Source organism: uncultured Pseudokineococcus sp., from assembly GCF_947495735.1.
Taxonomy (GTDB): Bacteria; Actinomycetota; Actinomycetes; order Actinomycetales; family Quadrisphaeraceae; genus Pseudokineococcus.
Map to the genome: position 1 here is coordinate 343995 of NZ_CANMAA010000003.1, position 57671 is coordinate 401665.

Sequence of the window (57671 nt, forward strand, 5' to 3'; positions counted from 1 at the left end):
ACGGCGCGGCCCGGTCAGGACCTCCGGGCGGGCCGCCGGGTCAGGGCCGCCGGGTCGGAGCCGCCGGGTCGGAGCCGCCGGGTCGGAGCCGCCGAGCGGGCCGCGGGTGCGGCGGTCGCGCCGGGGAGGGCTCAGGCGAGGGGGCGGGCTGCGAGCACCGGCACGGCGCCGGAGAGCCCCAGGAGCTCGCGAGCGGCCGCGCGGACGCCGTCCGCGGCGGACGCCGACGGCTCCGCGCGCACGAGCGGGCCCGGGCTCGCGGCAGCGGCCCCGGTGGCGCGGGGGGCGGTGGCCTGCGGGGCCGTGGCACGAGGGACGGCGGCACCCGGGAGGGCGGCACGGGCGGCGCGGGCGGACTCGAGAGCGGCGTCGAGCGAGACCAGGCTCGTCAGCTCCGCGGTGGTCGTGGTCACGGCGGACCACCTCCTCGTGCTCGGGACGGCAGTGCTGGGGACAGGGGCGTCGGGCAGGAGCACCCGGGGACGGAGCAGCCCGGGGACGGAGCAGCCCGGGGACGGAGCAGCCCGGGCGCCCGAGGAGCGGTCCTCGGGCGCCCGGGTGGCGCAGCGGAGCGGTCAGGCCGCCTGCGGGATGGCGACGGCGCGGGCGACGTCCAGGGGCATCAGGAGCCGGTCGGGGAGCTGGCAGGCGCCCGTGATGAGGTCGGCCATCGGACCGCTGAGCGTGTCCGGCGGCGGCTCGAGGTCGCCCTCGGCGACCTCCACCACGTCGCCGATGCCGTCCACCAGCAGGGCGACGACCTCGTCACCGACCCGCACGACGAGGTCGGTCGACTTCTCGCCCTCCTCCCGCGGCGGCAGCCCCAGGCGCCGCCGCAGGTCCACGGCCGTGACCACCTGGCCGCGGAGGTTGACCAGGCCGGCCACCTCCGGGGGCGCCAGCGGCACGCGCGTGAGGCGCTGCTCGGTGAGCACCTCCTGCACGCGCAGGACCTCGATGCCGTAGAGGCCGTCCCCGAGGTGGAACGTCACGTAGCTGACGGTCATGTCCGACTCCCCTCCGGGGCGACGCGCGGAGGTCCCGCCGACGCCGCCCGCGCTGCTCGAGTGCTTCTGCCCGCTGCCGGAGCCGCGGCCGGTGCCGCGCCCGGCGCTCACGCCCGGACGTCCTGGTGCGCGTCGTGCGGCGACCTGGGGCGCGGCGGCACGTAGGAGCCGGCGCGCCCGTGGCCGTCGGCCTCGTCGTAGAAGGTCGCGTCCGCGGCCAGCACGGCCTGGCGGACGTCGAGCATCTCGACGATGTGCTCGTCGACGACGGCCGAGCCGGACAGGCCCGGGTCGCCGAGGTGGCTGACGCGCGCGGTGGCCGCCGGGGCGACGTCGAGGATCTCGTCGACCGCGAGGGCCACGGAGCGGCCGCCGACGGCGTGGACGACCAGCGGCACCGACTCCTCGCCCGAGGTGAGCTCGCCCAGGTGCTCGGCGAGGTCGAGGACGGGCATGACCTCGCCGCGGTGCTGCACGGCCCAGCGCCGCCCGATCCGCTCCAGCCGGTCGCGGGGGACGTCCTCGAGCCGGGTGACGATGTCCAGGGGGATCGCCATGCGGCGGGCGCCCACGCGCACCAGCAGCAGCTGCGTGCTGTCGTGCGTGGCCACCTCGTTCTCCCCCGCGTGCTCGTCCGCGCGCTCCTGCTCCCGCGCCGAGCGCGACAGCGCCTGGACGTCGAGGATCAGGGCGAGGCCGCCGTCGCCGAGGATCGTGGCCCCCGAGTAGTGCGGCAGGTCGGCGAGCAGCCCCCCGAGGGGCTTGACGACGATCTCCTGCGTCGCGAGGACGGCGTCCACGACGAGGCCGAAGCGCCGGCCCGCCGTCTCGAGGACCGCGACCACCGAGGACTCGCCCGGCTCGGGCTCGCCCAGGGCGAGGGCCTCGTGCAGCCGCACGAGCGGCAGCAGGTGCCCGCGCAGGCGGTGCACCTCCGCGTCGCCGACGCGCTCGGTGGCGCCGCCCGACCGCTCGCGGTCGAGGCCGACCAGCTCGCGCAGCCCGTTCTGCGGGATCGCGAACCGCTGGCCGCCGCACGAGACGACGAGCGCGGGGATGATCGCGAGGGTCAGCGGCACGCGCAGGCGGGTGGTGCTGCCGCGGCCGACCACCGACTCCAGCTCGATCGAGCCGCCGATCCGCTCGATGTTGGTGCGGACGACGTCCATGCCCACGCCGCGCCCGGAGACGCTCGTGACCGCGGCCGCCGTGGAGAAGCCGGGCGTGAAGACGAGGCCCAAGACCTCCGTCGTCGACATCTTCCGCAGCGCGGCCTCGTCGACGATGCCGCGCTCGAGCGCCCGGGCCCCGATGACGCGCGGGTCCATGCCGCGGCCGTCGTCGGAGACCTCGACGAGGACCTGCCCGCCCTCGTGGCGGGCGCGCAGGGTGACGAGGCCCACCGGGTCCTTGCCCGCGGCGCGCCGGTCCTCCGGGGGCTCGAGGCCGTGGTCGACGGCGTTGCGCACGAGGTGCGTCAGCGGGTCCTTGACCGCCTCGAGCAGGGTCCGGTCGAGCTCGGTGTCGGCGCCCTCCATCACGAGGCGGACCTGGCGGCCCAGCTGGCTGCCGAGGTCGCGGACGACGCGCGGCAGCTTGGACCAGACGTGGTCGATGGGCTGCATGCGCGTCTGCATGACGCCCTGCTGCAGCTCGCCGGCCACGAGGTCGAGCCGGTGCGCGGCGCGGACCATCTCGGCGTCCCCGCCGGCGGCGGCGCGCTCGAGGACCTGGTTCCGGGTGAGGACGAGCTCGCCCACCATGGACATGAGCTGCTCGAGGAGCTCGACGTCGACGCGCACGGAGGCCTCCCCGCTGCGGCGCTGGGCCACGGGCTCCTCCCCGCCGGTCGGGGCGGCGGGGGCGGCGGCCTCGGCCGCGGGCGCCACCGGTGCGGCGGGTGCGGGTGCAGGTGCGGGCTTCGGCACCGGGCTGGACCCGGACGGCTGGGCGGCCGGCGCCGGGGCGGCGGCCTCCACCGGGGCGGGAACCGCGGCGACGTCCGCCGCGGCGGGCTCTGGTGCCTGGGCGGCGGGAGGCGGCGAGACCTCGTCCGTCCCCGCGGCGGGCTCCGCGGCGGGCGCGGGGGCCGGCTCCGCGGCGGGCGCGGCGGCCGCCGGGGCCTGGCCCTCGGCAGCACCGCCCGTCGCGGGCGCCCCGCCCTCCTCGAGCTCGGCGGTGATCTCGGCGAGCACGCCGGTGAGGTCCGCGCCGGCGTCCGAGCCGGTCTGCTCGATGCGCCCCAGCAGCCCTCGGACGGCGTCGACCATGTGCAGCAGCACCGTGACCGTCTGCGGTGTGGCGACGGCGCGTCCGTCGCGCAGCCGCGCCAGGAGGGTCTCGCCCACGTGGGCGAGGCGCTCCAGGTCCGAGAAGGCGAGGAAGCCGCTCGTGCCCTTGATCGTGTGGATCGTGCGGAACACCGCCGCCAGCAGAGGGCGGGAGGTGGGGTCCGACTCGAGCGCGACCAGCTGCTGGTCGAGCTCGTCGAGGTTCTCCTCGGACTCCACGAGGAACTCCGCGACGATCTCGTCCATGCCCTCGAGGGCGCCGTCGTCCATGCCGCTCCTGTCTGTACGTCGCTGCCGTGCGCGCCGGCGGCGCGCCCCGTGTGCTGTCGGTCGGCCGGCCCTCCTCCTGGAGGGGGCCGGCGAGATGGCTCCGGAGAGCCTCAGGTCAGGAGCAGGGACATCCCGCCGCGGCCGTAGCCGGCGATGTCGAGCAGGAGGTCCAGGCGCCCGGTGCCGCGGCGCAGCGCGTCGGCGACGTCGGGCGGGCAGGCCTCGCCGCTGCCGTGGACCGACGCGAGGCGGCCGTGGCCGCCCCCGGCCGCGGGCAGGAGCGGCGCCATGACGTTGCAGAGCTCGGCGACGTTCTCGGCCAGCAGCGGGGACAGCTCCCCGTCCTCGACCGAGGCCTCGGCGCCGCCGCGCGGCACCAGGCCCAGCGCGGCCCCGAGCAGGGCGGAGCCGGCGAGGTCGAAGGCCAGCAGCCCGACGGTCGTCGTCCCCTTCGTGTACACGGCCACCGTGCCGGCGGCGTCGTCGCCCGTGACCCGGGGGCCGGGTCCGGGCACGACGTCGCGGCCCAGCAGCCCCTCGAGGACGGTGCGGACGGCGGCCGTGGTCGGCAGCTCGGCCGGCGCGGCGACCTCGGTCACGAGGCCACCCCCGCGAGCGCGGCCTCGATGGCCTCGTGCAGGACCTCGGGCGTGAACGGCTTCGTCACGACGAAGTCGGCGCCCGCGGCCGCCGCGCGGTCGTGCACCTCGGTGGCCGCCTCGGAGGTGACGAAGCCGAAGGGCGTCCGATCACCGCTCGCGCGCAGCCGCTCGAGCATCTCGATGCCCGACGTGCCGGGCATGTTCCAGTCGCACAGGACCAGCTCCGGCGCCTCGTCCGCGACGGCCGTGATGCCGGCCTCGCCGTCACCGGCCTCCACGACCTCCAAGGAGCCGAACCCCGCCTGCCGGAGCGCGCGGACCACGATCTGCCGCATCACCCTGCTGTCGTCCACCACGAGCACCCTCACGCTGACCTCCCCAGCCCGGGCGCCACCTCAGCGCCACTGGACCCCTATCGGCAGGTGCGGGCGCTCCCTTCAGCGTCGGGGAGAACTCGTGGGCGGCGGCGGCCTCGCGGGGACGGCCGCGGGGCCGAGGTCGTGCGCGCGCGGGGGCCCGGTGCCACAGTGAGCCGGTGCCCGAGCTGCCCGAGGTCGAGGCCCTCGCCGAGTTCCTGCGCGAGCGCGCCGTCGGCCGCGTCGTCGCCGCGGTCGAGGTGGCGGCCATCAGCGTGCTGAAGACGTTCGACCCGCCGCCGACGGCGCTGGCGGGGCTCGAGGTGGTCTCCGCCGACCGCCACGGCAAGTGGCTGGACCTCGACGTCGACGGGCTGCACCTGGTGGTGCACCTGTCCCGCGGCGGCTGGCTGCGCTGGTACGACGCCGTCCCCGAGCGGCCGGCGCGCCCGGGCAAGGGGCCGCTGGCGCTGCGCGTGCGCCTCGACGACGGCAGCGGCTTCGACCTCACCGAGGCGGGCACCCGCAAGCGCCTCGCCGTCCACGTGGTCCGCGACCCCGCGCAGGTCCCGCAGGTGGCCTCCCTCGGGCCCGACCCGCTGGACGGCTCCTTCGACCGGGACGCCCTCGTGCGCCTGCTCTCCGGGTCGCGGCAGCAGGTCAAGGGCCTGCTGCGCGACCAGCACCTGCTCTCCGGGGTGGGCAACGCCTACAGCGACGAGGTGCTGCACGCGGCGCGGCTGTCGCCCTTCGCCGTCGCCGGGCGCCTGGACGCCGAGCAGGTGGACCGCCTCGACACCGCGCTGCACGCCGTGCTCGAGGCCGCCGTCGGCGCCGCGCGCGGACGACCGGCGGCCGAGCTCAAGGACGCCAAGCGCGCCGGCATGCGCGTGCACGGGCGCACCGGGCAGGAGTGCCCCGTGTGCGGGGACGTCGTCCGCGAGGTCTCCTTCGCCGACCGCTCGCTGCAGTACTGCGCCACGTGCCAGACCGGCGGCAAGGAGCTCGCCGACCGGCGCATGTCCCGGCTCCTGCGCTGAGCCCCCTCGCGGGGCCGGCGCGAGGCGTCAGCGGGCCGCGCGGGTCCGGCGCCGCACCGGCGCGTCCTCGCCGCGGGGCTCCGCGCGCTCGGAGGGCGTGAAGACGTGGCCCGTCGTGTCGGCCACGCGCCGGAAGTCCAGGCCGAAGACCGAGAGGCCGGGCCGCACCAGCGCGTCGTAGACGCCCGGGAGCAGGGTGAAGCCGGCGACCATGACCGGGTTGGCCCACCCCGCGCGGGTGTCGCGCCGGGCGGAGGCGGGCTTCGCCAGCACCCGGACCACGCGGTCCGCGACCGTCTCCGGCGCGTACACCGGGAAGGGCGGCTTGCCGTGGCGGCCCAGGTACGTCGCCGCGCGCCGGTACACCGGCGTCTCGACGCCGCCCGGGGAGACCACGCGGACGTGGACGTCCCGGTGGGGCCGGTTCTCGATGACGAGCGCGCGGGCCAGGCCGCGCAGGGCCCACTTGCTCGTCGTGTAGGCGGACATCCAGGGCGCCGAGATCTGGCCCAGCACCGACCCCATGATCAGCAGCGTGCCGTCGCCCTGCTCGCGGAAGCGGCGCAGCGCGTGCCGGGCGACGTTGGCCGTCCCGAGGACGTCGGTGCGCAGGACGCGGTCGAAGACCTCCGCGGGCACCTCGGTGAAGTCCCCGTAGGCCACGACGGCGGCGCTGGTCACCGCGGCGTCCAGGCGGCCCTCGCGGCGCACCACGTCGGCCACGCACGCCTCCACGGCGGCGTCGTCGCCGACGTCCAGCGCGTGGGTGCTCACGCGGGCGCCGAGCTCGCGGCACTGCGCGGCGACGGCCGCCAGGCCCTCCTCGCCGCGCGCCGCGAGCGCCAGCACCCCGCCCGGGCGGGCCAGGCGCAGCGCCGTGGCGCGCCCGATGCCGCTGGACGCCCCGGTCACGAGGACGACGCGCGGGAGGTCGTCGTCGCCCACCCCCACCGGGGCGCCGCTGACGGCCCCGGTCGCGCTCGTCGTCCTCGTCCGCCGGTCTGCACTGGTCACGCCCCCACCCTCGCCCCCGCCGCGCGCCCGCGCAGCGCAGGACTCCGGGCGACGGCGGGGAGGGCGCCCCCCGGGGACGGGCCTCAGGCGTCCGCGGCGGGCACGAGGGGCACGAGGGCGTCCCACCGCGCGATGTCGCACCCGTCGGCGCGCGCGAGGTCGGCCGAGACGGGCTCGTCCTCGACGGTCCCCGACACGACGGCCGTCTGCGAGCCGCCGAAGACCTGCGTGCACTGCACGTCGCCGGACGGCACGGCGAACGCCTCGACCCCGCCGGCCGCGGCCACGGCCGAGCAGGCCCCGGCCGGGTCCGGCGCCGTGCCGCTGGCCTGCGCGCCCTCGCAGGCCAGGTCGTAGGTCTGCGCGGTCCCGGTGCCGTCGTCGTAGGCGACCGTCAGCTCGGCGCTGAAGTCCGCCGGCACCGACGTCGCGGTCGACGTCGAGGTGGGCAGGGCCGGCTCCTGGGTCGTCGCCGAGGGCGAGGGCGCCTCCGTCGGGCCGGTGGGACCGGTCGTCGGGCCGACCGTCCCCGTGGCCTCGGGCCCCGGTGCCTCCGCGGCGACGTCGGCCGGCTCCTCCGCGTCCTCTCCCGCGCAGGCGCCGAGCAGCGCGGTGGCGACCAGCAGGGGCAGGAGCGCGGCCAGGCGACCCGTCGTCCTGCGGCCGGGTGCGGCGGTCGTGCGGTGGGGCGTCGACGTGTCGTCGGCCACGGTCTCTCCTCGGGTCGGGTCCGGCCTGCGCCGGGGCGGGTGCTCCCCGCCATGCTGGACCGACGCGCCGGGGCCCGCGCCCGGTTCCCTCGCGGTGCTCCCTCCCCGAAGCCCCTCCCGGTGCGCGGCCGCCGCTCCGGGCGCACCATGATCGGCACCGCAGCGGGCCGGCGCCGCGCCGCTCCGCACCCCCGTCCCGAGGAGAGACCGTGCCCGACGACCTGCGCTCCGTGCCCGCCGCCGACGTCCCGGCCGACGCCGTCCTCGTCGACGTCCGCGAGGACGACGAGTGGGCCGCCGGGCACGCGCCCGGCGCCGTCCACCTCCCGATGGGAGACCTCCCGGCCCGCCTCGCGGAGCTGCCCGAGGGCGACGTCCACGTCGTCTGCCGCTCCGGCGGCCGCTCGGCGCGCGCCGCGGCGTGGCTGCAGCAGAACGGGGTCGACGCCGTGGACGTCTCCGGGGGCATGGGCGCCTGGTTCGAGGCGGGCCGCCCGGTCGTCAGCGAGACCGGCCAGGAGCCCCGCATCCTCTGACGGCCGCGCGCCGGCCCTCGCGGCCGTCCGGGCGGAGGGCCGGCGCACGCCGCCCTCCGCCCACCGCAGTCCCCGCCCACCCCGGCCCCTCGCCGACCGGGACCCGTCGCGAGGTGCGGACCGGCGCTCCGGCCGGGAACCTCCTGCCATGTCGTCGACCGACCAGACCGCAGCCAGCGCCCGCGCCGTCGTCTACACGCAGACGGGCGGGCCCGAGGTCCTGACGCTCCTCGAGCGCCCGGTGCCCGAGCCGGGCCCGGGCGAGGTGCGGGTGCGGGTCGCGCGCTCCGGCGTGAACCCCACGGACTGGAAGTCCCGGCGCGGCAGCGGCTCCGGCCAGGCCGTCGACCCCGCGCAGGTCCCCGGCCAGGACGGCGCCGGCGTGGTGGACGCGGTGGGCCGGGGCGTGCCGGCCGAGCGGGTGGGCCAGCGGGTCTGGGTGTGGGAGGCCGCCCACAACCGCCCCGGGGGCGGCACCGCCCAGGAGCACGCCTGCGTCCCCGCGGTCCAGGCCGTCCCGCTGCCTGACGACGCCTCGTTCGACCTGGGCGCCGCCCTCGGCATCCCCTTCATCACCGCGCACCGCTGCCTCACCGTGGCCGAGGACGGCCCCCGGAGCCTCGGCCCGGGGACGCTCGAGGGCCGCTCGGTCCTCGTCGCCGGTGGCGCCGGTGCGGTGGGCAACGCCGCGATCCAGCTCGCCCGGTGGTCCGGCGCGACGGTCATCACGACGGTGAGCAGCCCCGAGAAGGCGCAGCTCGCGGCGGCTGCGGGCGCCGACCACGTGGTCGACTACACGCGGCAGGACGTCGTCGAGGAGGTCCGCCGCATCGCCCCGGACGGCGTCAGCACGGTCGTCGAGGTGGCGCCCGGCCCCAACGCGGCCGTCGACTCCGCGGTCATCGGCATGGACGGCTCCGTCGCCGTCTACGCGAACGACGGCGGCGAGGACCTCACCCTCCCCGTCCGGGACCTCATGGTGCCGAACGCGCGCTGGCAGTTCGTCCTCGTCTACACCGCACCCCAGGAGGCGAAGGCGCGGGCCGTGGCCGACGTCTCGGCCGCCGTCCGGGACGGGGCCGTGCGCGTCGGCCGCGACGCCGGGCTGCCGCTGCACCACCACCCGCTCTCCGACGCCGCCGCGGCGCACGCGGCCGTCGAGGGCTCGGTGGTCGGCAAGGTCCTGCTCGACGTCGCGGACGCCGTGGGCTGACCGGGGCCGGGAGGCGCCCGGGGGCCGGCGGGGCCGGGGCTGACGAGAGCTGGGGCCCGCGGTGGGCGGCGGCGGCGAACTCTCAGGACGCGCGGCGGCGGGCGGTGCGACGGCGCCGGGAGCGCGCGCGCAGCGGCGGGGCGGCGGGGGCCGGGGCGACCGGGGCGGCGAGCCCCTCGAGCACCGCGCGCATCGGCGGGCGCTCGCTCAGCGAGACGTCGTGGGCCTCCGGCTCCCAGCGCCCCGACGCCCCGCGGCGGAACTGGGTGAGGGACGCCCGGCCCTCGGCGGCCGTCGGCGCGGCGTGCACCACCTCGGCGCGCCCGAGGACCGTCGCCGCCACCTGGGCGGCCATCCGGCCGAGCGCGGCCGTCGACTGGTGGGAGTGCACCCGTCGGCCGAGGTCGACCTGCGCGAGCGCGTCGAGCCCGACGAGCCGCACGGCGTCGATGAGCAGGCCCACCTCGACGCCGTAGCCGGAGACGAAGGGGAGCCGCTCGAGCAGCTCGCGGCGGCCCGCGTACTCCCCGCCGAGGGGCTGGACGACGCCCCCCAGCTCGGGCACGAGGCGCTGCAGCAGGGGCCGGGCCACCAGCTCGGTGACGCGGCCGCCGGAGGACCCGCCGTCGCCGTCGGCGACCCCCGCCAGGGGCCGGGAGTACAGGCCCTTGACGAGCTGCACGCCCGGGTCGGTGAGCAGCGGCCCGAGCAGCCCGGTCACGAGCTCCGGCGCCGGGTCGAGGAGATCGGCGTCGACGAAGACGACGACGTCCCCGCTGGTGCACGCCAACGACTTCCAGAGCACCTCGCCCTTGCCCGGCACCGAGCCGACCTCGGGGAGCACGGCGTCGCGGTGGTGCACGCTCGCCCCCGCCGCCGCGGCGACCTCCGCCGTCCGGTCGGTGGACCCGGAGTCCATGACGACGACCTCGTCGACGAGGCCCGCCTCGCGCAGCCCGACGACCACGGCCACGACCCCGCCGACGGCGGCCTCCTCGTCGAGGGCGGGCAGGACGACGCTGACGCGCTGGCTCCCCTTGGCGGCCAGCAGCGCCTCCACCGGCCAGTCGGCGGCGCAGGAGGTGCGGCGGTCGTACCACGACGACCAGGGCGCGGTGGCGTCCTCGAGCTGGCTCATGCGCGCAGCGTGCACGGCGGAGACGGACGCGGGAAGGCGGGCCCGGCGGATCGGGTCGAGGTCTCACGCGGCGTTCACGCGCGCGTCACCCGGCGACGCGGGGAGGGCGGCCGCACCGCTCGCTGCGCCCGTCTGCCGCCCTCTCGCGACACGCCTAGACGGGGCCAGACGTCCCGAGGCGGGCGACGGGGAGCGCCTACGGTCCGCGCGTGGACCCCGTGCGGAACCCCTACGCCCCCGGCGCCGGGCAGCGCCCGCCCGAGCTCGCCGGCCGGGACCGCGAGATGGAGTCCTTCGACGTCGTGCTCGAGCGGCTCGCGCGCGGGCGCCCGGAGCGCTCCGTCGTCCTCACGGGGCTGCGCGGCGTCGGCAAGACGGTGCTGCTGGGGGCGCTGCGCTCGGCCGCCGTCCGACGGGGCTGGGGCACCGGCAAGCTCGAGGCCCGCCCCGACCAGCCCCTGCGCCGCCCCCTGGCCGCCGCGCTGCACCAGGCCGTGCGCGAGCTGTCGGGCCGCAACCCGGACGAGGCCGCCGAGGTGCTCGGCGTCGTCAAGGCGTTCGCGCTCCGCGCGGCGGAGGCCCCGGCCACCGGACCCGGCTCGCGCAGCGCCCCGAAGCTGCGCGACCGCTGGCAGCCCGGCATCGACGTGCCCGCCGCCGTGGGACGCGCCGACTCCGGCGACATCGAGATCGACCTCGTCGAGCTGCTCACCGACGTCGCCGGGCTCGCGGCGAGCACCGGGCGCGGCATCGCCATCTGCATCGACGAGATGCAGGACCTCGGCCCCGAGGACGTCTCGGGGCTGTGCGCGGCCTGCCACGAGCTGAGCCAGCAGGGGCTGCCGCTGCTCGTCGTCGGCGCCGGGCTGCCGCACCTGCCCGCCGTGCTCTCCGCCTCGAAGTCCTACAGCGAGAGGCTCTTCCGCTACGTCCGCATCGGCGCCCTGGAACGCGAGGAGGCCGACCGCGCCCTGCGCAGCCCGGCGCTCGAGGAGGACGCCGACTACACCCCGGAGGCCCTCGACGCGCTGCACGTCGCCACCGACGGCTACCCGTACTTCGTCCAGGCCTACGGCAAGGCCGTCTGGGACGTGGCCACGTCCTCGCCCATCACGGCCGAGGACGTCGCCGTCGCCGCGCCGCAGGCCGACGCCGAGCTCGCCGTCGGCTTCTTCGGGTCCCGCTACGAGCGGGCGACGCCCGCCGAGCGGGAGTACATGCGCGCCATGGCCGACCTCGGCGCCGAGGCCGGCGACGGGGCGGTCGCGACGTCGCAGGTCGCCGAGCACCTGGGCCGCAAGCCGCAGTCCCTCTCCCCCGCCCGCGACGCCCTGATGAAGAAGGGCCTCGTCTGGAGCGCCGAGCGCGGGCGCATCGCCTTCACCGTGCCGCACTTCGGGCGCTACCTGCGCCAGCAGGCGGGCGACTGAGCGCGACGCCGGGCGCTCGCGGCCGGCTCAGCGCCCTGGTGCACGCGACTGCCGAAGCCGACGCGACCCCCCGCCCTCGGCGGTCAGTGCTGGAGATCGATCAGCCACGCTGAGTCACGACATGGTCGCGCTCTTGCGACCGCGTCCGTCAACGCGAGCTTCGCCCAGCGCGACCTCGAGCTGGTCGCTGGTCCTCTCCGGCAAGCCGGTCCGCAACGGCGGCACCGCCCAGGAGCGCGCCACGATCACCGTCACCAACACCGGTGACCGCGCCGGCAAGGAGACCGTGCGGGTCTACACCGGCGCCCTGCCGACGCGCGCGGTGCGCACGCCGCAGAAGCAGCTCGCCGGCTTCGCCGAGGTCGGCCTGGCTCCGGGCCAGTCCCGCAAGGTCCCCATCGACCTGGACCCGCGCGCCTTCTCGTACTAGGACGAGTCCGCCGACCGCTGGGTGACCCCCACCGGCGCGGTCCCCGTCTCGGTGCGCAGCTCCGCGACCACCGCGGTGCAGCAGGGCACGGCCACCATCCGCTGACGGCCCCCCTGACGCCTGCGCCCCGACGCGACGACGGCCCGGTCTCCCTCGGGGGGCCGGGCCGTCGTCGTCCTCACCGCCGTGCGGCGACGGCCGTGTCCGGCATCCCCCCGCGCCCGGCGGGCAGCGTGATCTCGAGGACGCGCGCGCCGGCCAGGTCGGCCGCCGCGACGAGCAGGCCCCCGCGGCGGTAGGGGTTGGCGAGCTCGGCACCGGCGACCTCGCGCCCGTCCGCGACCAGCCGGACGGGCGCCTCGGGCGCGGCGACGGGGTCGACGACGCGGTAGCGCAGCTCGCGCGGCTCGCCGCAGACGTCGAGCTCGACCACCAGGCCGTCGTCCTCGCGACCGAGCACCGGGTCGAGGACGACGGCGCCCGCGCGCTCGACGACGCCGAGCACCCCCTGCACGAGCTGGCGCACGAAGATGCCCGGCCCGCTGGAGTACACGCGCCACCCGCCGCGCACGGGAACCCGTCCGGTCCGCAGCTCCTCGAAGCGCTCCGCCGCCTCGTAGCGGTCGTCGAAGGCGGCGTCGGAGGAGGAGTAGTAGCAGTTGCGCTGCTTGGGCTCCGCCGCCGGGAGCCGGCGCCGCTGCTCGACCGGGCTCACGCGCAGGAGCTCCTCGACGACGCGCTCCCGACCGAGGACCGAGAGCGCCTCCGCGTAGCGCAGGTGCGCGTGCGTGTACATGAGGCCGACCTCACGGCCGAAGAACGCCGACTGCTCGGCCCTGCGGAACAGGTGCGTCACGCCGTCGTCGTACGGCGCCGGCGCGTCCATCAGGCGCACGCCGTCGGGGAAGTGGAGGTGCGCCTCCACGAGCTCCTCGTGCGCGGCCGCCTGCTCCGGGGTCAGCAGCCCCGCGAGCACCCCCTGCGTCATGGGGATCAGCCGGTGCGAGGCCGGGGTCCGCGTGTCGCGGGGGTGCAGCACGGGACGGGCGGGCTCGGCCGAGCCCACCGGCGGGACGACGAGGTACCCGGCGAGCTCGCCGTCGAGGAGGAGGTGCTCGGCCAGCTCCGCCGCGACGACGTCGGCCTCCCGGGCGAGGTCAGCCCCGAGCCCGGCGTGCGCGGTGCCCTCGAGGAGGCGCGACGCCTGCCGCGCGGCCTGGTGCCACAGCGCCACGGTCCACGACGAGGCCATGCGCTCGCGCATCGACGCCTCGGCGGGCTGGAGCGTGTCGTCCCAGTCGCCGTGCCCGTAGGCGAGCAGCTGCGTGCCCGGCGCGCGGTGGCCCCGCGCGTGCTCGAGGGTCCGGCGCACGTGGTCGGCGACCGTGGCCCGTGCCGCACCGGGGCGTCGGTGCTCGGCGTCCCAGAAGGGCACGACCTCGTCCAGGACGGCCGTGTCCCCCGAGGCCTCCAGGTACTCGGCCAGCGCCACGAGGGGCCAGACCGGGACGTCGCCGTGGGCGTCGTCGGCGTGCCGCTCGGCGTAGGCGTCGAACATGAACCACTGCGGCAGCTCGCCCGCCTCGTCCTGGCGCGCGAGGACGGAGAGCACCAGCTGCCGCGCGACGTCGTGCCGCCCGACCGCCAGCATGAGCTCGAGCGGGCCCTGGCAGACGTCCCGGGTGCCCCAAGCCGCGCCGTTGTACTGCTCGAGGCCGTGCGGCACGAGCAGGTGCACCATCGCGTTCTGGGCGTACCAGGGCACGAGCAGGTCCATCTCGGCCAGGCGCCCGTCGCCCCGCACCCGCAGATGGTTCACGAGGGACGCCAGGTGCTCGCGGTGGCCCGCCAGGTGGCCCTCCACGTCGAGCCCGGCCAGCCCCTCTCGGGCGAGCGCGAGCGCCGGGTCCCGCTCGTGGAGGTCGGCCGTCACGAGCAGCACCCCGCTCGTGCCCGCCCCCGCGCCCGCGCCCGCGTCCAGCGCCGCGGTGACGACGCCGGTGCCACGGGCGCGCCCGTCCGCCAGCAGCGGGGCGTCGTCGCCGGGGCGGCCCGTCGTGGCCAGCACGTAGGTCAGGCCCGGGTAGTGCGCGGCGACGTCGGAGCCCGCCGCCGGCGTCACGAGCAGCGCGCGGTCGGCCAGCTGCACGTCGTCCGGGGTCGTGAGGTCCCACGCGCCGTCGAGGTCGGCCGTGAGCAGGACCTCGAGCGGCCGCTCGGTGACCACGCGGACCTCCAGGCCCGGCGCGTCGGTGCGGACGGTCGTGCGCACGTCGAGGCGCCCGAGGTCGGACTCGTAGACCCAGTGCGCACCACCGAGGTCGAGCGCGAGCGCGGAGGGCACCCCGAGGAGGTGCCACGCGCCCCCGGCCTCGCGGACCAGCGCTCGCACGCCGGCCGAGCGCAGCAGCCCCAGCGCGGAGCGGTGCACCGAGACCAGCGTGTTGGCGGCGGTGTTGCCCATGACGACGTGCGAGGCGAGCACGCCGGTGGCGTACGCCGTCGTCGAGAGGACCGAGTCGGTCGGCGCGACGTCGTCCCCGGCCCGCAGCACGAGCCCGTGCGAGCGCTCGACCTCGAGCTCGGCGGCGCGGGAGACGACGTGCGTCGCCCCGGGGGCGAAGTAGGAGCGCAGCGCCCCGTCCTCGCCCCGTTCCGGGGCCAGCACGGAGGCCGCGTCCACCCCGCCGACGGCGAGCAGCTCCTCCTCGGAGAGGTCGCGCGCGTCGAGCAGGGGGGCCGTGGCCAGGAGCGAGCGCACGGGCTGCTCCCCGGCCAGCCCGTCGGCGACGTCGGCGTGCGTGCGCGCCGCGAGCGCCAGCGCGTCGTCGAGGAGGCCCGGCACGGCGTCGCGGGCCCCCCGCAGGTCCCCGCGGTGGTCGGGCACGAGGGCGGTCACGGCGTGGACGGCGCAGGGCTCGGCGAGCTCCAGGAGCGGGCCGAGGAGCGTCGGCATCGCCATCTCGTAGTGCCGGGAGCCGCTCTCCCACTCCGGCCGGTCGAGCGCGACGGCCCGGTCACCGGCCTTGGCCGCCGTGCCGTGGACGGCGAACCCGTCGACGTGGTGGCCGCGGGCGCCCTCGACGAGCGCCGTGAGGGCGAGCGGCAGGACCGGCGCGCTCGCCATCGTCTGCCGGCTGGCGACGACGAAGCCCGCGCGCGCGTCGGGCAGGACCCGGTGGGCCACGTAGTGGGACGTGTAGGCCTCGTTGGTCCGCGCGACGCCCTCGGGGGCGAGCGCGAGGTCCTGCGCCACGACCACGTCGTACCGGTCCCCCGGCGCGTGCCCCTCGCCCGCCGCGAGGTCGACGCGCCAGACCCACGAGGCGCCGTCCGCCGCGAGCGAGAGGGTCGTCGTGCACCGGGCTCCGAGCTGCTCGCCCGACCACCGCACCCAGGTCGGCCCGACGGCGACGGCCGACGACGAGCGCGATCCCGTCACCGGGACCCGTTCGACCGCGCCGTCGCGGTGACGCCGCAGGACGACCCCCGCGACCGCCGCGTCGTGCCGCGAGGGCAGGTACTGGTTGACGAGGAGGTCGCCGGCGCGGACGGCGCGGACGTCGCCCGCGCCGGTGAGCTCGACGCGGAGGTCGCCGGCGACCAGCTCGTGGCCCCCGTCATGGGCGGGCAGGTCGGCGGCGGTGGGCGCGCTCGTGCGCGCGGTGGTGGTCACGGCGGAGGTCCTCCGGTCGGGAGCGGCGTGGGGCCCGGGGTCGCTGGCCGCGGGAGCGGGCGGCGGGTGGTGCGGTGCGCTCAGTCGGGCAGCGCGTTCGCGCGCGCGACGTCGCCGAGCCAGCGCGCGCTGGGCTTGACGGTGCGCTCGAAGGTGGTGCGGTCCACCGCGACGAGGCCGAAGGTGGGCGCGTAGGAACCCCACTCGTAGTTGTCGAGCAGGCTCCAGCAGAGGTAGCCCTCGACCTCGACGCCCTCGGCCATGACCTCGTGCAGGCCCCTCAGGGCCTCGCGGACGTAGTCCACCCGGCGCGCGTCGTCGGCCGTGGCGATGCCGTTCTCGGTGACGAAGACGGGGACCCCAGGGGCCCACCGCGCCGCCAGGCGGACGCCGTCGGCCAGCGCGGGCGGGTAGTACTCCCAGCCGGTGAGCGTGGTCTCGACGCCGTCGGGCACGGGCCGCGGGCCGTCCGGGCCGATGGTCGTGCGCGTGTAGGCCTGCACGCCGACCCAGTCGTCACCGGCCGCGGCCTCGAGGAACAGCGAGTCGCGGGGGTGGCCGTACTCGTGCGCCACCTCCTCGCAGCCCGGCTCGGGCTGGTGGTCCTGCGTCGCCACCGTCCAGCCCGAGCGGACGCCCGGGACGGCCGACAGCACCTCGCGGCTGCGGCGGTGCGCCGCGACGAGCGCCTCGGTCACCACCGGGTCGGGCGCCGGCAGACCGGCGGCCACGAGGCTCTCCCCACCGCTCGCCCCGGCCATGACCGCCACCATGTTCGGCTCGTTGATCGTGCAGACGTGCTCGAGGTCGCGCACGAGCGGCAGCACCGCCTCGGTGTACCGGGCGAAGCGGTCGACGGCGTCGTCCGAGCGCCAGCCGCCGCGGGCCGCGAACCACTGCGGCAGCGTGAAGTGGTGCAGCGTGAGCATCGGGGTCAGGCCCAGCTCGCGGGCGGTGTCCACCATCCGCCGGTAGTGGTCCAGCGCGGCGCGCGAGACGAAGCCCGGCTCGGGCTCGATGCGGGCCCACTCGACCGAGAACCGGTAGGTGTCCAGGCCGAGGTCCACGAGGATCTGCATGTCCTCGCGGTAGCGGTGGTAGCTGTCGCAGGCGTCGCCGCTGGGCTCGGGCACGGTGGTGCCCGGGGCGTGCTCACGGGCCCACCAGTCGCTCGTGGTGTTGCCGCCCTCCACCTGGTGGGCCGCCGTGGCGGACCCCCAGCGGAAGCCGTCGGGGTACTGGAGCATGTCGGGACCTCGATGCGTCGGGAGCGGTCTCGGGCAGGGCGGTGCGCCCGGGACGGGGCGCGCCCGGGACGGCGGAGGCGAGGACGGGCGAGGGAACCGGGGTCTCAGGCGGCGCCGGACCCCCACCAGTCGTCGAGCAGGGCGGCGGTGGCGGCGGGGTTCTCGGCGTTCGGCAGGTGCCCGGCCCCGGGGATGACGGCGTAGCGGGCGCCGAGCCGCTGCGCCATGGCGCGCTGCCACGGCTGCGGCCAGGCGTCGTCGTCCTCCCCGTGGGCCACGAGCACGGGCAGGCCCGTGGCGGCGAGCGCGTCCGTGGTGTCCGTCGTGTCCGCGAGGACGGTGACGGCGCCCAGGAGCGCGGCCGTCGACGTGCCCTGCGAGCGCTCGCGCAGGAACGCGTCGAGCGGCTCGAGGCCGTCGGGGGCCCGCTCGGCCAGCTCGGGGTTGTCGAGGGCCCACAGGCTGCGTCGCCCGGCGGCGGCCAGCCGCGGCGGCAGGTCGGCCTTGCGCCCGATCCAGCCGTGGGGCCCCGAGCACAGCATCGTCAGGTCGGCCAGCCCCTCGGGCGCGGCCAGCGCCGCGGCGCGGGCCACCACCCCGCCGAAGCTGTGGCCGAGCAGGTGCACGCCCCCGCCCGCGCCGACGAGCCCGAGCACCTCGACGGCGTCCGCGGCCAGGTCGTCGAGGAGGTAGCCGGTGCCCCGGCCTCCCCCGACGTCGTCGGGGCTCCACGTCGAGTCCGCCTGGCCCCGCTGGGAGCAGGCCCACACGTCCCACCCGCGAGCCGCCAGCAGGGGCAGCAGGTCGAGGAAGTCCTCCTTCGAGCCGGTGAACCCCGGCACCAGCACCGCCGTCCCCCGCGCGGGCGCGGGAGCGCCCCGCCCGTCGCGCGGTCGTGCCCGCAGCGCCGTGAGCGGCCCCACGGCCAGCTCGAGGACGAGCACCTCGACGCCGACCGGTACCGGCAGCACGCTGAACGGCACGCCGGGACGGACGCCCGCGGGCAGCTCCGGAGCCGGGGACCCGCCCACGCTCACGCCGCACCCCCCGCGCGGCTCGGCTGGGGCACCGCGTCGAGCAGCTCGATCGTGTAGGGGTCCTGCGGGAACCGCAGCACCTGCGAGGTCTCGCCACGCTCCACGACCCGGCCGTCGTGCAGGACCATGATCTGGTCGGTGACGACGCGCGCCGACAGCAGGTCGTGCGTGATGTACAGCATCGAGACGCCGTGCTCGGCGCGCAGCCCCTCCAGCAGCGCGAGGACGCCCGCGCGCAGGGAGACGTCGAGCATGGAGACGGGCTCGTCCGCCACGATGATCTGCGGGTCGCTCGCGAGCGCCCGCGCGATGACGACGCGCTGGCGCTGACCGCCCGAGAGCTGGTGCGGCAGCTTGGCGGCGAACTGCTCCACGGGCGTGAGGCCGACCGTCTCGAGCAGCTCGAGCACCCTCGCGCGCGCCTCCCGTCGGCTGCGACCGGTGTAGTTCACGACCGGCCTCGTGAGCGTGTACTCCACGGTGTGCAGCGGGTTGAGCGCCGCGTACGGGTCCTGGAAGACCATCTGGACGTCGCGCCGCAGGGCGCGGAGCCCGCGGCCTCGGAGCGCGTCCACGCGCACGTCGCCGACGGACACCGTTCCCGAGGTGGGGCGCACGACGCCGGTGATGAGCTGGGCCAGCGTCGACTTGCCGGAGCCGCTGGCGCCGACCAGGGCCATCGACTGCCCCGGCTCCAGCCGCATCGAGACGTCGTCCAGCGCCGTCACGGTCGCCGCACCGCGGCGCGGCGGCGGGTAGACCTTGCTGACGCCGTCGACGACGACCGCCGCGGAGGCGGCGCGGCCCACGCGCGGCGCGCTCCCGGAGCCGTGCGCACGACGACCCGGCGAGGGCGCGGTGCTGGCTGACGTCACGAGTTGGCCGCCGCGCGCCGCGAGCCCGGGCAGCTCCACGACCTCCGCACGGGGGTCGGCGTAGTGGCTCAGCAGCATCTTCGTGTAGTCGTCCTGGGGGTCGCGCAGGACGTCCCGGCTCGCGCCGTCCTCGACGACCACGCCCTGGTGCATGACCATGACGCGCGAGGTCGACTCGAGCACGACGCCCAGGTCGTGGCTGATGAGCAGGGCCGTGAAGCCCTCCGAGGCCTGCAGCTCGCGGATGGTGCGCATGACCGCGTGCTGCACCAGGACGTCGAGGGCTGTCGTCGGCTCGTCGAAGACCATGAGCTGCGGCTCGAGGGCTAGCGCGAGGGCGATGGACACGCGTTGGCGCATGCCGCCCGAGAGCTCTCCCGGGTAGCGGCCCAGCACCGTCGAGGAGAGCTCGACCTTCTCCACGAGCTCGCGGGCCCGGGCGTCGCGCCGCTCGCGCGGCACGTGCCCGTGGGCGGCGAAGACGTCGCGGAAGTGGTTGCCGACCGTGCGCACCGGGTTGAGCGCGTTCATGCCCGACTGCAGCACCATGGCGAACCCGCCGCGGCGCTGCGCGCGCAGCTGCTCGTCCTCGAGCGCGGCGACGTCCCGGCCGTCGAAGAGGATGCGTCCCGAGGAGATGCGGGCGGGCGGCTTGGACAGCCGCGTGAGCGCGAAGCCCAGCGTCGACTTGCCCGAGCCCGACTCGCCGACGAGGCCGACGAACTCGCCCCGCTCGAGCGTGAGGCTGACGTCGCGCACGGCGTGGGTGGGTGCGGCGTCGGACGGCTCGTAGACCACGGACAGGTCCTGGACCTCGAGCAGGCTCATCGACCGCTCCCCTCGCGCAGGCGGGGGTTGGACAGGCCGTCCACCCCGAAGTTGACGAGGCTCAGGGAGGTCGCCAGGAGGGCGATGCACAGACCGGGGGCGAGCAGGAGCACCCACTGGCCGGTCAGGAGCGCGTTGGAGTTCTGCGCCCAGAAGAGCATCGTCCCCCAGCTCACCTGGGTGGTGTCCCCGAGCCCCAGGAAGGACAGGCCCGACTCGGCGAGAATCGCCGCCGTCGCGGCCCCGAAGAAGCTGCTCGCGATGATCGACGTCATGTTCGGGAGGATCTCCCGGAAGACGATGCGCCAGGAGCGCTCGCCGGAGAACTGCGCGGCCGTCACGAAGTCGCGCCCGCGCAGGGACTGCGTCTGCGAGCGGAGGACCCGCGCGCCCCACGCCCACCCCGTCAGCACGACGACGAAGATGATCATCCCGAGGCCGCTGTTCTGCAGGTACGCGGCGATGACGATCATCAGCGGCAGGCCCGGGATGACGAGGAACAGGTTGACCACGAAATTGACGACCTCGGCCACCGGGCCGCGGACGTATCCCCACGAGAGGCCGACGACCACGGCGACGAGGGTGGAGAGCACGCCGGCGACGACGCCGACGAGCAGCGAGATGCGCGAGCCGTAGATGACCTGCGACAGGACGTCCTCGCCCGCGGCCGTGGTGCCGAAGAGGTGCGCCGAGCTCGGCCCGGCGCTGCGCTCGAAGCCCCCGGCGGTCGGCGAGTAGGGGGCCAGCACCGGCGCCAGCAGGGCGAGGAGGGCGAAGAAGGCGAGGACGACGAGGCCGAGACGCGCCTTGCGGTTCACCCAGACCGTCCCGGCGGCGCGGGTGACCACCCGCCACCGCGGTGGCGCGGACGTCGGCAGGTCCGGCGGCGCGGAGTCCGCGGCCCCCGCGGGCCGCTCGCTCTCGGAGCCGCCGGGGTCGGGGAGCGTCGTGGGCGTGGTCATCGGCGAGTCCTCGGGTCGAGGATCCCGTAGAGCGTGTCGACGACGAAGTTGGCGACGAGGACGCTCAACGTGATCATCAGGAACAGGGCCTGCATGAGCGGGAAGTCCTGGTTGGTCACCGCGTTGAAGAGCAGGTAGCCGACCCCCGGGTAGGCGAAGACCCGCTCGACGAGCAGGGACCCGCCCACCACGCCGCCGAGCGCGAGGCCGAAGCCGGTGAGGTTGGGCAGGATCGCGTTGCGGGCGGCGTAGCGGAGCGCGACGGTGCGCGAGCGGAGCCCGTTGGCCTCGGCGAAGGTCACGTAGTCGTCCCCGAGGGTCCCGATCATCGCGTTGCGCATCCCGAGGATCCAGCCGCCGAGCGAGGTGAGCAGGATCGTGACGGCGGGCAGCACCGCGTGGGCGACGGCGTCGGCGAGGAACGGCCCGTTGAGCCCGGGCGTCGTGTACGGGCTGTAGGCGCCCGACGTGGGGAACAGCTGGAACGTGTAGCCCAGGAAGAAGAGCAGCAGCAGCGCCGTCCAGAAGTACGGGAAGGCGGCGAGGAAGCTGCCCGACAGGGTCGGCAGGGCGTCGAGCGCCGAGCCGCGCCGCCAGGCCGCGAGCACGCCGATGAGCGTGCCGATGACGAAGGCCGCGACCGTGACGAGGCCGACGAGCACCAGCGTGAAGGGCAGCGCGCTGCCGACCAACGAGGCCACCGACGCCGGGAAGAACGTGTACGAGACGCCGAAGTCGAGCGTCAGGACGTTGCCGAGGTAGTCCCAGTACTGGGCGAGCAGCCCGCCGGTGGGGACGCCCAGCTGGGCCTCGATGGCGGCCCGGGTCGCCGGGTCGACGGGGCCGTTCTGAGCCAGCCGCGCGATCGCGGCGTCGGCCGGTGAGCCCGGCATCAGCCGGGGCAGGAGGAAGTTCAGCGTGATCGCGGCCCACGCGGTGAGCGCGAAGAGGCCGAGCCGGCTCAGGAAGTAGCGCACTCGAGCCACCTCTCTCGTGGACGGGCCCCTCCGGGAGCGGGAGGGGTCGGGAGGGGGTCGCGCGGCCGGCTGTGCGGGGGCCGGCCGGCCGCGCGAGCAGGAGGGGCGCCGGTCAGCTGCCGGCGCGCTCGAGGTTGGTGTCGATGAGCAGCACGTTGGAGTCGTACGTGATGGGCGTCGCGTACGGGTCCTCCTCCGAGGGCCACCCCGTGAACTTCGCGTCGCTGAACAGGCCCCACAGACCGCCGTAGTACATGGCGATGACGGGCACCTGGTCGTACATGACCTGCTGCAGCTCCCCGGCGAGCTCCTCCTGCTCGGCCGGGTCGACGGCCGCCTGGTACCGCCCGAGCAGCTCGTCGACCTCGGGGTCGGAGAAGCGCTGGTAGTTGGACGCGGCCGTCGTGCCGACCGGCTCGGCGAACTCGCTGTTCAGCAGCTGGTTCATGTCGCGGTAGAAGGAGCCCGTGCCGCCGAAGCCACCCATGGCCAGCTGGAAGTCGCCGTTGTCGACGGCCTGCTGGTAGGCGGCGGGCTGCGGCTGCTCGATGGTCACCGCGATGCCGAGGGCCTGCAGCTGGCGCTGGACCTCCTGCACCCCGCGCAGCCAGTCCGTGTAGCCGTTGGCGGTCGTGATGGCGATCGTTGCCTGCTGGCCGTCCGGGCCCACCAGCTGCCCGCCCTCCTGCGTGTACCCGGCTGCGGCGAAGGCCTCGAGCGCGGCGTCGGCGTCCTGCGCCACCCGCCCCTCGTCGGGCACCTCCTCGTCCAGCAGCTCCTGCTGGCCGGGGAGGATCAGCCCGCTCTGCGGCGCGGCGTCGGTGTACCCGCTGGCCGCGGCGTCGGCGACCGCCTCGCGGTCGAGGGCGAGCGAGAGCCCCCGGCGGAAGTCCACGTCGTCGAAGGGCGCCTGCGTGAGGTTGGGCAGCAGCGAGATGGTCCCGCCCGGCGGGAACCAGTACGTGTTCCCCTCGTTCGCCGAGACCCACGTGCCCTCGACGTCCTCGATGAAGGCGTAGGCCCAGTCGTAGCCGTTGTTCACGAGGTCGAGCTGCTCGTTGGAGGCGGGGATGACGAGCTCGTCGGCCGCGACCGCGTCCGCCTGCCAGTACTCCTGGTTCTTCACGAGCGTGTACTGGTTCGGCCCGAAGTCCCCGAGCGCGAAGGGCCCCGTGCCGACCGGCTCCTCGTTCGCGAAGGACACCGGGTCCTCGACGTCGGCCCACAGGTGCTCGGGGACGATGACGGTGCCGCCGATGATGTCCGTCGCGGGCACGTCCGGCTGCGCGAAGCGCATCGTCACCTGCGTGCCGTCCGCCTCGACGGACTCCAGGCGCTGCCAGACGCCGTCGAGGTCGAGCGCCGGGTGCTCGCGGAGCAGGTCGAACGTGAACGTCACGTCGTCCGCGGTGAAGGGCTCGCCGTCGGTCCAGGTCGCGTCCTCGCGGAGGGTGAAGACGACCGTCTGGGCGTCCACCTGCTCCACCGAGCTCGCCAGGAAGGGCGTCGACTCGCCGTCGACGGTGTTGAGCACCGTCAGGGGCTCGTAGATGTGGAAGGCGCCCTTGCGGTTCGTGGAGTTGTAGGGGTTGAAGTTCCGCGTGAACGTCGGCGACCCCGCGTCACCAGCGAAGAGCATGGTGCCCTCCCCCTGGCCGCCACCCTCGGCGCCCTCGGCGCCCTGCGGGGCCTGCGCCCCGGTGCAGCCGCTGACCACGAGCGTCGCGGCGAGGCCGAGACCGGTCGCCGTCGCGAGCCGCCCTCGGCGGGTGCTGGTCCTCGTGGGACTCATGGCTGGTTCCTCCGTGTCGTCGTCGTCACGGGTCAGGGGCGTCGTCGTCAGTCCCTGCCGCTGACCCGAATGTAAGCGCATACATCAGGCCCGGGCAAGTACCCGCGGATCAGCGGGCGCCGGCCCCGGGCACCTCTGGACGGGTCGGGCGGGATCGGTCGGTCAGCGCCTGGCGGAGCTCAGCCGGAGACGCATCCGCAGCTCTCCCGCAGGAGCACCTGCACGGGGAGCACCCGCTCCACGAACGGGGCGCCGGGGTCGGCCAGGCGGCGCAGGAGCACCTCGACGGCGACCCGGCCCAGCTCGACCATGGGCTGGTGGACCGTGGACAGCCGCGGGCGCGCGCGGCCCGAGGCATCGATGCCGTCGAAGCCCGTGACGACGACGTCCTCGGGCACCCGGACACCCGCGCCGCGGAGCACGTCGACGATGCCCAGCGCCGTCTGGTCGTTGGTGCAGACGAGCCCCTGGGGCAGCCGGCCGGCCCCGACGAGCCGCCGGGCGAGGTCGCGCCCCCGGTCCGCGGTGAAGTCGCCCCGCAGGAGGGGGGCCTCCGGCACGGGCATCCCGCGCGCCGCCAGGGCCTGGCAGTAGCCGGCGAAGCGGTCGAGGTCGTCCGGGACGTCGGCGGCTCCGCCGACGAAGGCGAGGTCGGTCAGGCCGTGGTCGTCGACCAGGTGGTCGGTCAGCGCCCGCATGCCGGGGCCGTTGGCCGCGCGGACGTGGTCCAGGCGGTCGTCCCCGTGGTGGCTCGCCAGGACGACGACCGGCGTGCTCCGCGCCACACGCGCCAGCACCTCGGGCGGCGCCGTGCCGGACAGCACGACGAGCCCGTCGACCCGCCCCGCGAGCTCCTCCAGGGCGGCGTCCCGGCGGGCGCCGCGCGCCACAGCGACCGTCGCGGCGAGCCCGTGGCGCCAGGCCTCCAGCTCGACCCCGCGCAGCACCTCCCCCATGTAGAGGTTGGTGAGGGGCTCGGCCGCCCCGGGCGGGTCGCGGCGCACCGTCACCGGGACGTCGGAGAGGAGGACGGGGTCGACCTCCTCGACGTCGTCGAAGTCGGGGAACGCGAGGCCGATGGCGCCCGAGCGTCGCGCGGCCAGCCCCCGCGCGCTGCCGCTGGGGACGTAGCCGAGCTCGTGGACCGCCTCGAGCACGCGCCGCGTCGTCGCCGGCGAGACCGCCTCGGGCCGCCGCAGCACCCGGCTCACCGTGGCTATGGAGACGCCGGCGCGCGCGGCCACGTCGTAGACCGTGGCGCGGGGCCGTTCGCTCGTCACCACGCCATCTCCTCCGACCTCTCGCTGCGACCCGCCACGGACGTGCGCACCGCGGACGACGAGCCTGCCGGGAACCGCACGGCGCACGCGGAGCGGAGCTCAGGCCTTGCGGCGCGGGCGCGTGCGGGAGGAGGGTGGCCGCACCTCGCTTGTAAGCGCGTACATCGCGCGGCGCACCCCTCGTCGCAGACGGGATCGCGCCCGCCCCGCGACCCTAGCCCCGGAGGACGTCATGACCGACCGCAGCCGCTCGGCCCCGACCCGCCGCCACCTGCTGCTCGCCGGAGGCGCGGCCGCCGCCGCAGCCGCCCTCTCCCCGCCGGCCCCCGCCGCCGCCCGGGGGCGAGCGCTCCCGCCGCTCGACGGCGCCCGCCTGCACCGCTGGGCGCGCGACACGTGGATCTCGCTCGTGGCGATGACGGACCCGTCCACGGGCCTGCCCGCGGACAACATCCCGGCGTCGCTGTCGGCGGACGCACGCAGCCGCTACACGTCACCGACCAACGTCGGCGGCTACCTGTGGTCCGCCGTGGCGGCCCGCCAGCTCGGCGTCATCAGCCCTCGCGAGTGCGAGGCGCGGGTCCGGCGGACGCTCACGACGCTCCTCGACGTGGACCACCACGTCCCGAGCGGCATGTACTACAACTGGTACGACGAGACCGACGGTTCCGTCGTCACCACCTGGCCCGGCTCCGGCGACCCCGTCGTGCCCTTCCTCTCCAGCGTCGACAACGGCTGGCTGGGCGCGGCCCTGCAGGTCGTCCGGACGGCGGTGCCCGGCGCCCGGGACCTCGCGGAGCCCCTGTGGGAGCGGATGCGCTGGGACGCCTTCTACGACGCGGACGCCTCCCGCCCCGGCGGCCTTCTCCACGGCGGCTTCTACGACTCCCCGCCCCCGGAGGGGGCCGCGGTCAGCCTCGGCGACCACCTGGGGACGGGGGACGCCGTCTGGCTCACCGACCACCACTACGACACGCACGTCTCCGAGGCGCGGATCGCCGGCTACCTCGGGCTGGTCCGGGGCCAGGTCCCGCCGAGCTGGTACTTCGCGACCTGGCGGACCTTCCCGGCGGGCTGCGACTGGTCGTGGCAGCAGACCCGACCTCTGGGGCGCACCCGCGTGCACGAGGGCGTCGAGGTCTTCGAGGGCGCCTACCCCTACCGGGGGGCGCGCGTCGTGCCGGGCTGGGGCGGCTCGATGTTCGAGGAGCTCATGCCCGACCTCCTCGTCCCGGAGGCGCGGTGGGGTCGTCGGTCCTGGGGCGTCAACCACCCCGCCCACGTGCGGGCGCAGCGCGAGCACGGGCTCGAGGAGGCGGGGTACGGCTACTGGGGCTTCTCGCCCTCGAGCGACCCGTTCGGCGACTACCGCGAGTACGGCGTGGACGCCCTGGGCCTCAACCCCGCGGGGTACCTGTCGGACCGCGAGAGCACGAACTACGACCCGGGATTCGAAGGCTGCCGCGAGGCGACCGCGCCCTCGCCGACGTACGGCGACGGCGTCGTGACGCCGCACGCGTCCTTCCTGGCCATGGCCTACGAGCCCCGGGAGGCGCAGGCCAACCTCGTCGGCCTGGAGGAGGAGCTGGGCGCCTACGGCGACGGCGGGTTCCTCGACGCCGTGGCGGTCCGCTCGGGCGCGCTGGCGCGGCGGCATCTCTCGCTGGACCAGGCCATGTGCCTCGGGGCGCTGGGCAACGTGCTCGGCGATGACGTCCTGCGCCGCGCGTTCGCCACCACGGGCGTCCAGCGCGCCCTGAGGCCGCTCATGTCCCAGGAGGTGTTCGGGGCGCGGCTCGCATGAGCGCCCGTCGCTCGCGGAGGCCGACCGGCGGGGGCAGGAGGTGGGGACGGGGAGCCCGGCGCCTCACCGGGCCCCGGGCGTCTCGCCGTCCTGGCCCCGGCGGCGCGTGGTGACGGAGAAGCTCGTCGCGCCGGTGGTCTCCGCGCGACCGCGGGCCTCGTCGTAGTCCTCGTCCTGGGTGCCGGCGCGGTCGGTGGACAGGTCCTGGCCGACGTGCTGGGTGATGTCGGGCGCGTCCTCGTCGACGGGCCGGGCGCCGGGGTCGGGCGTCTTCTCGGGCTCGCTCATGCCAGGTCTCCTGCGGTGGGCTCGGGCTACCTCGGACGACCGCCTCGCCAGCGCGACCAGCGGCGTCCTCCCACGCTAGGCAGCCGGGCGCCGGGGCGCCGCTCGAGGCGGCCGGGGCGACCGAGGGAGCGGGCGACGGCGGGCCGGCCCCCTGAGGGAGGGGCGCTCAGCCGGCCCCCTCCAGCGCGAGCAGCCGGCGCTTGGCGTCCAGGCCCCCGGCGTAGCCGGTGAGCGCCCCGCTGCCCGCGACGACGCGGTGGCACGGCAGGACGACGCAGACCGGGTTGGCGCCCAGCGCGGCGCCGACGGCCCGCGACGCGCCGGCGCGGCCGAGGTCGCGGGCCAGCGCCCCGTAGGTCGTCCGCGCGCCGTAGCCGACGCCGGCCAGCTGCTCGAGGACGGCGCGCTGGAAGGGCGTCGCGAGCGCCAGGTCGACGGCGACGTCGAAGGTCCGCCGCTCCCCCGCGAGGTACTCCTCCAGCTGCGCCGCGACGGGCGCCGTGCGCCCCGGCGCCTCGACGACGCGAGGCGAGACCTTCTGCGCCAGACGGCGCAGCAGCCGCTCGACCGCCGCGTCGTCGGGCGCGAAGGCCGACGCCACGAGCGCCCCGCCCGGGCCGTCGGCGAGGAGCACCCGCCCGATCGCCGTCTCCTGCACCGAGAAACCTACGTCGGCCCCGGCGTCGGCGGAGGTGGGCAGCGCAGGACGGCGCAGCCCCTGCCCCGCCGCGGCGCGCAGGCGCGCCGCGGCCGCCTCGTCCCCTCCCGCCGCCCCGCTCGCGGTCGTCGTCTCAGCTGCGTCGTCCACGTCCGGTCCCCTCCTGCTGCTCGTCCCGTCCACCCGCGTCCCCCGCGCCCTCCGGAGCCGCCTCATGCACCGCCAGTTCCCGGCGCAGCGCCGCCAGCGCGTCGCTGACCAGGCGCCGGGTGGCCCCGGGCGTCGTGCCCAGCGCACTGGCGACGGTCGCGTGGTCGGCGTCCGCGACGTACCGCAGCGCCAGCGCCGTGCGCTGGCGCTCCGGCAGGGCCCGGACCGCGGCCCACAGCGCGGGGTCCGCGCCGGCCAGCTCGCCGTCCGCCGGGTCCGCCCCCTCCAGGGGCGCCTCCGGCACCTCCTCGACCGGCACGGGACGGCGGGCGCGGGCGCGGTGCACGTCGGTCGCGCACCGGCTCGTCACCACCAGCAGCCAGGCCCGCGGGTCGCGCAGCCCTCCTGCCGGCGGGTAGGCGGCCAGCGCCTGTGCCCACGCCTGCTGGGCGACGTCGTCCCCGTCGAGGGGGCCGGCCAGGGCGCGCGCCAGCCGGGCGACGTCGCGCCAGTGCTCCTCGACGAGGAGGGCGAAGGGGGGTGCGCTCACGAGGAGCAGACGCGCCGGGCGCGTCCGGTGTGAGGGCGACGTCGCGGAAGGCGGTCCGCGCGGGGGGTGGACCGCTGCGGCACCTGGGGTCCAGTCTGTGCCGCGGGGGGCGGGTGGAGCCCGTGTGCACCGAGGCCCCCGGCGGGGCGACGACGTCCCGAGCGCGCAGGAACACGTGAGGAGCGATGCAGGTGTCCACGACCACGACCGCACCCGAGGTGCTCGACTCGCGCCAGCGCGGTGACGCGCGGGCGGTGGCCGTCGCGCACCGCCCGGGTGCCGTGCCGGTGGCGCGCCGCACCATCACGGCCGACGTCTCCGACCGCGTCGACGCCGAGCTGGCCCACGAGGTCAGCGTGGTCGCCAGCGAGCTCCTCGGCAACGCGCTGCGCCACGCGCGTCCCGACGAGTCGGGCCGGGTCCTGCTGCGCTGGCAGGTGCGCGGCGAGGTCGTCGACGTCGAGGTGACGGACGGGGGCTCCGCCCACGAGGTCCGCCCGCAGCGCCCCGCGCCGATGGCGACCTCCGGCCGCGGGCTGCGGATCGTGCGGGCGCTGGCCCACGAGTGGGGCGTCGTCGAGGACGACGAGGGCCGGCGCACCGTCTGGGCGGCCCTCGGCGGACCGACCCGGCGCCGTCGCCCCGTCGCCTGAGCAGCGCCTCGTCCGACCGCCTCTCGCCCGCGCCGGCGGCGGGCGGTCGGACGCCCGCCGGGCCGCTCCCCCGGTCTGCGTAGGGTTCCCGGCATGGCGAAGAGGTCCTCGGCACGACGTCCCGGCACGCAGAGCGGCGGCGCCGCGACGGCGGCCGAGGACGTCCCCGTCGTCGGCCCCCGCGAGCCCTGCCCGTGCGGGTCGGGCAAGCGCTACAAGCTGTGCCACGGCCGCGCCGCGCGGGCGGCGGCCACGGAGATCGTCCGTCGCCCCTTCCAGGGCCTGCCCGGCGAGGCCGACTGGGTCTGCCTGCGCGAGGTCGTGCCCGCCGCCACCGCGACGCTGCGCACCACGGCCGAGCACGGCGGCCTCGACGTCACCCTCGCCACGGTCCTGCCGCTCGCCTGGCCCGGTCTGCACCGCGCCGACGGCGAGCGCATGGTCGGTCTGCAGGCCGCCGGATCCAGCGGCGACCCGAGCCGCGACCTCGCGGCCGCGCTGCTCGCCGTCCTCGCCAGCGAGCCGGGCGCGCCGCTCGAGCAGCGCCCCGACGTCACGCCGGCGACACCGCGCCTGCAGGACGTGCTCGACGTGAGCCGTCCGCTCGACGTCCGCGTGCACGAGGGGTTCGACTACTGGGTGCCCGACGGCGCCGAGGCGGAGGGCGAGGTCGCCGAGTCCCTGCAGCGCGCGAGCGAGTCCGTCGTCCCGACCGAGCGCCTCAGCTCCGTCGAGGGCGCCTACTGGTGCCGCATCGGCGAGCGCACGCACCTGCGGTGGGCGATGACGCACGACGAGGACCCCCTGCTCGACGCCCTGGCCCGCCTGCACGCCGCCGGCCGCGCCGGTCTGGGCGAGGGCACGAAGTACGTCGGCGCCTTCCGGGCCCAGGGCCTCGTCGTCCCCGTGTGGGACCTCGCGCCGGGCGCGGTGGCAGACGACGTCGAGGAGCCCGCCGCGGCGTTCCGCAGCGCCCTGGACGAGGTGCTCGCCTCGCCGCAGCCGCTCACCGCGGACGAGCGCCGCGCCCGCGCCGGCGTCGTCTCCCGCCAGCTGACGCTGCGCTGACCGCGGCCCCGCCTCGCTCCCCCCGACGGCACCTCGTCGGCACATCGCCGTCACGACTGGCCCACTGATGGCACTTCGTCGGCACTTCGCCGTCGAGAGCCCCACCCCGACGGCACTTCGTCGGCACATCGCCGTCGAGAGCCCCTCCCGGCGTCAGGGTGTCGACGAGGTGCGGACAGGGGCGGGCCTCAGGGGACGGGCAGGGGGTCGCGGGAGACGGGGCAGCTCATGCACCGGGGGCCGCCGCGGCCGGAGCCGAGCTCGGAGCCGCTGATGGCCAGCACCTCGACGCCGTGGGCGGCCAGGCGCGCGTTGGTGCGGGTGTTGCGCTCGTAGGCGACGACGACGCCCGGGGCCAGCGCCAGCGTGTTGTTGCCGTCGTCCCACTGCTCGCGCTCGGCGGTGACCTCGTCGAGGCCGGTGTCGACCACGTGGAGCCGGTCGATGCCCATGGCCTCGGCCGCCGCCGCGAGGAACGGTCGGGCGCTGCCGACGTGCACGCCGGCGCCGGGGTCGTCGGCGTCGACGGGCGTCAGCACGTGCGCCGTCAGGGAGTGGGCGATCGAGGGGTACATGACCACCTGGTCGACGTCGACCATGGTGCAGACGGTGTCCAGGTGCATGGTCGCGCGCTCCTGCGCCACCGGGACGGCGAGCACGACGCGCGCACGCCCGCTCCGGAAGGCCCTCTCCGCCAGGCGCTCCACGCCCGCGGGGGTCGTGCGCTCCCCCGTCCCGACGGCGAGGACGCCGTCGGCCAGCACCATGACGTCGCCGCCCTCCACGTGCTCCAGCCCCGGCTCGTAGAGCAGCTCGGTGCCGGCGAACCGCGGGTGGTGGGCGTACACGACCCGCGTCAGCGAGGTCTCGCGGTGGCGCGCCGGCATGGCCAGCGACGACACGACGACCGACGGGCCGACCCACGCCGCGGAGTCGCGCGTGAAGAGCAGGTTGGGCAGCGGCTCGACGACGAAGTCCCCCGCCTCGCGCAGCGCCGCCACCAGGCCCGGCTCGCGCTCCGGCCGCGCGACGTCGAGCTCGTCCAGCCGCAGGCCGGCGACGAGCACCTCCGCGAGGTCCTTCGGCGCCAGCGAGTGCAGGTGCTCCCCGACGCGCTCGCCCAGGACCCGTCCGAGCGAGGGGTCGGCGAGCACGGCGTCCACGGACTCCCCCCGCGCCGTCGGGTCCTCGAGGGCCTCGGCGATCAGGTCCCCGAGCTCCAGCACCTCGACCCCGCGTCCGCGCAGGAGCTCGGCGAAGGCGTCGTGCTCGTCCTGCGCCCGCGCGACCCAGGGGACGGCGTCGAAGAGCAGGCGGTCGTTGTTGCGCGGGGTCAGCCGCGCGAGCTCGGCCCCCGGTCGGTGCAGCACGACGGAGCGCAGGCGCCCCACCTCGCTGCTGACGCCCGCGGGCGCCGGCCGCCCCCCGTCGTCGTGCGCGAGGTCGGGCGTGGGCAGCGGCGGCTGGTCCGGCATGGGCGGAGGCTAGCCGCGGCCGCGGCGCCCCGAGGCGGGCCTCGGGCCCGGGTGCGCGCTCACGAGCGGCGGGCGCTCGGACGGAGCTGCGGGCCCAGACCGGCGGGGCCCCTGACGACCAGACCGGTCACCTCTCGTCACGGTCCGTCTCCGAGCACCACGGATGTGTGGTTAGGCTCACCTCACTCGACACGGTCGGGCCCCGCACGGGGGGCCTGGTCGTCGACCCCGACGAGAGCCCGAGGTCCCCCATGCGCGCCGCCCTCCGACCGACTCCCCCGACCCGGGGCCTGCTCGTGGCCGCGGGCGCCGCGGCCGTGCTCGCGCTGTCCGCCTGCGGCGGCACCGAGCAGGCGACCTCGGCCGGGGCCGCGAGCACGACGTCGTCCGACGCGGCGGGGACCTCGGCCGCGCCCGAGACCGTGGTCGTCGAGCACGCGCAGGGCGAGACGGAGGTCCCCGTGGACCCGGAGACGGTCGTCGTCTTCGACCTCGGCGTCCTGTCGACCCTCGACGTCCTCGACGCCGAGGTGGCCGGCGTCCCGGAGTCCGGCGCCCTGGCGGAGCAGATGCCCGACTACGCCGGCGCCACGACCGTCGGGAGCCTCTTCGAGCCGGACGTCGAGGCGGTCGCCGCCCTCGAGCCGGACCTCATCGTCGTGGCGGCGCGCTCGGCCGAGTCGCTGCCCGCGCTCGAGGGCATCGCGCCCACCATCGACCTGACGGTCGACCAGACCGACTTCCTGGCCAGCGCTCGCGAGCGCATCGAGACCCTCGGCACGATCTTCGGCGAGGAGGAGCTCGTGGCCGAGCGCCTCGAGGCCCTCGACGCGCTGGCCGCCGAGACGAGCGAGGCCGCGGCGGACGCGGGCACGGGCCTGGTGGTCATGACGAGCGCCGGTGAGGTCAGCGCGTACGGCCCCGGCTCGCGCTTCGGGCTCGTCCACAGCGCCATGGGCGTGACCCCGGCCGACGAGGGCCTCTCGCCCGAGGCGAGCCACGGCGACGCCGTGTCCTTCGAGCACCTCGCGGACACCGACCCCGACCACCTGTTCGTGCTCGACCGCGACGCGGCGATCGGCCAGGAGGCCACCCCCGCGGCGCAGGTCCTCGACAACCCGCTGGTCGCCGGCACCACCGCGGCGCAGTCCGACGACATCCACTACCTGGACTCCTTCGCCTGGTACGTCGCCCCCGCCGGCCTCGGCTCGCTGGAGACGATGTTCACCGAGGTCCGCGACGCGGTGGCGTGACGACGACCGCCCGCGCTCCACGGCGCCCCGACACCCACGCACCCGCCCCGGCGGCGCGGGGCTCGGCGGGGCGCCGTCGCGCGTCCCCGGCCGCCCTCGCGGGCGCCGGGGCGCTCGTCGTCGTCGGCGCCGTCGCGTCGATGTTCGTCGGGGCGGCCGACCTCACCCCGGCCGACCTGCTCGCCGCCCGCAGCCTCGACGACCGGGCCGTGCAGCTCGTCCTGGTCTCCCGCGGGCCGCGCCTGCTCGCCCTGCTGCTCGCCGGGTCGGCCATGGGCGTCGCGGGGCTGCTGATGATGCACCTGACGCGCAACCGCTTCGTCTCGCCGTCGACGGCCGGCACGGTCGAGTGGGCGCAGATGGGGCTGCTCGTCGCCACGATCTCCCTCGGCTCCACCTCGGTCGTCGGCAAGATGCTCGTCGCCGTCGTCTTCGCCCTGCTCGGCACGGCGCTGTTCCTGCGCCTGCTGCGCTCGCTCGTGCTCGCCGACGCCCTCGTCGTGCCGCTGGTCGGCCTGATGCTCGGCGCGGTCGTCAGCGGCGTCACCACCGCGGTCGCCTACCGCGCCGACCTCCTGCAGACCCTCGGGCAGTGGACGGCGGGCGACCTCTCCGGCGTCATCGCCGGCCGCTACGAGCTGCTCTGGCTCGTGCTCGCCGCCACCGCGCTGGCCTGGTGGCACGCGGACCGCTTCACCGTCGCCGGCCTGGGCGAGGACACCGCGGTGAGCCTCGGCGTCGACCACGGGGCGGTGGTCCGGCTGGGCCTCGTCGTCGTCGCGGTGGTGAGCGCGGTGGTCGTGGTCGTCGTCGGCGCCATCCCGTTCCTCGGGCTCGTGGTGCCCAACCTCGTGACGCTGCTCCTCGGGGACGACCTGCGCCGCGCGCTGCCGGCCACCGCGGTCGCGGGCGCGGCCTTCGTCCTCGCGTGCGACGTCGTGGGCCGCGTGATGATCCACCCGTACGAGATCCCGGTGGGGACCGTCGCCGGCGTCGTGGGCGGTGTCCTCTTCCTCGCGGTGCTGCTGCACGCCCGACGCCGGGGGCTCGGCTCGTGAGCGGCGACGTCGTCGTGCGCCCGGCGCGGACGCGGGCGCGTCCCGGCGCCGTCCGCCCGGGGGACACCAGCCCGGCTCCCGACCGCCTGGGCGAGCCGGACGGCGCGGGCCGCGAGCACGCCCGCCGCCGCCGGGTCGTGGCCCTGCTCGGCGCCCTGACCCTGGCCTCGTGCGTGCTGCTCATGGTGGTGGACGTCCAGGTCGCCTGGAGCTTCGTCCTGCCGCTGCGCGGCCTCAAGCTCGCCGCGCTCGTCGTCGTCGGGGTCGCCGTCGGCACCTCGACCGTGCTGTTCCAGACCGTCACCGCCAACCGGATCCTGACGCCGGCGATCATGGGCTTCGACTCCCTCTTCGTCCTCGTGCAGACGGTGGCGGTGGCGACGCTCGGCAGCTTCGCCGTGCTCACGGCCGACCCCCGGCTGCGCTTCGCGGTCGAGGTGGGCGTCCTGCTCGTCTTCGGCCTGCTGCTGCACGCGCTGGTCCTGCGGCGCACCACGTCGGGGGACGTGGTCCTGCTCGTCCTCGTGGGCGTGGTGCTGGGCACGCTCTTCTCCAGCCTGACGCTGATGGTCTCCCGCGTCCTCGACCCCAACGACGCCCTGACCCTGCAGGACCTGCTGTTCGCCTCGGTCGGGACGGTCGACGCCCAGCTGCTGCCCCTCACCGCGGTCGTCGTGGCGCTCTGCCTCCTGCTGGTGGTGCGCCGCCTGCGGGTCCTGGACGTCGTCGCGCTGGGCCGCGAGACGGCCATCGGCCTCGGCGTCGACCACTCCCGCGTGGTGCGGCGCTCGCTCGCCGTCGTCGCCGTGCTCGTGGCGGTCTCCACCGCGCTCGTCGGCCCGCTGACCTTCCTCGGGCTGCTCGCGGCGAACCTCGCCCGGGAGGCGCTGGGGACCCACCTGCACCGCTGGACGGTGCCCGCCGCCTGCCTCGTCGCGGTGCTCGCGCTCGTCGGCGGGCAGGTGCTGCTGGAGCACGTGCTCGGCTTCGGCACGGCGCTCGCCGTCGTCATCGACGTCGTCGGGGGCCTGTACCTCCTCCTCCTGCTCCTGCGGCAGGGCCGAGCGACCGCGAAGGGGCTCCTCCCGTGACCACCTGGTTCCTCCTGTGATCAGCGTCCGCGACGTCTGCGCCTCCCACCCCGGTGGCGGGCGCGTGCTCCACGACGTCACCCTCGACGTCGAGGCCGGCGCCGTCACCGCGCTCATCGGGCCCAACGGCGCCGGCAAGTCGACGCTGCTCGCGGTGATGGCGCGCCTGCTCGAGCCGGAGCAGGGGCAGGTCCTCCTCGACGGGCGCGACGTGCGCCGGACGCCCGGGGCGGAGACGGCCCGGCGCCTGGCCGTGCTGCGCCAGGACACCTCCCTGGCCGTCCGGCTCACCGTCCGCGAGCTGGTGGCCCTCGGGCGCTTCCCGCACTCCGCCGGCCGGCTGACCGACGTCGACCGCGAGCTCGTGGCCCGCGCCGTCGAGGACGTCGACCTCGTCGACCTGGCGGACCGCCGCCTCGACCGGCTCTCCGGGGGCCAGCGCCAGCGGGCGCACCTCGCGATGGCCCTCTGCCAGATCAGCGGCGGCGACGGGAGCGAGGACGACGGGGGCGGGTACCTGCTGCTGGACGAGCCGCTGGCCGCGCTCGACCTCAAGCACTCGGTGCGGGTCATGCGCCTGCTGCGCCGGCGCGCCCGCGAGCGCGGGCTGACGGTCGTCGTCGTCGTGCACGACGTGAACTTCGCCGCCGCCCACGCCGACCGCGTGGTGGCCATGGCCGACGGCCGCGTCGTGCGGTCCGGCCCGACCGCGGACGTCATCACCGGGCCGGTGCTCGCGGCGCTCTACGGCACCGAGGTGACCGTCCACGAGCTCGACGGGCAGCGCTTCGCGGCCTACCACGCCTGAGGGGCGTCCGGGCGCGGACGTTGAGCCACCCGCCGGGCGGACAGGCGACGACTCGCCCTCCTGGCTCGGACCCGCGGGCCGCGCGACGTGCGGCTGGGTAGCGTGCCCGTCGTGCGCCTCGCCGTGATCATCCCCGCCAAGGACGAGGAGGAGCGGATCGACGCCACCGTCCGCGCCGCCCTGGAGATCGAGGGCGTCGACGTCGTCGTCGTGGTCGACGACGGCAGCTCCGACCGGACGGCCGTCACCGCCCGCGCCGCCGGAGCCCGTGTGGTGCGCCACCACCGGAACCTCGGCAAGGCCGCGGCCCTGGAGAGCGGCGCCGCCCTCGTGCGCGACCTCGAGCAGCCGCCGCCCGGCGTCGTCCACGACACCGCCGGGCGGGCCCTGGCCACGGACGAGCCCCGCGCGCTGCTGCTCGTGGACGCCGACCTCGGCGCGACCGCCCGCGAGACCGCCGCGCTGGCGGGGCCCGTGCTGGCGGGTGAGGCCGACGCGACGATCGCCGTCCTCCCGCCGCAGTCGGCTCCCGGGGGCGGCCGCGGGCTCGTCGTCGGGCTCGCGCGCCGCGGCATCGTCGCGGCGACGGGGTGGACGCCGACCCAGCCGCTGTCGGGCATGCGCTGCCTCACGCGCGACGCCTTCGAGAGCGCGCGCCCCCTCGCCCCCGGCTGGGGCGTGGAGACGGCGATGACGATCGACCTGCTGCGCGCCGGCCAGCGCGTGCTCGAGGTGCCCTGCGCGCTGCAGCACCGCGTCTCGGGGAAGGGCTGGCGCGCGCAGCTGCACCGCGCGGCGCAGTACCGCGACGTCGCGCGCGCCCTCGCCGCTCGCGGCCGGCTGGACGCGCTCGTCCCGCCGCGCTGAGCGGGGCGCCGCCGCAGGAGCGACCCGACGCGGAGGTCCGGGGCCGTCCTGGGCGTCTGCGGGACGCGGCGAGGTCCCCGGCGCTACCGTCCGCCGCCATGGGCGCGACGACCGTCATCCGGGCGCTGCGGGCGGGCGCGGCGGTCGCCGTCGCGGGCGGCGTGGCGCTGGGGCTCGCCCCTCTCCCGCTCGGCGACCTGGGGTGTCCCCCCGCGCTGGGCGCGTCGCCGGCGGCGGACGGCCAGGAGCTCGACGTCGTGCTCGCGTGCGCCGAGCAGCGCGCTGACCGCCAGCACCTGGTGGGCGGGCTGGTCGTCCTCGGGCTGGCCACGGCGGCCGGCGCCCGGCTCGCGACCCGCACGCCCCGCCTCCGGCCCCCCGTGGACGCCCCCTAGCGGAGCCCCCGGCTCCCTCGGGCAGCCGACCGGTCGTCCCGACGGGCTGGGCCCCGGGTCATCCCCCGGATCATCCCGAGGGTCGTCCCCCGCGCGGGGCCGCCTCCGGCGCGGGGACCCTCGGCACGGCCACGCCCGCCGCGTCGTCCTCGAGCGCGCGGGCGCCGGCCGCGATGAGCAGCGGGACCATGAGCGTGGCCGCGACCGCGGGGATCGCCGTCCCCGAGTCGTTGACGGCGAAGCCGAGCAGCACGAGCACGAGCCACGACCAGAAGCCGGCGTGCAGGGCCGGGCTGCGGTCGAAGGCCCGCCGCAGCGCCGGGGGTCCCCAGGTCCCCGGCCGCAGCAGCACGAGCGCGACGAAGAGCGCGGCGATGGGCACCAGCAGCCCCTGCGGGTTGCCCGTGAGGATGCTCACGTTCGCGGAGAGCTTGCGCCCGACGACGTCGAGCGCACCGCCGTCGAGGACCGTCTCGACGAAGCGCCCGAGGTGGGTGCGGTCGCCCGGGGGCCGCAGCCAGTCGAGGGTGGCGAGCAGGGCCATGGCGACGACCGTGCCCCCGCCGATGAGCAGGACCCGCGACCATGTGATGCGCACGCCGGCGACCATCAGGGCCAGCACGGCGAAGGCCGGGATGATCGCGGGCGGGCCGCCGAAGTCGCTGCCCAGGCCGGGGGTCCCGTCGAGGACGGCGCAGGCCAGCCCGAGGACCACGACGACGGCGACGGCCCACCGCCGCCGCCCCTGCTGGAGCAGCCTGCTGGCGAAGGCCGTCGCCAGGAGCAGGCACCCGGTCGCGAAGAGGGCGAACGGCGGGTTGCCGAGCCCGTAGAAGCGCCCGGCGACGATGGGGTTGGGGCCCATGAGGCTGGAGAGCTGGAGCGTCGACCCGGTGACGACGTCCGCGGCCAGCACGGCCGCCGTCGTCCCCGCGACGGCGGCGAGCGGACCCAGCACGCCCCGCCGCCAGGGCCCGAGCAGGGCGAGGGCGGCGACGACGGCGGTCCACCCCGCCACGGCGACGACGAGGACCAGCGCGGAGGGGTCGGCCCGCCACCACGGCACCAGCCCGGCGAGGACGGTGGACACGGGCACCGACGCCGAGACGACCGACACCCGCCGCAGCCACGCGAGGACCCGTCGGCGGCCGTCCGGCCCGCCCCAGCGACGGCGCAGCGCGAGCACCGCCGCCCCGTAGAGGAGCAGCTGGGAGCCGTAGAGCGCGTAGAAGAAGGGCCCGACGACGGGGCGCACCTCGATGGCCGCGCGCGCCAGGTCGGTGACGGCGTCGCGCCGCTCCTGCGCGTCGAGCCCGGCCTCGACGGGGCGCACGGGGGCGCCGACGAACCCGCCGGGCCCCTCGACCCCCAGCGCGTCGAGGAGCGTCGGGGCCAGGTCGGTGGTCTGCAGGAGGCCGTCCTGCCGCGTGGAGGAGGAGCCGACGAGCGTGCCCTCGTAGCGGTCCGAGGCTCCTCCGGCCGCCGGGCCGACCGCCGCGAAGGCGCCGAGGTGGGCGGTCGAGGTGGCGTCGGCGATGCTGGCGACGACCACCGTCGCGTCGTCGTCGACGGCGGCGAGGACGGCCCCCACCCGGGCGTCCAGCTGCTCGACGGTGCTCGCGGCGCCCTCCTCGGGCACCTCGCCGTCGGGGCCGGCGTCGGCCAGGAGGCTGCCCGCGTCGACGACGACCAGCTCGGCGCCGTCCTCGAGCAGGCCGGCCACGGCGTCCCCGAGCCCGGCCGGGTCCGGGGGCCGCGGGACGTGCGGGCCGCCGAGGACGCCGTCGGACGTGGCGAGCGCGACGGCCGCCCCGGGGCCCACCGAGGCCGTCGCCGTGCCGGCGCGGGCGAGCGCGTCGCCGAGCAGCCCCAGGCGGGCGTCGTAGTCCTGCTCGGCCGCCGCGGCCTCGTAGACCGGCCAGCGCTCGACGAGGCCGTCGACCGGCTCGCGCGGGGTGCTGCAGCGGGTGAGCACCTCCTGCGGGTCGGGCTCGGGGCTGTCGCCGTCCGCCGCCTCCAGGTCCATGCCCGGGCGCGGGTCCAGGACGCGAGACCCGGAGGAGACGGCGAGCCAGCCGTCGGCCGGGCAGGCGCTGGCGGTCACGCTGCGGACGGCGACGTCGCCGACCCCCGCGTCGCGCAGCAGCGCGCCGAGCACGGGGGTGCGGGCTGGCGCCTGGGGCTCGCCGTCCGGACCGGCGCCCGCCTCGGCCTCGGACGGCACGGCCGCGCCGTCCTCGTCCACCGGCGTGACGTCGCCCCAGCGCAGCCCCGGCACGCCCACGAGCACCACCGGGCCAGGCACCCCCGCGCGCTCCCCACCGCCGGCCGTCGCGCTCGCGGCGGCTGCGGGCGCGAAGCCCGTGAGGAGCACCAGGACGAGCGCGAGGACGACGGGCACCCGGCGAGGGTAGGGCGCCGCCCTGGGCCGGCCCTGGACGCGGGAGCAGCGCGCGCCCGCCGTCGACCGGCGGTGCGGTACCGTCGGCGCGTTCACGAAGGGGAGTAGCCCCCAACCGCGGCGTCGACACACTGGCCGCACCCGCCCTGCGGGTGCACCCGGTGCCGCGGACCCGAGCGGATGCCGAGAGGCGTCCGGTGCGGGTGGGCGAGACCTTCGGCCGCGCACGCCCGCCGTGCGCCCGCCGGAGGCGCCCCCGCGCAGCCGGTCGGCGCGCGCCTGCCCCCTCGAGGACCCGTGGACCAGCTGCTCGTCTCGACCGCCGTCGGCTTCGGCGTCATCTTCGCCGCCGAGCTCGGCGACAAGTCCCAGCTCATGGCGCTCACCTTCGCCACGCGCTACCGGCCCTGGCCGATCATCGCCGCGATCACCGTGGCGACGGGCGCGGTGCACCTCGCCTCCGTGGTGCTCGGCGCCGCCGTCGGCGCCGCGCTGCCGACGACGGCCGTCGCCGTGGCGGCGGGCCTGGCCTTCATCGGCTTCGGCGTCTGGACCTTCCGCGGCGACTCCCTCGACGAGGACGAGGAGGAGAGGGCCTCCCGCACCGGTCGGTCGGTCTTCGTCACCGTCGCCGTGGCCTTCGTCCTCGCCGAGCTCGGCGACAAGACGATGCTCGCCACCGTCACCCTCGCCGCCCGCGACGAGAGCTTCTGGGAGTACGCGGGGACGTGGCTCGGCTCCACGGTCGGGATGGTCGCGGCCGACGCCCTGGCCATCGTGCTCGGCTACCACCTCGGACGGCGCCTGCCCGAGCGGGCCGTCGCCCTCGGCGCCGGGGCGCTCTTCGTCCTCATCGGGGTCTGGCTGCTCGTCGACGCCCTCCTCCTGGGCTGAGCCGCTCCCGAGCCGGACCGCCACCCGTCCGAGCCGCTACCCGTCCGAGCCGCTCCTGGGCCGAGCCGCGCGACGACCCGGAGGGGCTCCCGGGGCTCAGCCCGCGCGCGCCGACCGCCGCGCCCTCGCGGCGGCGCCGGCTCCCACCACCACGACCGCCGCGAGCGCGGCCGCGACGACGACCGGGAACGAGGAGTCCTCGCCGGACGCGCGGCCGACCGCCACCCAGGCCAGGCCCCACGCCAGCGAGAGGGCCGGGGCGAGCCGGCCGGTCGAGAGGCAGACCACGACGCCGACCGCCGTCGCCACCGCGAGGACGACGACGGCCCAGGCGCTCTCCCCCAGGCCCAGCCCGCCGACGCCGAGCTGCACCAGCCACGCCGCGACGTCCGCCACCGTCGCGACGAGCACCCAGCCCAGGTAGAGGCCGGCCGTGCCGTCCACCACCAGCGCCTCGAGCCACCCGCGCGGGGCGGTGCGCGAGAGCCGCGCGAGGACGACGCCGAGGACGGCCGCCAGGGCGGCGATGACCAGGACGCTGAGGCCGACGGACCCGGCCTGCACCACCACGATCCACGCGGCGTTGAGCAGCAGGGACGCGACCACCCACCAGCCGACGGCCCGCTGCCTCGCGTCCTGCGGGCGGGCCGCGACGAGCTGCCAGACGCCGAGCGCGAGCAGCCCCGCGTAGATCACCCCCCAGATCGAGAAGGCCGGGCCCGCCGGCGCGACGAGGCTCGACGTCGCCGAGAGCGCGCCGTCCGCGGCCTCGTCGATCGGGGTGCCCCCGAGGGCGCCCGAGCCGATCGTCGAGACGACCAGCGCCACGACCGCGCTGACGAGCACGGCCCCCTGCCGGACGCGGTCGCGCCCCGTCGCGGCGCCCGCCGACGTCGCGCTCCTTCCGCCACTGAATGTCTCCATGGTGGAGACACTACGCTGAGGCCCGCGCTCCCGCTTCCGGTGCGGGGCGAGGGAGGGGGCGTCGGCGTGGGCGAGCAGCGGCCCGGGGCCCGAGAGGACGCCGCCGGCGTGACGGGCGACGACGCGCGCGCGTCGACGCTGCGGGTCCTGCAGGCGCTGCAACGGGTGACGACCGAGACCGACCGCTACGTGGAGCAGGTCGGGGCGGCGCACGCCACGGCGCGCACGGACCTGTCCGCGGTGGCGGCCGTCGTCGAGGCCGAGGGCCGCGGGGACGAGCACAGCCCCGGCAGCCTGGGCCGCCACCTGAACCTCAGCTCCCCCGCCACCTCGGCGCTGCTCGACCGCCTCGAGCGCGCCGGCCACGTGCGCCGGGTGCGCAGCACGACCGACCGGCGGCGCGTCGTGGTCGAGGTGACCGACACCGCCCGCGACCTCGGGCGGTCGGTGTTCACCCCCCTGGCGTCCGAGCTCGCGGGGGTCCTCGACGGCTACGACGCGCAGGAGCGCGCGCTGCTGGAGCGCTTCCTCGGCGAGGCCGGCGACGCGATCGACCGCAGCCGCCGCCGCGGAGCCCGGCGCGGGAGCTGACGGGCCGTCCGGGGGCCGCCCGGCCCGGCCCGCCGGCGCTGCCGCGCGCCGAGGACGCCGGACCACCCGTCCCGGTGGTCCGTCCACGGGCCCGCCCCGCGGCGACGCGCCCTCCGCCACACTGTCGGCCGCGCGCCGGTACCGGTGCGCGGCCCCGCCAGCACGGCGGGGAGGCCGACGACGCACGGGAGCCCGGGACGCATGGAACTCGCAGTGGGAACGCTCATCGCCCTGGTGCTGGTGGGGGTGCTGCTCGTCGTCCTCCTGGTGGTGGCCGTCACGGCGGTGGGGCGCTACAAGATCGCCAACCCCTCCGAGGCACTGGTCGTCGTGGGCCGCAAGGGCGGCAAGCCCGTGCTCAACCCCGAGACCGGCGAGTCCTCCATGGACCTCTCCGGCCAGCGCGTCGTCATGGGCGGCGGCGTCTTCGTCAAGCCCTTCGTCGAGCAGGCCTACGCCCTCTCCCTGGCCTCCCGCTCCATCCGGGTGCAGATCCGGGGCGCGGTGTCGCAGCAGGGCATCCGCCTGAACCTCGACGCCGTGGCCATCGTCAAGGTCGGCGGCACGGAGAGCAACGTGCGCGCGGCCGCCCAGCGGTTCCTGCACCAGCAGGACGAGATCGAGTCCTTCACGCAGGAGGTCCTCGCCGGCTCGCTGCGCTCCATCGTCGGCACGCTGACGGTCGACGAGATCATCCGCGACCGCGCCGCCTTCGCGCGCCAGGTCGCCGACGAGTCGGTCACCTCGCTCAACAACCAGGGCCTGGTGCTCGACACCTTCCAGATCCAGGACGTCTCCGACGACAGCAACTACCTGCGCGACCTCGGCCGCCCCGAGGCCGCCGCCGCCGCCCGCAACGCCGCCATCGCCGAGGCCGACGCCCAGCGCGAGTCCTCCCAGCGCGGGGCGCAGGCCCAGCAGCTCGTCGCCGAGGCCGAGCGCGACCTCGCGCTCCGCCAGGCGAGCTTCCGCGCCGACACCGACCGGGCGCAGGCCGAGGCGGAGGCCGCGGGCTCGCTCGCGAAGGCCGCGCAGGACCAGGAGGTCCTCACGGTGCAGGAGCGGGTCGCCCAGCGGCAGGCCACGCTCACCGAGACCCAGCTCGACACCGACGTGCGCAAGCCCGCCGACGCCGCCCGCTACAAGACCGAGCAGGAGGCCCAGGCCCGCCGCAGCGCGGTGCAGTACGAGGCCGAGGGCCGCGCGGCGTCCTCCGTGGCGGACGCGCAGGCGGCCGCCGAGCGCACCCGCCTGTCCGCCGACGCCGACGCCCAGCGCCTGAGCATCAGCGCCGAGGCCGAGGCCCGCGCCGTCCGCCTCGCCGCGGAGGCCGAGCTCGCCCGGCGCACCGCGCAGGCCGACGCGCAGCGCCTGGAGGGCGAGGCCGAGGCCGCCGCCACCGAGGCGCGCGGTCGCGCGGAGGCCGCCAACCTCGCCGCCCGGGGCCGGGCGGAGGCCGCGGCCCGCCGCGAGTCGGCCGAGGCCTTCGCCAGCTACGGCGAGGCCGCCCGCCTGCAGATGGTCGTGGACGTGCTCCCCGCGATGGCCGAGGCGCTGGCCAGGCCCCTCGGGTCCATCGACGACCTCACCGTCATCTCCAACGACGGCGCCGGCGCGCTCTCGCGCTCGGTCGCGGGCAACCTGCACGAGACCCTCGAGACCGTGCGCCGCACCACCGGCGTCGACGTGCTGGGCCTGCTGCAGGGCGCGACCGGCGGGGACGGCGACCGCGGGAGCCGCTCCCCGGCGCGGCGGGAGCCGGCCCCCGCCGGCGCGAGCCCCGCGGGCGGCGCCGCGCCCGGCGGCTTCGGCGCCGGCGACGAGGGCGGCTCGGAGGACGGCCGGCGGTGAGCGGGGCCGCCCGCCGCTACGGCTACCTGGGCCCCGAGGGCACCTTCACGGACGCCGCGCTGGGGGGCGCGCTGGCGGCCCGCGGCGAGCCCGGCGCCGAGCGCGTGCCCCTGCCGAGCGTCGACGCGGCCCTCTCGGCGGTGCGCGCCGGCGACCTGGACGCCGCCATGGTGCCGATGGAGAACTCCGTCGAGGGCGGCGTGCCCGCCACCCTCGACGGCCTCGCCGGCGGCGAGCCGCTCGTCGTGGTGGCCGAGGCGCTCGTCCCGGTGGCCTTCGTCCTGGCCGCGCGGGCGGGCACGCGCCGCGAGGACGTCCGGGTGGTCAGCACCCACACCCACGCCCAGGCCCAGTGCCGCGGCTGGCTCGCCGAGCACCTCCCGGCGGCCGGCTACGTCCCGAGCTCCTCGACGGCGGCCGCGGCCGCGGGGCTGGCCCCCGACGCCCCGGTCGCGGGCTACGAGGCGGCGCTCTGCGCGGAGGTCGCGGCCGAGCGCTACGGGCTGGAGGTGCTGGCGCGCGACGTCGGCGACACGGCGGGCGCCGTCACCCGGTTCGTCCTCGTGGGGCGCCCGACCGCCCCGCCACCGCCCACGGGCGCCGACCGGACGAGCGTCATCGCCTTCCAGCCCGAGGACCACCCCGGCATGCTGCTGGAGCTGCTCGAGCAGTTCTCCTCCCGCGGGGTGAACCTCACGCGCATCGAGTCCCGGCCCACCGGTGACGCCCTGGGCCGCTACTGCTTCGCCATCGACGCCGAGGGGCACGTCGAGGACGCGCGCGTCGCGGAGGCGCTCCTCGGCCTGCACCGGTTCTGCGCCCAGGTGCGCTTCCTCGGGTCCTACCCGCGGGCCGACGGCCTGCCCGTGGTCGTCCGCCCCGGCACCGAGGACGGCGCCTTCGCCGACGCCCACGCCTGGCTCGACGCCGTGCGCGCGGGGCGGACGCCGCCCGCCTGAGCCGCGGTCCGTCCGTCCGTCCGGGGGAGGCTGCACGGGGACCACCCGGACGGGCGGCGGGACGGGCGCGGGACGGGCGGCCCGTCGGGGCCCTCTCGTACTATCTGCGCCGTGACGGAGATCGACGGGCTCGCCGACGTGCAGCCCCTCGCGGGCGCGGTCCTGCCGTCCGTCGTCCGCGACACCCCGGCCGCCGTGCTGCTCGTGGACCTCCAGCTCGGCGAGGTCGTCTACGCCAACCACCTGGCGCAGCAGCTCGCGCCCGGCACCGGCCTCCCGGTGAGCATCCCCGAGTGGTCCCGCGCCGCCGGGCTGCACGACGACACGGGCGAGGACCTGGAGGACGGCCCGGCCCCCCTGCGCCGCGTCGCCTCGGGCGAGCCGGTCACCGGGGAGGCCGTCACCGCGGCGCGCGAGTCCGACACCACCTCGGCGCGCGAGGCCCTGTGGGTGGTCGGCATCCCGCTGACCGACGCCCCGCCCCCGCTCGCCACGCAGGCCCTCGTCGTCATGCTGCCGCTGCGCGAGCAGGAGGCCGTCGCCGAGCTGCAGGAGTCCGGCGACCTGCGCCACCGCGCCGTCCTCGCCAGCGACCTCTCGTTCAGCATCAGCGACCCCCACACCGAGGACAACCCGCTGGTCTGGGTGAACCCGGCGTTCGAGCGCACCACCGGCTACAGCTTCGAGGACGTCGCCGGTCGCAACTGCCGCTTCCTGCAGGGCCCCGGCACCGACCCGGAGGCGGTGGCGCGCATCTCGCGCGCCCTGCGCGAGGACGAGCCCGTCACGGAGGTGCTCCTGAACTTCCGCAAGGACGGGACCGCCTTCTGGAACGAGGTGGTGATCAGCCCGGTCTTCGACGCGGAGGGGCAGCTGACCCACCACGTGGGCGTCCAGGCCGACGTGACCGCCCGGGTCGAGGCCGCCGCCGAGCGCGACCGCGCGCTCGAGGCCGCCCGCCTGGCGAACGCGCGCCTGGAGGCCCTGGCGCGCGTCAGCACCGCCCTGTCCAGCCGCCTCGACAGCCGCGAGGCCCTGGCCGTCCTGCCGGGCCTCGTCGTCCCCGACCTGGCCGTCTGGGCGTTCGCGCTCGGCACCGACGGGTCCGGCCGCGCGTCCTCCTTCTCCGTCGTGCACCGCGACCCCGCCATGGCCGAGCACGCGCGGGCGCTCGCCGCCGAGGACCCGAGCGGCTACGAGCACGGACCCGTCCTCGTCGAGCTGCTCTCCGGAGCGGTCACGACCCCGCTGTCGTGGGAGCTCGGGGCCGAGGAGGTGGCCGCGACGCTGACGAGCGAGGCGTCGCGCGCGGCGGTGCGCGCCATGGGCGTCGGCCGCGTCGTCGTCGTGCCGCTGCGCGCGCGGGGCCGGACGACGGCGGTGCTCGGCCTCGTGCTCGGCGACGCGCCCCCGCCGAGCGCCACCGACGTCGCCACGATGGCCGACGTCGGCCTGCGCGCGGGCCTGGCCATCGACAACGCGCGCCTGTACGAGCGCGAGCACGCCGCCGCGCTGACCCTGCAGCGCAGCCTGCTCCCGGACCTGCCGGACCTGGAGCACTTCGACGTCGCGGCCACGTACCTGCCCGCCTCGCTGGGCGCCGAGGTGGGCGGTGACTGGTACGACGTCCTCGACCTGCCGGACGGCGCGGTGGGCGTGGCCATCGGCGACGTCATGGGCCACGACCTCTCGGCGGCCGCGGCCATGGGGCAGCTGCGCTCGGTGCTGCGCTCCTACGCCTGGAGCGGCGACGAGCCCGGCGCCGTGCTGCGCCAGCTCGACCTGCTCGTCCGCGGCCTGGGGATGGCCGGCCTCGCCACGTGCGTCTACGCGCGCATCGCCTGCGACGCCGACGGCGCCCGCTGCGCCGTCACCTACGCCAAGGCCGGGCACCCGCCGCCGCTGCTGCTCCTGCCCGACGGACGCGTGGAGCGGCTGGACCAGGCGCTCACCACGCCCATCGGCGTCGCCGCCGCCAAGACCGTCGTGGACCAGGCCGAGGTCCCGCTGCCCCCGGGGGCCTCGCTCGTGCTCTACACCGACGGGCTGGTCGAGCGCCGCGACCGCCCGCTGCGCCAGGGCATCGAGGAGCTGGCGCAGACCCTGGCGGCGGCGCCCGCCGGCTGCGACGCGACGACGCTGCGCGACCTCGTCGTCGAGCGCTTCGCCGACGGCGGTGAGGACCTCGACGACGACACCTGCGTCCTCGTCGTCCGGCGCAGCCCCGACGCCCCCGCCTGAGGCGCGAGCCGCCGCGGTCCCCCGCTCAGGCGGCCACGCGGTCGCGGCGGCTGATGTCGACGTCCGCCAGCGGGACGGGCCGCTGCAGGTGGTAGCCCTGGGCCGCGTCGCAGCCCGCCTCGCGCAGCGCCGCCACCTGGTCGGGCGTCTCGACCCCCTCGGCCGTGACCTCCAGGTCCAGCGCGCGGGCCATCGCGAGCACGGCGTCCACGACGGGGGTGCACCCCTCCCCCGGGACGACGCGGTCGACGAAGGACTTGTCGAGCTTGAGGACGTCGACGGGCAGCTGGTCCAGCCGGGAGAGCGTCGACCACCCCGTGCCGAAGTCGTCCACGGCCACGCGCACGCCAGCCCGGCGCAGCTCGTCGAGCGAGGCCGTCATCGTCGGGGCGTCCGCGAACGCCGTCTCGGTCACCTCGAGCACGAGGTCGCCGGCGGGCAGGCCGCTGTCCGCCAGCGCCCGCAGGACGCGCCCGGGGTAGGCCGGTGAGGCCAGCTCGGCGCCGGAGACGTTGACGGCCACGCCGGCCGTGGTGCCCGTCCGCCGCTGCCAGTCCCGCACCTCGTGGCACGCGGAGCGCAGGACGCGCGCGCCCAGCAGGTCCACGACGCCCGTGGCCTCCGCCAGGGGCAGGAAGCGGTCGGGGGGCAGCAGGCCCCGCTCGGGGTGCTGCCAGCGCACGAGGGCCTCGACGCCGCTCAGCGCGCCCGTCGCCAGGTCGACGACGGGCTGGTAGTGCAGGACGAGCTGCCCGTCGGTGATGGCGTGCAGGAGCTCCTCGGCCTCGGGGGTGTCCAGGCTGGCCGGCAGGAGGCCGCGGCTGCGCCGCTTGGCGGCGTAGAGGTCGGCGTCGGCGCGCTGGCGCCACGTGGCGGCGGTGTCGGCGCCGTCGAGCACGGCCACGCCGAAGGAGACCCGCTGGCCCTGCGGCAGGTCGGCGGCAGCGGCCGAGAGCCTGCTGCGGGCGTCGTCCTCGGCGGCCTCGACGACCCACACGAACTCGTCTCCGCCGATGCGGGCCAGGAGCCCGTCCCCGAGCTCGCGCTGCAGGTGGCGGGCGACGACGACGAGGCGCGCGTCACCCGCGGCGTGGCCGAGGCTGTCGTTGACCTCCTTGAAGCCGTCGAGGTCGAGCATGGCCAGGCAGACGCGACCCGCCGCGCCGCCCGCCACGTGGGCGTCCAGGGCCCGGGCGAGCGCGCGCCGGTTCGGCAGCTGCGTCAGGTCGTCGACGTCGGCCTGCGCCACCGCCCGGCTCACGACCACCCCGAGGACGGCGACGGCGACCAGCGCGACGCCGAGGTAGACGGCCTCCACGACCAGGCCGCCGCCGGGGACGAGCAGGAGCAGGCCGACCGCGGCGCCCACGACCAGGGCCAGGTGGGCCAGGGCTGCACGCGGGCGCAGCAGCAGCGAGGACGGGAGCACCCCGAGGACGGCCAGGCCGGTGATCGCCACGAGGCGGCCGCGGTCCCCGGCCGCGTCGATCGCCGCCAGGGCCAGCATCACCTCGGCGCCGACGACGGACGCGTGCAGCACCGCCCACGTCACCGCCGTGCGCGCGAGCAGGAGGAGGACGCCGCCCACCGCGGTGACCGCGGCGATGGCGACGAGCAGGGCGGACGTCTGGCCGGAAGCCGGGGCGAGGGCCGACAGGGCGGCGCACCCCGAGCCCAGGAGCATCACGCAGCCGGCGGCGGTCCCCGCCACGGGAGCGGGGAGCCCGCCGGGGACGGGCCCTGCGCCGCGGCCGGCGCGCCGGCCGCCAGGAGGACCGGTCGGGGGCTCCTCCTGCTCTCGTCGTCGTCCGTGCACGTGCGCATCCTCCCAGCCCGGGCTCGCCGTGCGTTCACTCCGAGTGACTTATCGTGCCGCAGCGTGCTCGGCGTGCGAACCGGGAGCACACCTCGCCGTCCCCCGGACGGCGCAGCCGACGATCCGCACCCGCGCGGCCGGAGCGGGGACCCGGCCGACCTCAGAGCAGGGGGCGGACGGCGGCGTAGCCGACGAAGGCGACGGCGTCGATGAGGAAGTGGGCGACGACGAGGGGCATGACGCGGCCCGTCCGCTGGTGGACCAGCCCGAGGACCAGGCCCATGACCACGTTGCCGACGAAGGGGCCGATGCCCTGGTACAGGTGGTAGCTGCCGCGCAGGAGGGCGCTGGCGACGAGCGCGGCCACGGCGCCCCACCGCAGGTCGTGCAGCCGCGCGAGCAGCCAGCCGACGACGACGACCTCCTCCAGCACGGCGTTCTTGACGGCGGCCAGCAGCAGCACCGGGACCGTCCACCAGTACGCGTCCAGGGCCGCGGGCACGACGTCGGCGGTGATGCCGAGGGCGCGCCCGGCCAGGTACAGCCCGAGGCCCGGGACCCCGATGAGCGCGGCCAGCCCGAGCCCGCGCAGCGCGTCCCCGCCCGGCCGGCGCAGGTCGAACCCCATCGAGCGGGCCGCCGAGCGGACGGTCCCGCCCCGGCCCCACCCGAGCAGCGCCAGCGCCAGGACGACGGGCACGAGCGCCGTCGCGTTCGCCAGCAGCTGGTAGGTGAGGTCCAGGTACGGCCGGTCGCTGCGGGAGGCGTTGAGCGTGGCGGTCGCCTCGGCGAGGGGACCGCGCGTGAGCGCCGCGACCAGGCTGACGACGGAGTACACCGCGGACGCGCCCAGGCTGAGCGCGAGGACCAGGAAGACCTCCAGGCGCAGTCGGCTGCGCTCGGCCGGCGGCAGGCCCGTGGCGACGTCGTCCGCGCCGCCCGCCCCCGCGCGCCCCGCCCCCGCACGACCAGCCGCTGACGCCGAGGGCTCCGACCGGTCGGAGGGCTCTGCCATGGCCGCAGGGTAGGCGCGCACCCTGGGCGCTCCCCGGACGTCCGGCTCCTCGCCGGCCCTCCTCGTCGCGCGGCGGGCGCGGGCAGGGGGGGGCTCGAGCGGACCGGGCGGGCGGGGGCGTGCGCCAGGATGGCGGGGTGCGTGACGACGACCCCCGGACCGCCGCCCCCCGCTCCGCCGACCCCCGGACCGCCGCCCCCCGCTCCGCCGACCCCCGGACCGCCGACCCCCGCTCCGACGAGGACGGCACCGGCGGCGCCGGAGAGCAGGTCGTCCTCGGCGTCGACCTCGGCACGACGGCCACCAAGGTGGCCGCCTTCACCGCGGCCGGCGACGCCGTCGTGGAGTCGGAGGCCGAGTACTCCCTGGACGAGCCCGAGCCGGGGTGGGCCGAGCAGGACCCCGCGGCGATCCTGGCCGCCGCGCGCGAGGCCGTCCGCAGCGCGGCGCGCCAGGTGCGCCGGCGCGGGGGCCGGGTCGTGGGCATCGGCGTCAGCGGCGCCATGCACAGCCTCATCGCGGTGGGCTCGGACGACGAGCCCCTGACGCCGGTGGTCACGTGGGCCGACCGCCGCGCCACCCCGCAGGCGGAGCGGATCCGCAGCGGCCCCGGCCCGGAGGTGCACCGCCGCACCGGCACCCCGGTGCACCCGATGTCCCCCCTGCCCAAGCTGGCCTGGTTCGCCGAGGAGCGCCCCGAGGTGGCCGCCGCCGCCGCGCACTGGGTGGGGATCAAGGAGCTGCTGCTGCACGCGTGGTCGGGCGAGTGGGTGGTCGACCACTCGATGGCGTCCGGCAACGGGCTGCTCGACCTCCACGCCCTGGACTGGGACGCCGAGGCGCTGGAGCTCGCCGGCATCACCCGCGCGCAGCTGCCCCGCCCGGTGCCCGTGACGCACCGCCTCGCCCTGCGGCCCGAGGTCGCGGACGACCTGGGCCTGGGCCGCGACGTGCCGCTGGTCGTCGGGGGCGGCGACGGGCCCCTGGCCAACCTCGGGGTGGGCGCGGTGCGGCCGGGCGTCGCGAGCGTGTCCATCGGCACCAGCGGCGCGCTGCGCGTCGTCGTCGACCGCCCCGGCGTCGACCCGGCCGGGCGCACCTTCTGCTACGCCCTCACCGACGACCTGTGGGCCGTCGGCGGGGCCATCACGAACGGCGGCGTCGTCCTGCGCTGGGTGGGCGACGCCCTGGCCCCCGACATGGAGGTCCTCGCCGACGAGCTCGGCGACGAGCCGGAGGAGTCGCTCACCGACCTCGCGTCGCTGGCCCCTCCGGGGTCCGGCGGCCTGCTGATGCTCCCCTACCTGCTCAGCGAGCGGGCGCCGTACTGGACGGCGCTGCCGCGGGGCGCCTACATCGGCCTGCAGCGCCACCACCGGCGCGAGCACCTCGTGCGGGCGGCGCTCGAGGGCGTGTGCCAGCAGCTGGCGCTCGTGCTCGCGTCGCTGCGCGAGGCCGGGCACGAGGTCACCGAGGTCCGCGCGACCGGGGGCTTCGCCCGCTCGGCGGTGTGGCGCCAGATGCTCGCCGACGTCCTGGGGATGGACGTCTCCTTCCCCAGCGGCACCCAGGGCTCCGGCTACGGCGCCGCCGTCATCGCCATGACGGCGCTCGGGATGGTGCCCAGCGTCGAGGTGGCCGCCGACCGCGTGGAGGTCTCGCACGTCGTGCGCCCGGACCCGGCGGCGTCGGCGATCTACGCGAAGCTCCTGCCCGTCCACGCCGGGGTCTACGACGCCCTCGAGGGCGTGTTCCGGTCGCTGCGCGACCTCGACGACGACCTCCCGCTCGAGATCGGCGACTGAGCGCCGGCGCGGCGGACCGCCGCGCCGGCTGCCCGGGCCCGTCGCCCGGGAGGGGCCTCAGGCGGCGCCGAGCACCGCGTCCAGCGCCTCGTGGACGAGCGCCGTCGGCACCGGGACGAGGGGGCGGCCGGCGTCGTCCGCCAGCGCGGACCCCAGGCCGTCCAGCAGCACCATCGGCACCACGTCGGGCCCGCTGCCGGGCAGGTAGCCGCGCTTGTTGTCCCGCAGCAGGAGCCGCTGGACCAGGGCGCGGTCGAGCGCGGGCGGGGCCTCGCCGCGGACGCCGAGCGGCGCCAGCACGCGAGCGTGCGCGGCCACGGCCGCGTCGTCGAGGTGGCCCAGGCGTCGTCCGACCTGCGCGGCGACGAGCATCCCCCAGCCCACGGCCTCGCCGTGGGACAGGGCGCCGCGCGAGGCCAGCTCCATCGCGTGGCCCGCGGTGTGGCCGTACTCGAAGACGAGCGCCTCGCGCCGCTCGTGCGGGTCGACGCGCAGCGCGGGCGCCTTCGCGTCGACGCCGATCTGCAGCAGGCGGACGAGCGCGTCGGACCGCTCGTCCCCGAGCCCGGCGACGGCGGTCAGGAGGTCGTCCTCGCGCTCGGGGACGACGGCGAGCACGTTCTTGGCCATCTCGGCCGTCCCGGTCAGCACCTGGCGCTCGTCGACGCCGCGCAGCCAGTCCAGGTCGCACCACACCGACCGCGGCGTCCAGAACGTGCCGACCATGTTCTTGCCCGCGGCGAGGTTGACGCCCTGCTTGGCGGACAGGACGGCGTCGAAGGCCGCGACCGGCGTCGTCGGGAGGTGGACGAGCGGCAGCCCCCGGAACAGGGTGGCCGCCACCATGCCGGCGACGTTGCCCACCAGGCCGCCCCCGAGCGCGACGACGACCGACCCGCGCGTCGTGCCCCCGGCGACCGCCTCCTCGGCGAGCGCCAGCACGGTCGAGAGCGTCTTGAGCTCCTCCCGCGCCGTGCACGCGAGCGACTGCACGGGCACCTGCGCCGACAGGCCCTCGGCCACGCGCCGCGCCAGGTCGCCCGCGACGGCGTCGTGCACGAGCAGGACCTGGTCGACGCCGGTGAGCTGGTCGGCGAGGAGGGCGAGCAGCTCCTCGGTGCACCGGTCGCCGTAGGTGTACGGGACCACCTCCTCGCCCAGGGCGAAGGTGGTGCGGTGCACCGGCGTCGTGCGCCGGTCGGTGGCGGTGGGGCTCATCGGGTCCTTCCGGGGGTGCGCGCGCACGCTGGTGGTGCGGGCCGCGCAGCGGCGGCGGGGCGTTGGGCGAGGGTAGACCTGACAGCAGTGCGCGCTGTCACCTCGAGGTGACTGCACGCGCCGGTTGTCAGGTCCGCAGGAGGATCGTCGTCCCGGGAAGCCGACCGCCGGCCGCGCCCGACGTGGTCGCCGGCGCACCACCGAGGAGGTGAGATGACCGGTCCGACGAGCGCCGTGGTGCGCGAGGCGGTCGCCGCCGACGCGCCGGCTCTGGCGGAGGTGCACCGCCGGTCCCGGGCGGTCGCGATGCCCTGGCTGCCCGTCCCGCACGACGAGGCCGCGGCGCGGGCGTGGTCCTCCCGCGTCGTGCTGGTCGAGCAGCGCGTGGTGGTGGCCGAGGAGCGGGGGGCCGTCCTCCGCTCGGGCGACGTCGAGATGGAGGTCCGCGTCAGCAGGAGCGCCGTCCTGTGACGCCAGGCTCCATCTCGACGTCGGCGCGGTAGACCTCCTCCGGCCCGTCCTCGCCGCAGACGTCCAGCTCCGGGTCGCGCTCGAGGCCGGCGGCCAGGGCGACGCGGGCGCTGGCGGAGTTCGCCGGCCGCACCCGGGCCGTGACGGGCAGGCGGAGCGGGGAGCGGCGCGCACGCGCCACGACGGCGGTGGCCGCCTCGGTCGCCACGCCGCGCCCCCGGGCCGCGGGGTGCAGGCGGTAGAGCAGGTTCAGCACGGGGCGGTCGTGGAGGGTCATCACCGCCGTCCCGCAGACCCCGACGACGGTGCCGTCGGCGGCGCCGGGGCCCCGCCACGACAGCAGCGCGTACCCGGTGCCGTGCTCGTGCCAGTGCCGGGCCCACCGCTCGACCCGGCGCTGCGCCGCCGCGAGGTCGGCGAGGGCGTCACCGGGGTCGTGGGCCACGACGCCGGGGGCCCGGTGCAGGGCGAGGACGGCAGCGGCGTCCGCCGGGGTCGGCGCCCGCCCCACCAGCCGAGCGGTCGTCCACGCGGGTCCCGCCGCCGGGTCGCCGGGCTCGGTGCCCACGTCGTCGGCTCAGCCGTCGGTGCCGGGGCGGGCCGCGCCCGCCCGCCTCGTCGTGGTCGCCATGACCGCATCCTCCTCGGGAGGTCGTCGCCGCGCGCGCCCCGCCCGGGCGCCGCGGACGGCTCCGGGCGCCCCCGGAGCGCCGAGCCGGGCCCTCACCGACGGGTGGAGACCGCATGACGTCCTGACAAAGTCTTGACAACGCATCCGGCTGCGCAGCAGCATCGTCGGCGCACCGGCACCGCCGCCGGACCCGAGCGGGGCACCGCCGACGACGACGCGCCCCCGCCCCACCCCGCACCGCCGCGACGGCGCCCGCGCCGACCGCACCGCCCTGTCACCGAAGATGGGATCTGCCATGTGGAAGCCCCGCACGCGCGCCACCGTCGTCCTCGCGGCCCTCGCCCTGACCGCCGCCGGCTGCAGCAGCAGCGGCGGCGCGCCGGAGGCCGGCTCCGGCGGGGGTGAGAGCGGCGGCGGGTCCGGCGACCCGCAGTACACCGTCGCGATGGTCACCCACGCCGCCGCCGGCGACACCTTCTTCGACATCATCCGCGCCGGCGCGGACGTCGCCGCCGGCGAGTCCGGCGTCGAGTACACCTACGCCAACTCCGACCAGCCGAACGAGCAGGCGACGCTCATCCAGAACGCGGTGGACAGCCAGGTCGACGCCATCGCGGTGTCGATGCCCAACGTGCCGGCGCTGACGGAGGCGCTGGCCAACGCGGAGGCCGCCGACATCCCGGTCTTCGCCTTCAACGCCGGGCTGTCGGAGTACGAGGACGTCGGCGCGCTGGCCTACTTCGGCCAGGACGAGGCCATCGCCGGCGCGGCCGCCGGGGAGCGCCTCACCGAGGAGGGCGCCCAGAACGTCCTGTGCGTGCTGCAGGCCCAGGGCCAGGCGCAGCTGGAAGCCCGCTGCGACGGCGTGGCCGACGCCTTCGGCGGCGCCGTCGAGAAGCTCTACGTCACCGGCACGGACATGCCCTCGGTCCAGTCGACGATCACCGCGAAGCTCGCCGAGGACCCGAGCATCGACCACGTGCTGACCCTCGGGGCGCCCTTCGCCCTGACGGCCGCGCAGTCGGTCGAGGAGGCGGGCAGCGAGGCGGCCGTGGTCACCTTCGACACCAACGCCGAGCTCGTGGACGCCATCGAGTCCGGTGACGTCCAGTGGGCCGTCGACCAGCAGCCCTACCTCCAGGGCTACGAGGCCATCGACGCCGCCGCGCTGTACCTGTCCAACGGCAACGTCCTCGGCGGAGGCGAGGCGGTCCTGACCGGTCCCGCGTTCGTGGACCAGGACAACATCGCCTCGGTCGCCGAGTACGCCCGCGCCGGCACGCGCTGACCCCGCGTCCGCGGCCGCGCCGCGGACGCACCTCGGAGGCGGTGGGCGACTCGCCCACCGCCTCCGTCGCGTCCGGCCCCGAGCACGGGCCGCGGCGCACCGCACGAGGACGAGCGCGCCGTCCAGCTCCTCCACGCACGCGGCCGGTCCCCCGCCGCGACCGCCGGGCGCCCGTCGTCGAGGTCTCCTGACCGGCGCCTGGTCGTAGCGCTCTCCTGACGTGCCCCCGTCGTGGAGGTCTCCTGACGGGCTCCCCCGCCGTGAGGACCCCCTGGCGGGCGCCGTGCCGCGCACGCGCGCGGTCGACCGGCAGACGGCGCCCTCGGGGCCGTGCGCACGGTCCTGCCGGCGTCGAGGAGTCCCGCACCGGGCGCACCGCGTCCGTCCTCCGACCTCGCCGGCGGCACGGCGCCGAGCCTCGGCGCGCTCCCGCCCCCTGGGCCCAGCTCGCTCGGGTGCCCACCCCCCGACGGCGAGCGGGAGGAGCGCGTCGGCCACGGCCCCGTCCCCGTCCCCGTCGGGCCACCGAGGTCGCGGGGTCCGGACGACGGGTGCGCTCCCGCACCCCGCCGCGGACCCCGGAGATGTCCCCGGTGACGCAGCGCGCGCTCGACGCGGCCAGGGCAGCAGCCACCGGGACACGTCCGTCAGGACCGGTCGCCAGGACCCGTCCACCGGGTGACCCGGTCGGCGCTGGGAGCACCCGCCCCGCCACCGGCACCAGCGCCCCTGAGCACCCCCGAGTCCTGAGCACCCCGGGACCTGAGCACCCCCGGGACCTCTCTGCACCCCTGAGACCTGAGCACCCCGGCACCTGAGCACCCCCGGAGCGCACGAGAGCCCGCCCGTCGTCGACGGGCGGGCTCTCGGTGCGGGCCCGCGTGGCGGCCGCCCCGCGCGAGGCGGCGGCGCGGCTCAGGACGGGCGCAGCGCCCGCTCCCCGTCGCCGTCGGCCTCGACCTCGGCGAGGGAGGAGCCCAGCTCGTGCCCGAGCGCCTCGAGCTCGGCCCCGCCCGCCATCTCGTTCGTCAGCTGGTCCAGGCCGATCTCCGAGCGCGAGGCGTCGAGGGACACGCGACCGCGGTTGAGGATGACGAAGTGGTTGCCCACCAGGTACGCGTGGTGGGGGTTGTGGGTGATGAAGACGACGCCGAGGCCCGCGTCGCGCGCCCTGGCCACGTACTTCAGGACCACCCCCGACTGCTTGACGCCGAGCGCGGCGGTGGGCTCGTCGAGGATGAGCACCTTCGCGCCGAAGTAGACGGCGCGGGCGATGGCGATGCACTGCCGCTGCCCGCCCGACAGGCTCCCGACGGGGCGCTCGAGGTCGGGGATGTCGATCCCCATCCGCAGGAGCTCCTCGTTGGCGACGCGCTTCATCGTCGCGGTGTCCAGGCTCCTGAGCGGGCCCTTCCGCAGCTCGGCGCCCATGAAGAAGTTCCGCCAGACCGACATCAGCGGCACGAGCGCGAGGTCCTGGTAGACGGTGGCGATGCCGCGCGCCAGCGACTCGCGGGGCGAGGAGAAGCTGACCTCCTCGCCGTTCACGCGCACGACGCCCTCGCTGTGCTGGTGCAGCCCCGCGATGATCTTGATGAGGGTGGACTTGCCGGCGCCGTTGTCGCCGAGCACGCAGGTGATCTCCCCCTGGCGCACCGTCATCGAGACCCCCCGCAGGGCGTGGACGTTGCCGTAGCTCTTGCCGACGTCGGTGAGCTGCAGGATCTCCGTCGTGGGGCCGCTCACCGGGTCCGCGAGCCGGTCGTCGGTCGTGGTCATCGCTTCTCCGCCTGCTTCCGGACGACGAGGTTGACGACGGTCGCGAGCAGGAGCATCGCGCCGAGGAAGAGGCGGAACCAGTCCGGGTTCCACCCCGCGAAGACGATGCCCTGCGTCGTCATGCCGAAGATGAAGGCGCCGATCGCCGCCCCGACGGTGGAGCCGTACCCGCCGGTGAGCAGGCACCCGCCGACCACGGCCGCGATGATGAAGAGGAACTCGTTGCCGATGCCCTGGCCCGACTGGATCGTGTTGAAGGCGAAGAGCTGGTGCATGCCGGCGAACCAGGCGCACAAGCCGACGAACATGAACAGGCCGATCTTCGTCGCCCGCACCGGCACGCCGACCGCGCGGGCCGCGTCCGCGTCGCCGCCGACCGCGAAGATCCAGTTGCCGACCCGGGTGCGCAGGAGCACGTAGGTCGAGATCGCCACCAGCAGGAACCACCACAGGATGGTGATGCGGAAGCCCACCCCGCCGATCGTGATCGTCGAGGAGAAGACCGCGCGGGCGGCGGCGAACCCGTCCATGTCCGAGATCGACGGCGTCGCGACCGTCCCGGTGATGACGCGCGTCACGCCGAGGTTGATGCCCTGGAGCATGAAGAACGTGCCGAGGGTGATGAGGAAGCTCGGCAGCCCGGTCTTCAGCAGCAGCCAGGCGTTGAAGTATCCGATGGCGAGCGAGACGGCCAGCGCGATGAGGATGCCGGCCCAGACGTTCAGGCCCAGCTGCCACGACGTGATGGAGGCGGTGATGGCCGAGGCGGTGACGGCGACGCCGGCGGACAGGTCGAACTCGCCGCCGATCATGAGCAGCGCGACGGCCACCGCCATGATGCCGATCGTCGAGCTCGCGTACAGGACCGTGGCCATGGACGACACGGACCGGAACGGGTCGGCGACCGCGAAGAAGAAGGCGAAGATCGCCACGGCGCCGATCAGCGAGCCGATCTCCG

Annotated in this window: 50 protein-coding genes (1 of these 50 only partly in view); 22 read left to right on the forward strand and 28 right to left on the reverse strand. The window is 76.8% G+C overall.

Features of this window, described 5'->3' with window-relative positions; genetic code table 11:
* Window positions 1–131: 131 nt before the first annotated feature.
* From Q0848_RS06890 to Q0848_RS06910, 5 genes are all read right to left on the reverse strand, one after another.
* Window positions 132–413: a hypothetical protein gene (locus Q0848_RS06890; protein WP_299036342.1), complete on the reverse strand. Its 282-nt coding sequence runs from the start codon at window positions 411–413 to the stop codon at window positions 132–134.
* A 162-nt stretch (window positions 414–575) separates the two neighbouring features.
* Complete coding sequence (locus Q0848_RS06895) at window positions 576–1118, reverse strand: chemotaxis protein CheW (RefSeq protein ID WP_299036343.1); 543 nt, start codon at window positions 1116–1118, stop codon at window positions 576–578.
* On the reverse strand, window positions 1115–3568 hold the full coding sequence (locus Q0848_RS06900; protein ID WP_299036344.1) for a chemotaxis protein CheW: 2454 nt from the start codon (window positions 3566–3568) through the stop codon (window positions 1115–1117). The genes Q0848_RS06895 and Q0848_RS06900 overlap by 4 nt, the downstream gene beginning before the upstream one ends.
* 110 nt (window positions 3569–3678) lie before the next feature.
* Window positions 3679–4167 carry a hypothetical protein gene (locus Q0848_RS06905; RefSeq protein WP_299036345.1) on the reverse strand — a complete coding sequence of 163 codons (489 nt, stop codon included), beginning with the start codon at window positions 4165–4167 and terminating at the stop codon, window positions 3679–3681.
* Entirely contained in the window at window positions 4164–4538 is a 375-nt protein-coding gene (locus Q0848_RS06910; RefSeq protein WP_299036346.1) for a response regulator, read from the reverse strand. Before Q0848_RS06910 ends, Q0848_RS06905 begins: the two co-directional genes overlap by 4 nt.
* 167 nt (window positions 4539–4705) lie before the next feature.
* Between Q0848_RS06910 and Q0848_RS06915 the strand changes: the two genes are divergently transcribed.
* A complete protein-coding gene (locus Q0848_RS06915; protein WP_299036347.1) occupies window positions 4706–5566 on the forward strand; it encodes an Fpg/Nei family DNA glycosylase in 861 nt (286 codons plus the stop codon).
* Window positions 5567–5593: 27 nt separating this feature from the next.
* Here Q0848_RS06915 and Q0848_RS06920 read toward each other — a convergent pair whose 3' ends face one another.
* Together Q0848_RS06920 and Q0848_RS06925 are read right to left on the reverse strand one after the other, a co-directional pair.
* Window positions 5594–6580, reverse strand: coding sequence for an SDR family oxidoreductase (locus Q0848_RS06920; RefSeq protein WP_299036348.1), 987 nt, complete (start codon window positions 6578–6580; stop codon window positions 5594–5596).
* 83 nt (window positions 6581–6663) lie between these two features.
* Window positions 6664–7290 (reverse strand): hypothetical protein, encoded by a 627-nt coding sequence (locus Q0848_RS06925; protein ID WP_299036349.1) that lies wholly within the window; start codon window positions 7288–7290, stop codon window positions 6664–6666.
* A 209-nt stretch (window positions 7291–7499) separates the two neighbouring features.
* Between Q0848_RS06925 and Q0848_RS06930 the strand changes: the two genes are divergently transcribed.
* Window positions 7500–7826, forward strand: coding sequence for a rhodanese-like domain-containing protein (locus Q0848_RS06930; RefSeq protein WP_299036350.1), 327 nt, complete (start codon window positions 7500–7502; stop codon window positions 7824–7826).
* A gap of 148 nt (window positions 7827–7974) precedes the next feature.
* The gene (locus Q0848_RS06935) at window positions 7975–9039 is read left to right on the forward strand and encodes an NADPH:quinone reductase (RefSeq protein ID WP_299036351.1); all 1065 of its coding nucleotides are present in this window, start codon (window positions 7975–7977) and stop codon (window positions 9037–9039) included.
* A gap of 82 nt (window positions 9040–9121) precedes the next feature.
* On the opposite strand, the gene Q0848_RS06940 is transcribed toward Q0848_RS06935, so the two are convergent.
* The gene (locus tag Q0848_RS06940; RefSeq protein WP_299036352.1) at window positions 9122–10177 is read right to left on the reverse strand and encodes a glucosyl-3-phosphoglycerate synthase; all 1056 of its coding nucleotides are present in this window, start codon (window positions 10175–10177) and stop codon (window positions 9122–9124) included.
* Window positions 10178–10386: 209 nt separating this feature from the next.
* Here Q0848_RS06940 and Q0848_RS06945 point away from each other — a divergent pair, with 209 nt between their 5' ends.
* Together Q0848_RS06945 and Q0848_RS06950 are read left to right on the forward strand one after the other, a co-directional pair.
* The gene (locus tag Q0848_RS06945) at window positions 10387–11607 is read left to right on the forward strand and encodes an ATP-binding protein (RefSeq protein ID WP_299036353.1); all 1221 of its coding nucleotides are present in this window, start codon (window positions 10387–10389) and stop codon (window positions 11605–11607) included.
* Between the two features lie 121 nt (window positions 11608–11728).
* The gene (locus Q0848_RS06950; protein ID WP_299036354.1) at window positions 11729–12037 is read left to right on the forward strand and encodes a fibronectin type III-like domain-contianing protein; all 309 of its coding nucleotides are present in this window, start codon (window positions 11729–11731) and stop codon (window positions 12035–12037) included.
* Window positions 12038–12215: 178 nt separating this feature from the next.
* Here Q0848_RS06950 and Q0848_RS06955 read toward each other — a convergent pair whose 3' ends face one another.
* The 8 genes from Q0848_RS06955 to Q0848_RS06990 form a co-directional block, all read right to left on the reverse strand.
* On the reverse strand, window positions 12216–15713 hold the full coding sequence (locus Q0848_RS06955; protein WP_299036355.1) for a GH36-type glycosyl hydrolase domain-containing protein: 3498 nt from the start codon (window positions 15711–15713) through the stop codon (window positions 12216–12218).
* Between the two features lie 80 nt (window positions 15714–15793).
* Window positions 15794–16960 carry a glycoside hydrolase family 1 protein gene (locus tag Q0848_RS06960; RefSeq protein WP_299036356.1) on the reverse strand — a complete coding sequence of 389 codons (1167 nt, stop codon included), beginning with the start codon at window positions 16958–16960 and terminating at the stop codon, window positions 15794–15796.
* Window positions 16961–17064: 104 nt separating this feature from the next.
* Window positions 17065–17997 (reverse strand): alpha/beta fold hydrolase, encoded by a 933-nt coding sequence (locus tag Q0848_RS06965; RefSeq protein WP_299036357.1) that lies wholly within the window; start codon window positions 17995–17997, stop codon window positions 17065–17067.
* Window positions 17994–19700, reverse strand: a complete 1707-nt coding sequence (locus Q0848_RS06970; protein ID WP_299036358.1) for an ABC transporter ATP-binding protein — start codon at window positions 19698–19700, stop codon at window positions 17994–17996. Before Q0848_RS06970 ends, Q0848_RS06965 begins: the two co-directional genes overlap by 4 nt.
* The gene (locus Q0848_RS06975) at window positions 19697–20662 is read right to left on the reverse strand and encodes an ABC transporter permease (protein WP_299036359.1); all 966 of its coding nucleotides are present in this window, start codon (window positions 20660–20662) and stop codon (window positions 19697–19699) included. The genes Q0848_RS06970 and Q0848_RS06975 overlap by 4 nt, the downstream gene beginning before the upstream one ends.
* Window positions 20659–21639 (reverse strand): ABC transporter permease, encoded by a 981-nt coding sequence (locus Q0848_RS06980; RefSeq protein ID WP_366146464.1) that lies wholly within the window; start codon window positions 21637–21639, stop codon window positions 20659–20661. The genes Q0848_RS06975 and Q0848_RS06980 overlap by 4 nt, the downstream gene beginning before the upstream one ends.
* A gap of 112 nt (window positions 21640–21751) precedes the next feature.
* Entirely contained in the window at window positions 21752–23431 is a 1680-nt protein-coding gene (locus Q0848_RS06985; protein ID WP_299036361.1) for an ABC transporter substrate-binding protein, read from the reverse strand.
* Between the two features lie 179 nt (window positions 23432–23610).
* The gene (locus Q0848_RS06990) at window positions 23611–24714 is read right to left on the reverse strand and encodes a LacI family DNA-binding transcriptional regulator (protein ID WP_299036362.1); all 1104 of its coding nucleotides are present in this window, start codon (window positions 24712–24714) and stop codon (window positions 23611–23613) included.
* A gap of 229 nt (window positions 24715–24943) precedes the next feature.
* On the opposite strand from Q0848_RS06990, the gene Q0848_RS06995 reads away from it, so the two are divergent.
* Window positions 24944–26515 (forward strand): glucoamylase family protein, encoded by a 1572-nt coding sequence (locus tag Q0848_RS06995; RefSeq protein ID WP_299036363.1) that lies wholly within the window; start codon window positions 24944–24946, stop codon window positions 26513–26515.
* A gap of 63 nt (window positions 26516–26578) precedes the next feature.
* On the opposite strand, the gene Q0848_RS07000 is transcribed toward Q0848_RS06995, so the two are convergent.
* The 3 genes from Q0848_RS07000 to Q0848_RS07010 all read right to left on the reverse strand — a co-directional run bounded on the left by Q0848_RS07000 (window position 26579) and on the right by Q0848_RS07010 (window position 28161).
* Window positions 26579–26803, reverse strand: coding sequence for a hypothetical protein (locus Q0848_RS07000; protein ID WP_299036364.1), 225 nt, complete (start codon window positions 26801–26803; stop codon window positions 26579–26581).
* 166 nt (window positions 26804–26969) lie between these two features.
* Window positions 26970–27611, reverse strand: coding sequence for a methylated-DNA--[protein]-cysteine S-methyltransferase (locus tag Q0848_RS07005; RefSeq protein WP_299036365.1), 642 nt, complete (start codon window positions 27609–27611; stop codon window positions 26970–26972).
* Entirely contained in the window at window positions 27595–28161 is a 567-nt protein-coding gene (locus Q0848_RS07010; RefSeq protein ID WP_299036366.1) for an RNA polymerase sigma factor, read from the reverse strand. The genes Q0848_RS07005 and Q0848_RS07010 overlap by 17 nt, the downstream gene beginning before the upstream one ends.
* 191 nt (window positions 28162–28352) lie before the next feature.
* Here Q0848_RS07010 and Q0848_RS07015 point away from each other — a divergent pair, with 191 nt between their 5' ends.
* A complete protein-coding gene (locus Q0848_RS07015; protein ID WP_299036367.1) occupies window positions 28353–28814 on the forward strand; it encodes an ATP-binding protein in 462 nt (153 codons plus the stop codon).
* 93 nt (window positions 28815–28907) lie between these two features.
* Window positions 28908–29882 carry a DUF5926 family protein gene (locus Q0848_RS07020; RefSeq protein WP_299036368.1) on the forward strand — a complete coding sequence of 325 codons (975 nt, stop codon included), beginning with the start codon at window positions 28908–28910 and terminating at the stop codon, window positions 29880–29882.
* A 188-nt stretch (window positions 29883–30070) separates the two neighbouring features.
* Here the strand turns inward: Q0848_RS07020 and Q0848_RS07025 are convergent, their stop codons facing one another.
* A complete protein-coding gene (locus tag Q0848_RS07025) occupies window positions 30071–31357 on the reverse strand; it encodes an arginine deiminase (protein ID WP_299036369.1) in 1287 nt (428 codons plus the stop codon).
* Window positions 31358–31608: 251 nt separating this feature from the next.
* On the opposite strand from Q0848_RS07025, the gene Q0848_RS07030 reads away from it, so the two are divergent.
* The 6 genes from Q0848_RS07030 to Q0848_RS07055 all read left to right on the forward strand — a co-directional run bounded on the left by Q0848_RS07030 (window position 31609) and on the right by Q0848_RS07055 (window position 36829).
* Window positions 31609–32610 carry a siderophore ABC transporter substrate-binding protein gene (locus Q0848_RS07030; RefSeq protein WP_299036370.1) on the forward strand — a complete coding sequence of 334 codons (1002 nt, stop codon included), beginning with the start codon at window positions 31609–31611 and terminating at the stop codon, window positions 32608–32610.
* Window positions 32607–33668, forward strand: a complete 1062-nt coding sequence (locus Q0848_RS07035; RefSeq protein ID WP_299036371.1) for an ABC transporter permease — start codon at window positions 32607–32609, stop codon at window positions 33666–33668. Before Q0848_RS07030 ends, Q0848_RS07035 begins: the two co-directional genes overlap by 4 nt.
* The gene (locus Q0848_RS07040; protein WP_299036372.1) at window positions 33665–34759 is read left to right on the forward strand and encodes an iron chelate uptake ABC transporter family permease subunit; all 1095 of its coding nucleotides are present in this window, start codon (window positions 33665–33667) and stop codon (window positions 34757–34759) included. The genes Q0848_RS07035 and Q0848_RS07040 overlap by 4 nt, the downstream gene beginning before the upstream one ends.
* Window positions 34760–34775: 16 nt before the next feature.
* Complete coding sequence (locus Q0848_RS07045; RefSeq protein ID WP_299036373.1) at window positions 34776–35567, forward strand: ATP-binding cassette domain-containing protein; 792 nt, start codon at window positions 34776–34778, stop codon at window positions 35565–35567.
* Window positions 35568–35669: 102 nt separating this feature from the next.
* Window positions 35670–36434, forward strand: a complete 765-nt coding sequence (locus tag Q0848_RS07050) for a glycosyltransferase (protein WP_366146445.1) — start codon at window positions 35670–35672, stop codon at window positions 36432–36434.
* Window positions 36435–36532: 98 nt separating this feature from the next.
* Window positions 36533–36829: a hypothetical protein gene (locus Q0848_RS07055; protein WP_299036375.1), complete on the forward strand. Its 297-nt coding sequence runs from the start codon at window positions 36533–36535 to the stop codon at window positions 36827–36829.
* A gap of 70 nt (window positions 36830–36899) precedes the next feature.
* Here Q0848_RS07055 and Q0848_RS07060 read toward each other — a convergent pair whose 3' ends face one another.
* A complete protein-coding gene (locus tag Q0848_RS07060; protein WP_299036376.1) occupies window positions 36900–39230 on the reverse strand; it encodes a hypothetical protein in 2331 nt (776 codons plus the stop codon).
* 297 nt (window positions 39231–39527) lie between these two features.
* Between Q0848_RS07060 and Q0848_RS07065 the strand changes: the two genes are divergently transcribed.
* The gene (locus tag Q0848_RS07065) at window positions 39528–40124 is read left to right on the forward strand and encodes a TMEM165/GDT1 family protein (RefSeq protein WP_299036377.1); all 597 of its coding nucleotides are present in this window, start codon (window positions 39528–39530) and stop codon (window positions 40122–40124) included.
* 96 nt (window positions 40125–40220) lie between these two features.
* Here Q0848_RS07065 and Q0848_RS07070 read toward each other — a convergent pair whose 3' ends face one another.
* Window positions 40221–41048, reverse strand: a complete 828-nt coding sequence (locus Q0848_RS07070; protein WP_299036378.1) for a tryptophan-rich sensory protein — start codon at window positions 41046–41048, stop codon at window positions 40221–40223.
* Window positions 41049–41114: 66 nt separating this feature from the next.
* On the opposite strand from Q0848_RS07070, the gene Q0848_RS07075 reads away from it, so the two are divergent.
* The 4 genes from Q0848_RS07075 to Q0848_RS07090 all read left to right on the forward strand — a co-directional run bounded on the left by Q0848_RS07075 (window position 41115) and on the right by Q0848_RS07090 (window position 46690).
* Window positions 41115–41639: a MarR family winged helix-turn-helix transcriptional regulator gene (locus Q0848_RS07075; protein WP_299036379.1), complete on the forward strand. Its 525-nt coding sequence runs from the start codon at window positions 41115–41117 to the stop codon at window positions 41637–41639.
* A gap of 201 nt (window positions 41640–41840) precedes the next feature.
* A complete protein-coding gene (locus Q0848_RS07080; protein WP_299036380.1) occupies window positions 41841–43490 on the forward strand; it encodes a flotillin family protein in 1650 nt (549 codons plus the stop codon).
* On the forward strand, window positions 43487–44449 hold the full coding sequence (gene pheA / locus Q0848_RS07085) for a prephenate dehydratase (RefSeq protein ID WP_299036381.1): 963 nt from the start codon (window positions 43487–43489) through the stop codon (window positions 44447–44449). The genes Q0848_RS07080 and pheA overlap by 4 nt, the downstream gene beginning before the upstream one ends.
* A 111-nt stretch (window positions 44450–44560) precedes the next feature.
* Window positions 44561–46690 (forward strand): SpoIIE family protein phosphatase, encoded by a 2130-nt coding sequence (locus Q0848_RS07090; RefSeq protein ID WP_299036382.1) that lies wholly within the window; start codon window positions 44561–44563, stop codon window positions 46688–46690.
* A gap of 25 nt (window positions 46691–46715) precedes the next feature.
* Here the strand turns inward: Q0848_RS07090 and Q0848_RS07095 are convergent, their stop codons facing one another.
* Window positions 46716–48506, reverse strand: a complete 1791-nt coding sequence (locus Q0848_RS07095) for a bifunctional diguanylate cyclase/phosphodiesterase (protein ID WP_299036383.1) — start codon at window positions 48504–48506, stop codon at window positions 46716–46718.
* Between the two features lie 160 nt (window positions 48507–48666).
* Window positions 48667–49419 (reverse strand): CPBP family intramembrane glutamic endopeptidase, encoded by a 753-nt coding sequence (locus Q0848_RS07100; RefSeq protein WP_366146465.1) that lies wholly within the window; start codon window positions 49417–49419, stop codon window positions 48667–48669.
* Between the two features lie 239 nt (window positions 49420–49658).
* Here Q0848_RS07100 and Q0848_RS07105 point away from each other — a divergent pair, with 239 nt between their 5' ends.
* Entirely contained in the window at window positions 49659–51326 is a 1668-nt protein-coding gene (locus Q0848_RS07105) for a gluconokinase (protein ID WP_299036385.1), read from the forward strand.
* A gap of 57 nt (window positions 51327–51383) precedes the next feature.
* On the opposite strand, the gene Q0848_RS07110 is transcribed toward Q0848_RS07105, so the two are convergent.
* On the reverse strand, window positions 51384–52544 hold the full coding sequence (locus Q0848_RS07110; RefSeq protein WP_299036386.1) for an iron-containing alcohol dehydrogenase: 1161 nt from the start codon (window positions 52542–52544) through the stop codon (window positions 51384–51386).
* A 213-nt stretch (window positions 52545–52757) separates the two neighbouring features.
* Here Q0848_RS07110 and Q0848_RS07115 point away from each other — a divergent pair, with 213 nt between their 5' ends.
* A complete protein-coding gene (locus tag Q0848_RS07115) occupies window positions 52758–53015 on the forward strand; it encodes a hypothetical protein (RefSeq protein WP_299036387.1) in 258 nt (85 codons plus the stop codon).
* Here the strand turns inward: Q0848_RS07115 and Q0848_RS07120 are convergent.
* Window positions 52993–53583: a GNAT family N-acetyltransferase gene (locus Q0848_RS07120; RefSeq protein WP_299036388.1), complete on the reverse strand. Its 591-nt coding sequence runs from the start codon at window positions 53581–53583 to the stop codon at window positions 52993–52995. The genes Q0848_RS07115 and Q0848_RS07120 overlap by 23 nt on opposite strands.
* A 358-nt stretch (window positions 53584–53941) precedes the next feature.
* On the opposite strand from Q0848_RS07120, the gene Q0848_RS07125 reads away from it, so the two are divergent.
* Complete coding sequence (locus Q0848_RS07125) at window positions 53942–54934, forward strand: substrate-binding domain-containing protein (protein WP_299036389.1); 993 nt, start codon at window positions 53942–53944, stop codon at window positions 54932–54934.
* Window positions 54935–55849: 915 nt separating this feature from the next.
* On the opposite strand, the gene Q0848_RS07130 is transcribed toward Q0848_RS07125, so the two are convergent.
* Window positions 55850–56713, reverse strand: a complete 864-nt coding sequence (locus Q0848_RS07130) for an ATP-binding cassette domain-containing protein (protein WP_299036390.1) — start codon at window positions 56711–56713, stop codon at window positions 55850–55852.
* Window positions 56710–57671, reverse strand: partial view of an ABC transporter permease gene (locus Q0848_RS07135; RefSeq protein ID WP_299036391.1) — the 3' portion only. The gene runs 145 nt beyond the window's last position; 962 of the gene's 1107 nt are visible here — the last part of the coding sequence; the start codon falls outside the window, past its right edge — the gene reads right to left on this strand; the stop codon is at window positions 56710–56712. The genes Q0848_RS07130 and Q0848_RS07135 overlap by 4 nt, the downstream gene beginning before the upstream one ends.

Excerpts from the sequence above, each read along its gene's own strand:
- Q0848_RS06900 (WP_299036344.1), bottom strand. The coding sequence starts at position 3,568 with ATGGACGACGGCGCCCTCGAGGGCATGGACGAGATCGTCGCGGAGTTC.
- Q0848_RS06935 (WP_299036351.1), top strand. The coding sequence starts at position 7,975 with ATGTCGTCGACCGACCAGACCGCAGCCAGCGCCCGCGCCGTCGTCTAC.
- Q0848_RS06940 (WP_299036352.1), bottom strand. The coding sequence starts at position 10,177 with ATGAGCCAGCTCGAGGACGCCACCGCGCCCTGGTCGTCGTGGTACGAC.
- Q0848_RS06950 (WP_299036354.1), top strand. The coding sequence starts at position 11,729 with ATGGTCGCGCTCTTGCGACCGCGTCCGTCAACGCGAGCTTCGCCCAGC.
- Q0848_RS06960 (WP_299036356.1), bottom strand. The coding sequence starts at position 16,960 with ATGCTCCAGTACCCCGACGGCTTCCGCTGGGGGTCCGCCACGGCGGCC.
- Q0848_RS06970 (WP_299036358.1), bottom strand. The coding sequence starts at position 19,700 with ATGAGCCTGCTCGAGGTCCAGGACCTGTCCGTGGTCTACGAGCCGTCC.
- Q0848_RS06975 (WP_299036359.1), bottom strand. The coding sequence starts at position 20,662 with ATGACCACGCCCACGACGCTCCCCGACCCCGGCGGCTCCGAGAGCGAG.
- Q0848_RS06985 (WP_299036361.1), bottom strand. The coding sequence starts at position 23,431 with ATGAGTCCCACGAGGACCAGCACCCGCCGAGGGCGGCTCGCGACGGCG.
- Q0848_RS06995 (WP_299036363.1), top strand. The coding sequence starts at position 24,944 with ATGACCGACCGCAGCCGCTCGGCCCCGACCCGCCGCCACCTGCTGCTC.
- Q0848_RS07000 (WP_299036364.1), bottom strand. The coding sequence starts at position 26,803 with ATGAGCGAGCCCGAGAAGACGCCCGACCCCGGCGCCCGGCCCGTCGAC.
- Q0848_RS07020 (WP_299036368.1), top strand. The coding sequence starts at position 28,908 with ATGGCGAAGAGGTCCTCGGCACGACGTCCCGGCACGCAGAGCGGCGGC.
- Q0848_RS07025 (WP_299036369.1), bottom strand. The coding sequence starts at position 31,357 with ATGCCGGACCAGCCGCCGCTGCCCACGCCCGACCTCGCGCACGACGAC.
- Q0848_RS07030 (WP_299036370.1), top strand. The coding sequence starts at position 31,609 with ATGCGCGCCGCCCTCCGACCGACTCCCCCGACCCGGGGCCTGCTCGTG.
- Q0848_RS07055 (WP_299036375.1), top strand. The coding sequence starts at position 36,533 with ATGGGCGCGACGACCGTCATCCGGGCGCTGCGGGCGGGCGCGGCGGTC.
- Q0848_RS07070 (WP_299036378.1), bottom strand. The coding sequence starts at position 41,048 with ATGGAGACATTCAGTGGCGGAAGGAGCGCGACGTCGGCGGGCGCCGCG.
- Q0848_RS07080 (WP_299036380.1), top strand. The coding sequence starts at position 41,841 with ATGGAACTCGCAGTGGGAACGCTCATCGCCCTGGTGCTGGTGGGGGTG.
- Q0848_RS07110 (WP_299036386.1), bottom strand. The coding sequence starts at position 52,544 with ATGAGCCCCACCGCCACCGACCGGCGCACGACGCCGGTGCACCGCACC.
- Q0848_RS07115 (WP_299036387.1), top strand. The coding sequence starts at position 52,758 with ATGACCGGTCCGACGAGCGCCGTGGTGCGCGAGGCGGTCGCCGCCGAC.
- Q0848_RS07125 (WP_299036389.1), top strand. The coding sequence starts at position 53,942 with ATGTGGAAGCCCCGCACGCGCGCCACCGTCGTCCTCGCGGCCCTCGCC.
- Q0848_RS07130 (WP_299036390.1), bottom strand. The coding sequence starts at position 56,713 with ATGACCACGACCGACGACCGGCTCGCGGACCCGGTGAGCGGCCCCACG.